The sequence below is a fragment of the Streptomyces sp. NPDC104381 genome (assembly GCF_055583745.1).
Genome location: NZ_JBVJNK010000008.1, coordinates 1 through 57,671, shown reverse-complemented (window position 1 = coordinate 57,671; position 57,671 = coordinate 1). Strand labels below are relative to the sequence as shown.

Genomic DNA, 57,671 nt, shown 5'->3' with positions numbered 1-57,671 from the left:
CACGTCGCCGTTCTCGGCGGCCAGCACCTCGCCGATCGCGGTGAGTTCGAGGGGTCGGTAGCTCGGGAAGTCGACCCGGGTCGTGAAGCGCGAGGAGAGCCCCGGGTTGGTGGAGAGCAGCCGGCCCATGCCCTCCGGATAGCCGGCGAGGATGACCACCAGATGGTCCCGGTTGTCCTCGGCCCGCTTGAGGAGGACCTGCAAGGCCTCGTCCCCGTACGCGTCGCCCTTGCTGTAACCGGAGTTGGAGAGGCTGTACGCCTCGTCCACGAACAGCACCCCGCCGAGCGCCGAATCGATCAGCTCGTTGGCCTTCACCGCGGTCTGTCCGAGGAACTCGCCCACCAGGTCGGAGCGTTGGGCCTCCACCAGATGGTCGCCGCCGAGGAGCCCGAGGGCGTAGAAGACCCGGCCCAGGATGCGGGCGACGGTCGTCTTGCCCGTGCCGGACGGGCCGGAGAAGACGAAGTGGCGCTTCGGGGGCTGCACCGGGAGCCCCTGCTCCGCCCGCAGGCGCGCCATGTTCAGCTGCGCGGACAGGGCCTTTACCTGGCGTTTCACCGGTTCGAGGCCGACCATGCGCTCCAGCTCCGCAAGGGCCTGGGCGAGCATCGCCGGGTCGCTCGGCCCCGCGGGGAAGGCGGCGGCCCGGGGCGCTCCCGGCTTCTCCCGCGCCGCGCCGCCGGACCCGGACGGCGGTGCCACAGACCCGGGGAGGGCCTGCGGATCGCCGCCGAGCCAGGGCTCACGCCCGTCCACCAGATCGGTGGTGAGCCCCATGTCGGCGTCCGCCTGCGCCTCCGCGCCGACGCCGTCCGCGCCGAAGCCGGCCAGCGAGACCGCGGCGAGATCGGCGGCCTCGTCGTAGCCGTCGCCCTCGGAGATCGCCGCGAGCCGGGCGGAGGTGTCCATGAAGGCCGGGTCCACACGGTGCACCGCCCGGTACAGCGGCAGGGCCGCCGCGCTCCGGCCGGTTCCCTCGTGGGCACGCGCCAGCCAGTAGCGCAGCTCCTTGCGTTGCGGCTGCTCGCTGCGACAGCGCATCAGCGCGGCGGACAGCAGGGGCTCCGCCTGCCCGTACATCTCCAGGCGCACCCGCGCCATCCCGCCGAAGAGCCCCGCCTCGATGCCGAGCAGCGGATCGTCGATGAGCTGCTCCGTGGTGCGTACCAGCTGGTCCCAGTCCTTGACCAGATAGGAGCGGCAGGCGTGCAGGAAGCGGACCTGGGGATCGGTGTCGACCGGCGGCAGGCCCGCCAGCGCCCGGTCCAGCTCCGGCACATGGCGGCCGTCCAGCCAGTGCGAGGCGTGCGCGAGGAGCAGATCGCGCGGGCTCTCCAGCACCGGCTGCACCCACCACCCCAGCCAGTACCAGGAGTTGAGCGTGCGGCGGTGGCGGGCGCGCTGCTCGCCGAAGCGTTCGCGGTGGCGGTACATGCGTAACAGCGCCGTGGTGGTGTCGATCCGCAGCGCGTGCAGTCCCAGCCAGCCGTCCGCCATGCCGGGATCGAACCGCACCGCGGTTCTGAACTCCTCCTCGGCCTGCGGGTACGCCCCCATAGTGTAGGCGTCCACCCCACGCAGCCAGGCAAGGTCGGCCGGGGCCTGTGTGCCCGGCGTGCCGATGTCCATCAGGTCCCCCACAAACCGTGCCCCCAGAATGTCCCGCCCGCACAGCATGCCCAGCTCGGCGCGGCTAATCACCGCGCCGGGGACGGGAATTGACCACACCCGCGACGCATCGTACCTGTACAGGGAGTGAGCGGTTAAGTACGTAACCGGCGCTTCGTCCGTGGTGACCGAGGGTGAGTGGAGGGGCCGGTCCGGCGGGGGTGTGAGGGCAGAACGAAGCCCCCGATCACGGGGGAACAACCGGGGGCTTCGCGTCTGCGGGGGCTCCGAAAAGCCGCACATTGAGAACGTAAGACCTGTACGGCCCCTCGGTCAAGCCGAGTTGGAGCGGCTTCGCGGCTTTTTCGTACTGACCGGTATGGTGGCCCTCAGGCTTCACTGTCCGTGACGATCCGACTCGTCACCGCTGTCGGATGAGGGCCTTCCAGCCACACGTATCCCGTGGGCACCCTCCGTACCACCGCGTCCGCGAAGGGGTACGAGGGATCCTCGGCGAAATGCCGGTGCTCGGCCCGGACCCAGCCGTCCCAGAACCCGGAGAGGGCGGGGCCGTCGCGGCGCCTGCCCTGCTCCCAGGACGCCTCGCGTTCCCCCTCCATCCACAGCAGCCCCGCGAGGAACGGCCGGACCGCGGACCGCCCGGCGCCCACCCCCTCGATCAGCATCACGGGGGCCGGAGCCAGCGTCCTCGGCGCGCCGAAGCGCCGGGCCGTCCAGTCGTACGGGTGGTAGCGCGCGGACGTGCCCCGCGCGAGCGGATCCAGGACCTGTGCCCGCAGCCGCTCCGTCCAGGCGAAGAGCTCCTCATGGGTGGCGAGGTCGTCCAGGCGCAGCACGGGAGCGCCGCCGAGCGCCGCGGCCAGCCGGTCGGCGAAGGTGCTCTTGCCGGACCCCGCGTGCCCGTCGACCCCGACCAGCCGGACCGGCCCGCAGGACGGGGGCAGGGAGCGCAGCCGGCGCGCGAGGTCCGTCAGGTCGTTCATGCCTCCACCCTATGAGCCCCCGGCGGCCCGGTCCGCCCGCCCAGGTCACGCCAGTGGCCCAGACCAATATTGGTGCCGCGGCGCGGGGCGAATCACTGGCCGGATCCGGCTTCGACCCGCGATAGTTGGCGCACCGATCGGCACCCGCAGCCCAATCCGCCAACGACCGGGGGTCCGCCCATGACCAGACCGACTTCACGCAGGACCGTGCTCACCGCCGCGCTCGCGGCCGCGGCCGGGGCGGGCGGCGTGGCCTCCGCCGGCCCGGCGGGCGCCGCACCCACCCGCACCTCATCGGCACCGGCGGTCGACTCGCTCGTGGACAACCGTTTCTGGAGTACGTACACCGAATGGCGCTGCGGCTCGTCCGCAGGCACCCGGGCCGTCGCCGGACGCCGGGCGGGCCTGGAGATCTCCGCCCCGGTGGGACGCACCGACTACACCGACCCGCACACGGGCACCCCCGCCACCTGGGAGTACGCGACCTGGACCTCCCCGGTCCACCGCCTCGCCGTCCCCGCGACCGAGGTGATCGCCTCCTGGAACGCCCACACCCCCAAGGGCACCTGGATCCAGATCGAGCTGCGCGGCGGCTACGCGGACGGGACGGACACGCCCTGGTACGTGATGGGCCGCTGGGCCTCCGGCGACGGCGACATCCGCCGTACCTCGGTCGACGACCAGACCGACGGCAGGAGCACGGTCTGGACCGACACGCTGTCCCTGGACGACGCGGCGAGCGGGCTCCGGCTGGTCTCCTTCCGCCTGCGGCTTACCCTCCACCGCACACCCGGAACCCGCCTCACGCCCACGGTCCACCGGGTCGGCGCCATGGGCTCGGACGTCCCCGACCGCTTCACCGTCCCCGCCACGACCCCCGGCGTCGCCCGGGAGCTGGCGGTGCCCCGCTACTCGCAGAACGTCCATGTGGGGGAGTACCCGGAGTACGACAACGGGGGCGAGGCCTGGTGCAGCCCCACCTCCTCGCAGATGATCATCGAGTACTGGGGCCGGAAGCCCACCGCCGAGGACCTGGCCTGGGTCAAGCCGGGCATCGCCGACCCCCAGGTCTGTCACGCGGCCCGCTCCACCTTCGACCACCAGTACGACGGATGTGGCAACTGGCCCTTCAACGCCGCCTACGCCGCGTCGTACAGGGACATGAACGCCGTGGTCACCCGGCTCGGGTCGCTGGCCGACGTGGAGAAGCTGGTCGCCGCCGGCATCCCCGTCATCACCTCCCAGTCGTTCCTCAAGGAGGAGATGACCGGGGCCGGATACGGCACCTCGGGCCACCTGATGACGGTCATCGGCTTCACCGCCGACGGCGACGTGATCGCCAACGACCCCGCTTCGCCGTCCAACGACGCGGTACGCCGCGTCTACCGCCGGCGGGAGTGGGAGAACATCTGGCTGCGCACCAAGCGCTACGACGCGAACGGCGCGGTCAGGAGCGGGACGGGAGGCGTCTGTTACGTCTACTGGCCTGCGGAACCGGCCGCGTCCCAGCGCCGCGTGCTGAGGTCGCTCGCGCTGATCTGACGGGGTGGGGCCGGCCTGCGTCCGGTCCGGCGGTCCGGCCGGAGTGGGGCCCGGCGAGTGGGGCTGCCCCGGCGCCAGGCAGACTCTCCGTACCCCAGTTCCTTCACCAGAGGATGTTCCACGCATGATTACGCTCACCAAAGAAGACGGGCCGGCGGACCTGGACGGAGTCACCCACCTGTCCATCGGTGTGTCCTGGGATCCCACGGCCGGTTCCAGCGGAGGCGTCATGGGCATGCTCCGCCGCAAGACCGGCACCGACCTGGACCTGATCGCCATCGCCGTCCAGGGCGCCGACCCCGTGCGTCTGGCGGGTCTTGACTCGCTGGACCCGCTGGGCAACGGCTCCCTGGTGCACAGCGGCGACAACCAGACAGGGCGCGGCGAAGGGGACGACGAAACCGTCACGGTCGAATTCGGACGGGTCCCCGCGAACATCACGTCGATCGTGTTCGTCGCCGCCGCCTTCAAGAAGGGCAGTTCCTTCCAGAAGGCCCGCAACATCAGCTTCAAGGTCTACGACGCGACGGGCGGCACCGTCCAGCAGGTGGCAGACATCTGGCCCAGCCTGCTGACCCAGGACAACGGCTGCGCCGTCGCGAAGGCCCTGCGGGTCGGCAACACCTGGAAGCTCGAAGTGATCAACACGACCGGGAAGATCAAGCAGGGCGACGAGCACGCCCTGATGCGCTTCGCCATCAGCAAGTAGTGCGCTCCGCCGGCCGGAGCTCCCGGTGAGGGAGCCCGGCCGGGCCGGCGCCCGCCCCGGAAGAGGGCTGGGCTGGAGGTGCCGCCTACCAGGTGACGGGCAGGGCGTGCAGTCCGTAGATGACGGCGTCGTACTTGAAGGGGATCGCGTCGAGGCCCTCGACGGTCCGGAGCGTGGGGATGCGCCGGAAGAGCGTGGGATAGATGACCTGGAGTTCCATGCGCGCCAGGGGCTGGCCGACGCAGTGATGGCTGCCCGCCCCGAAGGCCTGGTGGTGGCGGGCGTTACGGGTGAGGTCGAGGCGGTCGGGCTCGGGGAAGACCTCGGGGTCGCGGTTGGCGAGTTCGCCCAGGAGGATCACGCCGTCCCCCGCGCGGATGGTGCGACCCGCGATCTCGATGTCCTCCAGGGCGGTGCGGCGCCGGCCGAGGTGGACGATGGAGAGGTAGCGCAGGAGTTCCTCCACGGCGGTGCGGATGACCGCGGGGTCGTCCGTGTCCCGGATCAGGGCGAGTTGGGCGGGGTGCTGCAGGAGCAGGAGCGTACCCAGGCTGATCATGTTCGCGGTGGTCTCGTGTCCGCCCAGGAGCAGCAGCACGCCCATCGTGGCGGCCTCGCGGCGCGTGAGTTCGCCGCTGTCGATCTGTGCGCACAGGCTGGACAGGAGATCGTCGCCGGGCTCGGTGAGCTTGCGGCCGACGAGCTCGTCGAGGTACCCGGCCAGATCGGCGTGGGCGGCCGCGCGTTCCTTCGGGGAGGCCACGGCGGACACGATGACCTTGCTGTTGCTCTGGAAGAACTCATGGTCCTCGTAAGGGACACCGAGCATCTCGGAGATGACCAGGGAGGGGATGGGCAGGGCCAGATCCTGGACGAGGTCGGCCCGGCCGGGGCCCCGGAGCATGGCGTCGATGAAGTCGTCGGCCATCTCCTGCACGCGCGGACGCATGGCCTCGACGCGCTTGATGGTGAACGCGCCGCTGACCATGCGGCGCAGCCGGGCGTGTTCGGGGTCGTCCATGCCGACGAAGCTCAGGTCGGTGCTCCCGGCGTGGGCGTGCGACGGGTCCACGGGGCTGGGGAAACCCGGGCGTGTGAACTCCACGCTCAGGCGCGGGTCGGAGAGCAGCGCCTTCTGCTCGGCGTGCGCGGTGACGGCCCAGGGAGTGCTGTCGCCCCAGGAGCGGACCCGGGTGAGCGGCCCGTGGTCGGTCAGCGCCCGCATCCCGGGGGAGGGGGCGAAGGGGCATTCAGGGGAACGCGGCGCCGGGAAGTCGGGGATGTCGAGCGTGCCGGCTTCGGGGGTGGCGGGCGTGCTGGTCATGGGCTTCTCTCCGGTGGTGGTGGGGGGCTTCCGGTCACCGCGGGGCGGCGGCGGATTCGGGCCGGGGCGCGGGGGCGTACCGCTCGACGAGGTGCTGCCGGTGGAGGCGGGCCTGCTTGGGCATGTTCCAGCCGAGGACGGCGACGGGGCTGTCCTCGTCGTCGTACCGGGCGACGAACCGGCCCTGCGCCGGGTCGCCCTCGACGACGTGCATCGTGGCGGTGGCCGTGGGCAGCCCGTACACCTGGATCTTCACGCCGAGCTGGTCGGTCCAGAAGTAGGGGACGGGGCGGTAGGGGCGGTCCTCGCCCAGGATGTTCGCCGCGACCAGCATCGCCTGCTCGGTGGCGCTCGTGCGGTTCTCCAGCCGCAGGGACCGGCCGAGCGCCTCGTGGTGGAAGCGGGCGACGTCCCCGGCGGCATGGACACCGTCGGCGGCGCGGCACCGGGAGTCGCAGACCACGCCGTCCGCCAGGTCCAGCCCGCTGCCGGCCAGCCAGTCCGTGGCGGGGGTGCTGCCGACCGCCGCGACGACGAGGTCGGCGGGGATCGTCCCGCCACCGGCCACCCGGACACCGGTGACACGCCCGCCGGAGGATTCGACTCCGTCCACCAGGGTGTCCGGGCGGAGCTCCACCCCGTGGCCGGTGTGCAGCGCCGCGAGCAGTCCGGCGGCCTCGTGGCCCAACTGGGCCCGCATCGGCGCCGCCTGCGGACCGGTGAGCGTCACCTCAGGGCCCATCAGCCGGGCCGTGGCGGCGATCTCCGCGCCGAGCACCCCGTCACCGACGACCACGACCCTCCTGGCCCGGAGGAGTTCCCCGCGCAGCCGTGCGGCGTCGTCGAGGGTCCGCAGCACATGCACACCCGCCGGCCCCGACAGGCCCGGCAGCCGGCGTGCGCGCAGTCCGGTGGCCACCACGACGGCGTCCGCCGTCAGCTCCGCCCCGCCCGCCGTGCGCACGGTGCGGGTGGCGGCGTCGAACGCCGAGGCACGCTCGCCCAGGAGGAACTCGGCGTCCAGCGCGTCGAGTACGTCCCGCGTACGGAGCTGTGTGCGCGCGGCGTCCCATGTCCCGGCCAGTACCTGCTTCGACAGGGGCGGCCGGTCGTACGGCGGGCCGGCTTCCTCGCCGAGCAGGGTGATCCGCTCGCGGTAGCCCTTGCGGCGCAGGCCCTCCACGACGGCCAGGCCCGCGGCGCCCGCACCGACGACGAGCACGCCCGACGGCGTGCTCACGCGTCCTCGTGGAGGTGGATGGCCGCGGCGGGGCAGAGGTCGGCGGACTCACGGACCCCCTCGTGCCGGTCCGCCGGGGGAGCGGCGTCGAGGAGGACGACGATGCCGTCCTCGTCACGCTGGTCGAACACCTCCGGCGCGATCAGTACGCACTGGCCGGCCCCGCAGCACTTCTCCTCGTCCACAGTGATCTTCATGGTGTCCCCTTCCGGGATGGTTCGGTTCCGGGTGGTCGTTCAGCGGCGGGTGGTGGGCGCGGCGAGCAGTCCCACCAGCGCGTCCTCCAGCGCGTCGGCGGTCCGCTCCCAGGAGGGGCCGGCCTCGGCCGGGTCCTCGGCCAGGGCGTACTCGCGCTCCGCGCAGGTGTGGACGATCAGGTGGCGGGCCATGTCGGCACGCGCCTTGCGGGCCTCGGGAGGAACGAGGTCGTGCAGGCACCGGCCCAGCCCCTGGAGGGTGCGGCGCAGGCTGTCGCGGGTGAGGGACTCGTCCGCCACCAGCACCCGCATGAGGGGATCGGTCATGACCTGCACGGCGAAACGCGCGTGCCAGGACGGGACGCCCAGGGCCGCGTTGTGCTCGGTCACCGGGCGGATGAAGCAGCGCACCCAGTCCCGCAGGTCGGTGCTGTCGCCCGCGGTCTCCACGTACCGCGCGCGGATCACGTCGACCTCGGCGCCGTGCCTGCTCATGATGGCCCGTACGAGCGTCGCCCTGCTGCCGAAGTGGTAGCTGACGGCGGTGTTGTTGCCCTGGCCCGCCGCTTCGCCGATCTGCCGGTTGGAGACGTTCGACAGGCCGTGCTCGGCGTAGAGGCGCTCGGCCGCCGCCATGATGGCCTCGCGTGTGCCGGCGCCGCGGCCGGTGCGAGGCTCGGTTCTGTTCGCCACGTCGTCAACTGCCTTCCTGGGTACGCCTTCCCGGGCAACTAGACATGGCTCCTTCCGTTTAAGTCAATCGACTGACTTAAACGAGTACCCCGGGTGGCCGGTGATGGCCGGAAACACGCGCCGCGCCTGCCGGCACTTCCCCCTGCGGGGCAGCCCCGGAGCACGCGCTAGGCTGCAGACGCCTCGTGGGGGAAGTCCGGTCGAATTCCGGCGCTGACCCGCAACGGTAGGCGGACCCGCACACGGTTCCGTAAGCCCGATCACCCGCGGTGGCGAAGCTCCTGTTGATCGCCGTGGACTGCGAGAGGCGCTGCGAACGGCGCCTGGCGTCCCGAGCCGCTCCTTGGATGACGTAGGCACGGCCCGAGGCGAAAGTGATCCGCCTGTGGCCACGCCCCCCGACCGAATACCGCCCCGGCGCGTCCCCCTGCCCCTCCTCGTGACCGGGCTGTGCGTCGCGCTCCCGGTGTCCCTCGCCTGCGGAGCGGGGATCGGCGCGTCGGGGCTCACGTGGGGGGAGGCGCTGCACCACCTGTGGGCGGGACTGACCGGTGGCGTCATCGCCCCGGACGAGGTCTCCTCGTACACCATCGTCTGGGAGCTCCGCTTCCCGCGCTCCGTGCTCGCCGCCGTCGTCGGGGCGGGTCTGTCGGCCGTGGGAGTCGCCGTACAGGCGATGGTGCGCAACGCGCTCGCCGACCCCTTCGTCCTCGGCATCTCCTCGGGCGCGGCGGTCGGCGCCAACGCCGTGCTGATCTTCGGGGCCTTCGGGGCGCTCGGCGTCTGGGCGCTGTCCACGGCGGCCTTCCTCTCCGCGCTCCTCGCCATGGTGCTCGTGTACACGATCGCCCGGACCGCCCGGGGCCTGACACCGCTCCGGCTCGTGCTGACCGGCACCGCCATGTACTACGGATTCTCGGCCGTGACCACCTTCATGGTGTTCGCCGCCGAACGGGGCGAGGCGGCACGGTCCGCGATGATGTGGCTGCTCGGCAGCCTGGGCGGCGCCAACTGGTCCTCCGTACCGATCGCCGCCGGCGCCGTGCTCTGCGGCCTCGCCCACCTCGGCTGGTCGGCACGGCGCCTGAACACCCTCGCCATGGGCGACGAGACCGCCGCCGCGCTGGGAGTCGACGCCGGCCGCCTGCGCAAGGAGCTCTTCCTCGTCTCCGCCGCCGTCACCGGGGCGGTCGTCGCGGTCAGCGGGGCCATCGGCTTCGTGGGCCTGATGGTCCCGCACGCCGCACGGATGCTGGTCGGCGCGGACCACCGCCGCCTGCTGGCCGTCGCGCCCCTCGCGGGCGCCGTCCTGCTGATCTGGGTGGACATCCTGTCGCGGGTGGTCCTCGCGCCGGCCGAACTGCCCGTGGGCGTACTGACCGCCGCCGTCGGCGTGCCGTGCTTCGTCCTGCTCATGCGCCGCCGCACCTACACCTTCGGAGGCGTCTGATGCAGGTCGACATCGACACACTCACCGTCGAGATCGCCGGCGCGCGCCTCGTCGAGGACGTCACGCTGCGCGCGGGCACGGGGCAGGTCGTCGGCCTGGTCGGGCCCAACGGCAGCGGCAAGTCGACCCTGCTGCGCTGCGTCTACCGGGCCCTGCGCCCCTCGGCCGGCTCGGTCCGGATCGGCGGCGAGGACCTGCGGGCGATGACGGCACGGGAGAGCGCGCGCAGGCTGGCGGCCCTTCCCCAGGAAGTGGCCGCGGAGTTCGACTTCACCGTCGCCGAGATCGTGGCCATGGGCCGCCAGCCGCACCAGGGCGCGATGGCCCGCGCCACCGACGAGGACCGCCGGATCTGCGAGACCGCGCTGAAGGACGTCGGCGCCGCCCATCTGGCCGACCGCGGCTTCCTCACCCTCTCCGGCGGGGAGAAGCAACGGGTCCTGATCGCCCGCGCGTTCGCCCAGCGGCCTCGGGTGCTGGTGCTCGACGAGCCCACCAACCACCTGGACATCGCCCAGCAGCTGGAGGTTCTCGCGCTGGTGCGCGGCAGCGGTCTGACCGTGCTCACCGCCCTGCACGACCTCAACCTCGCCGCGCTCCACTGCGACCTCCTCCACGTCATCGACGCCGGACGGATCGTCGCCTCCGGCGCGCCCCACGACGTCCTCACCCCCGAACTGCTGGCCGGCGTCTTCGGCGTACGCGCGCATCGCGTGCCGCACCCCGAGACCGGCGCCGTACAGCTGCTCCTCGACCGCCTCCCCGCCGCGTGAGCGCCCCGCCCCGTCCCGTCCCGCCCGTCCTGCCCCAAGGAGTTCCCACCACCATGCGTGCCCTCGTACGCCCTGCCGCGCTCGCCCTCGCCCTCACCGTCTCCCTCGCCCTCACCGGCTGCGGGGCGGACGTCGCCCCGGGAGGAGGGGAGGGCGACGACGCCCGGGCGGCCGACGGCCGCTACCCGGTGACCGTCGAGAACTGCGGCGAGAAGAAGACGTACGACAAGGCGCCGCAGCGGGTGGTCACCAATGACGTCGGCATCACCGAGATCATGTTCTCGCTCGGGCTGGAGGACCACATGGCCGGATACGTGATGCCCGACGACAAGGGTGACCTGACCTCCGTCCCGTGGAAGGACGGGTACCGGAAGACGAAATGGCTGTCGAAGGAGCAGATCAACAAGGAACTGGTCCTGGACGCCGGTGCCGATCTCGTCTTCGCGGGCTGGAACTACGGCTTCAGCGAGGGCGAGGGCTTCACCCCCGCCGCGCTGGAGCGGGTGGGCGTGGACTCGTATCTGCTCAGCGAGTCCTGCCGTAACGGGCAGGGCAAGGCCCGCGGGGTCATGGCACCGCTCGACGCCCTCTACACCGACCTGCGGAACCTCGGCCGGATCTTCGACGTCGAGGACCGGGCCGCCGCGCTCATCGCCTCGTTCCGGAAGCAGGTGGCCGAGGCGCAGGCCAAGGCCCCGAAGGGCGCCGACCGCCCGCGGGTCTTCCTCTACGACGACGGCCAGGACAAGCCCCTGACCTCCGGCGCCTACGCGGGCCCCCACGACATCATCACCAAGGCCGGCGGCGACCACATCATGAAGGACCTGGAGGACAGCTGGACCACGGTGGGCTGGGAGACCGTCGTCGCCCGCGACCCGGAGGTCATCGTGATCAACAACTACGGGGACACCACCGCCGAGCGGAAGCGGGCGTTCCTGAAGTCGTACAAGCCTCTCGCGAACGTCTCCGCCGTCAAGAACGACCGGATCGTCGTCCTCGACTACGTGGACCTCGTCGAGAGCCCGCGCAACCCGGCGGCGATCAGCTCACTCGCCGCGGAGCTGCGGAAGCTGCGTTCCTGACGCGGGCGCGGCCTCCAGGGGGCTGCCTAGGCGGGCACGGTCTCAGGGTGCAGAACGACCTTCGTCCAGCCGGCCTGGCGCGTGTCGAACTTCTCGTACGCGCCGGGCGCCTCGTCGAGCGGGAGGTCGTGCGAGACCAGGAAGGACGGCTCGGCCTCGCCGCCGGCGATCAGGTCGCGCAGCGCACGGTTGTAGCGCTTGACCGGCGCCTGACCCGTGCCCATGCTCTGGCCCTTGAACCACATGAGCCCGTAGTCCAGCGGGATCTTCCCCTGGGCCTCCAGCTCGTTCTGCGCCTTCTCCCCGCCGGGGTCCTCGGGCAGGAACACCCCGACGACACCGAGCCGGCCGGTGAAGCGCACCGAGTCGATGAGCTGGTTGAGCGTGAGGGAGGCGTCCTCCTGCCCCTGCGGATCGTGGGCCTGATAGCCCACGCACTCACAGCCGTTGTCCGCGCCGAGCCCGAGGGTGGCCTCCTTGATCACCTCGGCGGGGTCCTCCTTGCTCGTGTCGATCGCGATCGCCCCCAGGTGCTCCGCCAGCGTCAGCCGGTCCGGCTGGTGGTCGGCGACCCACACCCGGCCCGCGCCCTTGAGCACCGCCGAGTACGCGGCCATCAGACCGACCGGGCCCGCCCCGAAGACCACGGTCTGGTCGCCGGGCTTCACCCCGGCCATCTCGGTGGCGTGGTAGCCCGTCGGGAAGATGTCCGCGAGCATCACGTAGTCGTTCTGCCGCTCGACGGCGTCCTCGCCCAGCCGCAGCGCGTTGAAGTCGCCGAACGGGACGCGCAGATACTCCGCCTGGCCCCCGGCGTACGGTCCCATCTCGGCGAACCCGTACGCCGCTCCGGCCATGGCCGGCTCGGGCTGCATCGTGAGGCAGTAGTTCGTCAGCCCCCGCTCGCACTGCTTGCAGAAGCCGCAGGCGATGTTGAAGGGCAGGACCACGTACTCGCCCACCTTCACCTTGCTGACCCCGGAGCCGACCTCCACCACCTCGCCCAGGTTCTCGTGCCCGAGGCTGCGCCCCTGCTCGAAGGACGTACGGCCCTCGTACATGTGCAGGTCGGAGCCGCAGATGTTCGTGGACGTGATCCGGACGATGATGTCGTTGGGGTGTTCGATCCTGGCGTCGGGGACTTCGCTGACGCTGACGTCGTGCGGGCCGTTGTAGACCACTGCCTTCATCTCGAGCCACGCTTTCCGACCACGCGCCGCGCCCCGGCCGCCGTCCGGCGGCGCAGGGCCGCGGAGTGGTCCGCTCGCTTGTCCGGGCGATGGTGTCCCGGTCCCCGGCGTCACTCGGCGTACGCCCCGCGCCGGGCTCACCTCTCCAGCGTGGCACCACCCGGACGGCGTCGCGAACGCTGGGCGAGGGCCGGGCCCGGAGCGGTGCCGGGGCGCGGCCTGTGGCGTCCCCCACACCTGGCGCCCCCGGGATCCGGCGCTTCCCGTGCGGCACCGGGGAGAAGCGGATCGCCGCCTTCCGGCCGGGCCGACCGCTGTGACCCGGGTCTCTACCGCCCCGGCCGTCTCCGCTGGCACTGTGGTCGGGTCACGGGGGACGACCACAGCCGACCGACCGAGCGAGATGCCATGACCGCGACCACAGCCGAGAACCGGACCCACACCCGCGCCCGCACCGGCGGCCCCAAGGACGGGCCGAAGGTCCTGGAGCACGTCCTTGGCTGGACGCTCGTCGTCGTCCTCGCCATGTTCGTCACCCAGGCCGGACTGATGTGACCCCCGGACGACGGGTGGGGTGGGGCGCCCGCCCGGCACCCCACCCCTGACCCGCCCTGCGGGTCGTGTACCCCGTCGGGGCTAGTTGATGGCCCGGATCAGCTCACCGTCCGACGTGTCGCCGCTGAGCTCCCAGAAGAAGGTGCCTCCCAGGCCCTGCTCGTTCTTGTAGTCCATCTTCGTGGCGATGGTGGCCGGGGTGTCGTAGCTCCACCAGTTGCTGCCGCAGAGGGCGTACGCCGTGCCCGCGACCGTGTTCGTCGCCGGGCAGCTGTTCTTCAGGACCTTGTAGTCCTCGATGCCCGCCTCGTACGTCCCCGGGGCCGCCCCCGTCGCCGTACCGCCCGGCTCCTCCTGGGTGACGCCGGTCCAGCCGCGGCCGTAGAAGCCGATCCCCAGCAGGAGCTTCTCCGCGGGGATGCCCAGGCCCTTGAGCTTGGAGATCGCCGCGTCGCTGTTGAAGCCCTCCGTCGGGATGCCCGGGTAGGAGGTCAGCGGTGAGTGCGGAGCCGTCGGCCCCTGCGCCGCGAACGCGCCGAAGAAGTCGTACGTCATCGGGTTGTACCAGTCCAGGTACTTGGCCGCACCCGCGTAGTCCACCGCGTCGATCTTGCCGCCGTCGGACCCGTCCGCGGTGATCGCCGAGGTGATCAGGTTGTCGTCGCCGAACTTGGACCGCAGCGCCGAGAGGAGTTCGCCGTACGCGTCACGGCCACTGGTGTCACAGGTCAGCCCGCAGGCGTTCGGGTACTCCCAGTCGATGTCGATGCCGTCGAAGACATCGGCCCAGCGCGGGTCCTCGACCAGGTCGTAGCAGGAGTCGGCGAAGGCGGCCGGGTTCTGCGCGGCCTCACCGAAGCCGCCGGACCAGCTCCAGCCGCCGAAGGACCAGATGACCTTCAGGTCGGGGTGGAGCTTCTTGAGCTTGCGCAACTGGTTGAAGTTGCCCCGGAGTTCCTGGTCCCAGGTGTCCGCGACGCCGTCGACCGACTGGTCGGCGGTGTAGGCCTTCTCGTAGTCGGCGTAGCTGTCGCCGATGGTGCACTTGCCGCCCTGGACGTTCCCGAAGGCGTAGTTGATGTGCGTGAGCTTGTCGGCCGAGCCCGACGTCTCGATGTTCTTGACGTGGTAATTGCGGTCGTAGACACCCCAGTTGGTGAAGTATCCGACCACCTTGCCGCCGGCCGCGGTGGGCGCGGCCTCGGCGGCCGCAGGTGCGGCGGCCTCGGAAGCGGCCGGGGCGGCACCCGCGGACGACGTACCGGCGACGCCGAGCAGAGCGGCCCCGAGCGCGGCGGTACAGACGGTGGCGGCGAACGCCCGGAGACGGGCGCGAGGACGGTGAAGTCCGGTCATTGTGGCTCCTCGTGGGGGAGGGCTTGGGAGGTGTGGGGGGTGCCTGCCCTGTCCACCGGAGTTGGCATGGACGCGATGAGGCATTGGGGGAGACCGTAGAAGGACTAGACCAGTTGGGTCAATGGTTCGGACCAATTTCCCTGATCACGGCTCCCGCTACCCGGTGACGCCCGCGCTCCGATCGGGCATACTCAACGCGCCACAGCCGCTGGCCAGCACCTCCCGTGATCCGGGAAGGCAGGATCGGCTGGGGAGCCGTAGATTTCCGGGCAACGCCCGGGACCACCCGGCGGTGCGGCGCACACCCCGCGCGCGACCGCCGTCACGCCCGACAGGGAGGAGAGCGCCGTCATGTCCGACCGTGCCCAGCAGCCGGTGGAACGCCGTCTGCCCACCGAGGAGTCCCGGCAGCTCATCGAGCTCGTACGCGACATCGTGTCGAAGGAGATCGCTCCCCGGGCGGCCGAGGAGGAGGAAGCGGGCTTCTTCCCGCGCCCGGTCTTCACCCTCCTCTCCGAAGCCGGCCTGCTCGGCCTTCCGTACGACTCCGCGCACGGCGGCGGGGACCAGCCGTACGAGGTCTATCTCCAGGTCCTCGAAGAGCTGGCGGCCGCCAGGCTCTCCGTCGGCCTCGGCGTCAGCGTCCACTCGCTCGCCTGCCACGCGCTCGCCGGATACGGCACCGAGGCACAACAGACCGCCCATCTCCCCGACATGCTGGCGGGCGGCCTGCTCGGCGCCTACTGCCTCTCCGAGCCCGCCTCGGGCTCCGACGCCGCCTCGCTCCGCACGAGGGCCGTGCGGGACGGCGAGGACTGGGTGCTCACCGGGACCAAGGCCTGGATCACCCACGGAGGCGTCGCCGACTTCTGCACGGTGCTGGCGCGCACCGGGGAGGACGGCCCCCGCGGGATCACCGCCTTCCTCGTGCCCGGCGACGCCGAGGGCCTGAACGCCGCCCTCCCGGAGAAGAAGATGGGCATGAAGGGCTCGCCCACCGCCCAGCTGCACTTCGACGGCGTACGGATCTCCGACGACCGCCGGATCGGCGACGAGGGGCAGGGCTTCGCCATCGCCCTGTCCGCGCTCGACTCGGGGCGGCTGGGAATCGCCGCCTGCGCCGTCGGCGTCGCCCAGGCGGCCCTGGACGAGGCGGTCCGGTACGCCACCGACCGGCGCCAGTTCGGCCGGCCCATCGCGGACTTCCAGGGGCTGCGCTTCATGCTCGCCGACATGGCCACCCGGATCGAGGCCGGCCGGGCGCTCTACCTGGAGGCGGCACGGCTCCGCGACGCGGGCCTGCCGTTCTCGCGGCAGGCGGCGATGGCGAAACTGTTCTGCACGGACGCCGCCATGCAGGTGACCACCGACGCGGTCCAGGTCCTCGGCGGCTACGGCTACACCCTCGACTTCCCGGTCGAGCGGCTGATGCGCGAGGCCAAGGTGCTCCAGATCGTCGAAGGCACCAATCAGATCCAGCGCATGGTCATCGCCCGTCACCTCGCGGGTCCCGAGACGCGCTGACCCGGACCGGCCGGTCCGACCAGACCGGTGTCGTCATGATCCGGTTCCACTCCTGGTCATGACGGCCCGGCAGGGTGCGCCCCGCACCCTCCCAATGACGCAGCATGGCCCGGTAGATGGGCGGGTCGGTGGTGTGCGACGCGGGCTGCGCCGACGGCTCCCGGGACTGCGGTCCCGGCTGCGGAACCGATTCTCCGGTCGTGGGTGCGGCGAGACGGCGGCGTACGGGGCCGGCCGTTGAATGCAGCGTGGTCATACAGAGCCAACGCCGTCACGGGGCCTCGGGTCACTGCCCGGCCGATTCGCGCGCCCGTTCCTCGGGTGCCGCGGCCACCGGCCGGTGCGTTCGCACCACGCCGGCCCGGCCGTCGTGGTGCGCGCGGAGATGCGGAGCCGTCAGGCGGCGTGACGCCGCGTCTGCGGCATGTACCGCAGAGGACGCGAGCCGGGGCCGCCGGCGTGCGAGAAGGGCTGCATCCGCCAGTCGAGCCCCTGAGGGAGCGTCAACAGCAGGGCGGTCTCCTGCTCCTGGACGCCCGGCGAGGCGTCGGCCGGACGCGCCCGGGAGGCGTCGCGGTTCGTACCGGGGCAGACGGTGAGGACGAACGGGTTCCACGGCGTGGGGCACAGCGCGTGCTCGGGAAGCACGTCCTCGTCCGCCAGCAGGGCGATCGGCTGGGCGCAGTCCGGGCAGATCACCCGGTACATCTCGAAAGTGTCGTACGCGTCGGCGACGGCGTCCTCGTCCGGAGCGGCGTACGAGACGTCCTCGTCGGGATCCGGTCCGGTACGTCCGGTGAGCTTCAGGCTCTGCATGGGTCTTTCCCCCCTCGGGTGGGCCGGCCAGGCGCCACGGCCTCGGCCACAGCAAGCACTTCCCGTGGGGAGTCGGCCGTAACCGCGAGGTCGTCGGCTACCGATGCGTAAACCTGTGGCATTCATCACATGCCCTGCGAACATGCCCTTCCTGCGCTCCCACGACTGTGCCTGGAGGGACCCGGGGCCATAGGTTGATCCGCATGGAGGAGCTGGACCGTCAGATTGTGGAGTTGCTCGTCAAGGACGGGCGGATGAGCTACACCGACCTGGGCAAGGCCACCGGCCTGTCCACCTCGGCCGTTCATCAGCGTGTCCGCCGGCTGGAGCAGCGCGGGGTGATCCGGGGCTACGCCGCGGTCGTCGACCCCGAGGCCGTCGGCCTGCCCCTCACCGCTTTCATCTCGGTGAAACCCTTCGACCCGAGCGCCCCCGACGACATCGCCGAGCGGCTCGCCGGGGTGCCGGAGCTGGAGGCGTGCCACAGCGTCGCGGGCGACGAGAACTACATCCTCAAGGTGCGCGTCTCCAGCCCCCTGGAGCTGGAGCACCTGCTCACCCGCATCCGTACGCTGGCCGGCGTCTCCACCCGTACGACCGTCGTCCTCTCCACGCCCTACGAGGCGCGCCCGCCGCGTATCTGAGGACCCTCCCCGGCGTTGCGCGGGGGGCGGGGGAGGAACCGGTCACGGCAGGCGCGAGACTGGTCCCATGACCGAGAGCACCGCCCCCCAGAGCGAACACCGCACCGTGCTGCTGCGCGGTGGAGACGTCCACAGCCCCGCCGATCCGTTCGCCACCGCGATGGTCGTCGAACGCGGGCATGTCGCCTGGGTGGGCTCCGAAGGGGCGGCCGACGCCTTCGCGAGCGGCGTCGACGAGGTGGTCGACCTGGAAGGGGCCCTGGTCACCCCGGCCTTCACCGACTCCCACGTCCACACCACGTCGACCGGACTCGCCCTCACCGGGCTGGACCTCTCCGGTGCGCGCACGCTCGCCGAAGCCCTCGGGCTGGTGCGTGCGTTCGCGAACGGAGAGGCGGGCGCCGGGGTGATCCTCGGCCATGGATGGGACGCCGCCCGCTGGCCCGAGCAGCGGCCCCCGTCGCGCGCCGAGCTCGACGAGGCGGCCGGCGGCCGGGCCCTCTATCTGCCCCGTGTCGACGTCCACTCCGCCGTCGTGACCACGGCGCTCCTGGACCTGGTCCCCGGTGTCACCGGGCTGGCCGGCTGTCACCCCGACGCCCCCCTGACCGGCGACGCCCACCACGCGGTGCGGGCGGCCGCCCACGGCGCCGTCACCCCGGCCCAGCGGGCCCGGGCCCAGCGCGCCGCCCTGGCGCACGCGGCCTCGCTCGGGATCGGCACCGTCCACGAGTGCGCGGGCCCCGAGATCTCCGACGAGGAGGACTTCACCGGGCTGCTGAGGCTCGCCTCGGAGGAGCCGGGCCCCCGGGTCTTCGGATACTGGGCCGAGGCCGTCGAGGGCGAGAAGAGCGCCCGCCGGATCCGGGAGCTCGGCGCCATCGGCGCGGCCGGAGACCTCTTCGTCGACGGCTCCCTCGGCTCCCACACCGCACACCTGCACGAGCCCTACGCCGACGCCCCGCACACCGGCACGGCCCGGCTCGACGCCGCCGCCATCGCCGCGCACGTGACGGCGTGCACCGAGGCGGGGCTCCAGGCGGGCTTCCACGCCATCGGCGACGCCGCGGTCTCCGCCGTGGTCGCCGGCGTCAGGGCCGCAGCGGAGACCCTCGGCCTCGCCCGCGTCCGGGCGGCCAGGCACCGGGTGGAACACGCCGAGATGCTCACCCCCGAGACCGTCGCCGCCTTCGCGGAGCTGGGCCTCACCGCCTCCGTCCAGCCCGCCTTCGACGCGGCCTGGGGAGGCCCGGACGGCATGTACGCCCGGCGCCTGGGCGCGGAGCGCGCCGCCACCCTCAACCCGTACGCGGCCCTGCTGCGCGCGGGCGTGCCCCTCGCCTTCGGCTCGGACAGCCCGGTGACCCCGCTGGATCCCTGGGGCACCGTGCGGGCCGCCGCCCATCACCGCACGCCCGGCCACCGTGTCTCCGCACGGGCCGGTTTCACCGCGCACACCCGGGGCGGCTGGCGTGCCGTGGGACGGGACGACGGCGGTGTGCTCGTCCCGGGGGCCCCGGCGGACTACGCCGTCTGGCGCACCGGAGACCTGCTGGTCCAGGCCCCGGACGACCGGGTCGCGCGCTGGTCCACCGACCCCCGCTCCGGCACCCCGGGGCTGCCCGATCTCAGGCCGGGCGCCGAGCTTCCGGTCTGCCTGCGGACCGTGGTCTTCGGACAAACTGTCTACGTAAGGCCGAACGAGTGACGTCGGGACATTTCGTACCGCCGATCGAAGGCGCGGAGGCTCGGCCACGACCTGCGAGTCCTGGGCCCTGACCTGGCATTTCCGGAAGAAACAGCAGGTCGAACGACTGTTGACAGAAAGTGCCCACGGGCCGGTAGGTTCGGCCGGGTCCACCACTGGACGTCCGACCGGTCAAACCTCCACGCAGTCGTCGAACGCCGCTGGGTCATGGGGTGGTGTGCCGCACCGGCGCACCACCACTGACAGCCAGGTTCAGCGCCCGCGCCTCGGGGGCGAGGGAAGGTTTCGTCCGGACGGCAGGTGTGACCCGGGTGGGGCCCGGAGGTTCAGTAGACAACGGCTCTCGGTCGACCCGCAGCCAGCGGGTCCCAGGTCGGCCCGAAGGACACCGGGCCCCGATCCGCAGGAGTGGGGCGCCCTTCTGTCCGAAGTTCCACGCTTCTGTCCGTGCGCCACACGCCGCCCCGTGACCGCGTCGGAGTCCGGGCGCGTCGTGCTGGATATGGTGTGCACCTGCGTACGGACTTTAAGGGGCAGTAGTGAACGACGGCGGTCAGAGGCAGTTCGGCCCGCTCGGCGGAGTCTTGGTGATCATTCCGACCTACAACGAGGCCGAGAACGTCAAGCTGATCGTCGCCCGGGTGCGCGCCGCCGTCCCCGAAGCGGACATCCTCGTCGCCGACGACAACAGCCCCGACGGCACCGGCAAGGTCGCCGACGAGCTCGCGGCGGCGGACAGCCAGGTGCACGTCCTGCACCGCAAGGGCAAGGAAGGGCTCGGCGCCGCCTATCTGGCCGGCTTCCGCTGGGGCTCCGAGCACGGTTACGGCGTCCTGGTCGAGATGGACGCGGACGGCTCGCACCAGCCGGAGGAACTGCCCCGGCTCCTCACCGCCCTGAAGGGCGCCGACCTGGTCCTCGGCTCGCGCTGGGTCCCGGGCGGCCGCGTGGTCAACTGGCCCAGGCACCGCGAGATGATCTCGCGCGGCGGCAGCCTCTACTCCCGGATGCTGCTCGGCCTCTCGGTCCGGGACGTCACCGGGGGCTACCGGGCCTTCCGCACCGAGACCCTGGACGGCCTCGGCCTCGACCAGGTCGCCTCCCAGGGCTACTGCTTCCAGGTCGACCTCGCCCGGCGGGCCGTCGAGGCCGGCTACCACGTGGTCGAGGTGCCGATCACCTTCATGGAGCGGGAGATCGGCGACTCCAAGATGAGCCGCGACATCCTCGTCGAGGCCCTCTGGCGGGTCACCGGGTGGGGCATCACCGGCCGGGCCAACAAGGTGCTGGGCCGCAAGGCCTCCTGACCGCCCCCGCGGTCCCATGATCACCCCCTTACGCCGCTCGCACCCCGGTGCAGGCACACTGGGAGCATGACGACCGGCACACCGCCTCCGAACCGTCCACGGCGCTCACGCGCCCGTACCCTCCTGCCGCTGGGCGTCGCCGCCTGGCTGGTGCTGGAGATCTGGCTGCTCACCGTGGTGGCCGGTGCGACGAACGGCTTCACCGTGCTGCTGATCCTGGTCGCCGGCGCCGTGCTCGGTGCCGCGGTGATCAAGCGGGCGGGCCGGCGGGCCTTCCGCAACCTCACCGAGACCCTCCAGCAGATGCCGGGGCAGCCCGGCGCGCCCGCCACGCCCGCCGAGGCCCCGGCCCCGGCGGGCAGCAAGGGCAACGGCTTCCTGATGCTGGGCGGTCTGCTCCTGATGATCCCCGGCGTGGTCTCCGACGCCGCGGGGCTCCTGCTCCTGCTGCCCCCGGTCCGCTCCGTGCTCGGGCGCTACACGGAACGCTCCCTGGAGCGCCGGATGAGGGCGGCGACCCCGGGAGGCCTCTCCGACGCCTTCCAGCAGGCCCGTATCCACCGGCCCGACGGCAAGGTGGTGCAGGGCGAGGTCATCCGTGAGGACGGCACGTCCGCACGGCCCCGCCCCGACGACGGCCAGGACCGCCCGCCCCTGATCCCCTGAACGCGCGTACGGACACTCCGGTCCCCTCGACGTGAGGAGCGACCGCGCGCACGGACAAAGAGCCGCGGGCCGCGACACATGTTCTGTGTCGCGGCCCGCGGCTCTTGATCGGTGCGGTGGTGCGCATCCGTGCGGTGTGGTGCGGTCAGGCAGACTTCCTGCTGTCCCGCGGGTGCACGGCGATGTTCATGGCACCGGAGCGCAGGACCGCCAGCCTCTCGGCCAGCACTTCCTCCAGCTCCTCGCGCGTACGCCGCTCCATGAGCATGTCCCAGTGCGTTCGCGCGGGCTTGCCCTTCTTCTCCTCGGGGCCATCCCCGTCCACCAGGAGTGCCGTGGCGCCGCACGCCTTGCACTCCCACTCCGCCGGAATTTCCGCCTCTACCGAGAACGGCATCTCAAATCGATGGCCGTTCGGGCATGCGTACTCCACCGCCTGGCGCGGGGCCAGATCGATGCCGCGGTCCGTCTCGTAGCTGGTAACCACGAGTCGCGTACCGCGGAGAGCTCGCTCACTCATGAATCGTGCCTCCCGGGCTTGTCGCCCACAGGACAGGTGTCGCTGTCGTCGTCATCCGGTCAACGTCCGGTCGGCGGCAAAGATTCCCGTTGCCGGTCATGCGTCGCCCGTCGTGCCGCTGCTTGGTCCGGGTTTACTACCCACCGGTGCCCGGTTTGTCACCTCTGGTCGAAGTTGTCACCCAACGGTTTGGCTTCTTCCACTGGCAGTAACGGTCCTCCGGGCAGACCAAAGGCGTACACTACCGGCCTTTCACTTCAACGTCTAAATCCGGTCCGGCACGGCGTTGCCCGCGGCGGCCACGGCGGCCCGTACGGGAACCCTCGCCAGCAGCACCGAGCCGAGCGCGAAGAAGAGCACCAGGGACAGGATCGCATCCCGGTAACTGCCGGTGAGCTGGTATCCGAGACCGAAGACCAGGGGCCCCAGCCAGCTCAGGCCCCGGTCGCTCATCTCGTAGGCGGAGAAGTACTCCGCCTCCTTGCCCCGCGGTACGAGGTGCGAGAACAGCGACCGCGAGAGGGCCTGGCTGCCGCCCATCACCAGGCCGATCGCCGCCGCCAGGGCGTAGAAGAACACCGGCGCGTCGGCGGGCAGCACGTACGCCGCGGCGAGGATCAGCGTCCAGACGGCCAGCGAGACGAGAATCGTGCGCTTCGCCCCGTACGCCCGGGCGAGCCGGCCCATCCCCAGCGCCCCCGCCACCGCGAGGACCTGCACGAGCAGCACCGCGGTGATCAGGGTCGTCTGGTCGAGGCCGAGCTCCTCGGAGCCGTACAGCGAGGCCTGGGAGATCACCGTCTGGATGCCGTCGTTGTAGATCAGATAGGCCAGCAGGAAGGAGAGCGTCAGCGGGTGGCGGCGCATGTCGCGCAGCGTCGCCCGCAGCTGCCGCCAGCCCGACCCCACCGCGCCGTCACCGCCCGGCTCCACCCGGCGGTCCCTCAGCCGCCGCAGCGGCACCAGGGCGAAGGCGCCCCACCACACGCCCGCCGAGGCGATGCAGATCCGGACCGCGTCGGACTCGGACAGGCCGAAGGAGTCGTGGCCCGTGTAGAGCACCAGGTTCAGGACGAGGACGAAGGCGCCCGAGGTGTACCCGAAGGCCCAGCCGCGCGAGGAGACCGCGTCGCGTTCCTCCGGGGTGGAGATCTGGGGCAGATACGCGTTGTACAGGGCCATCGACACGGAGATCGACGCGTTCGCCACGATCAGCAGGAACGCCCCCAGCAGATAGCGGTGGCCCTCCAGGAAGAACATGCAGGCCGTCGCCGTGGCTCCCGTGTACGCGGCCGCCGCGAGCAGCGGCTTCTTGCGCCCGCTGCGGTCCGCCGCCGCGCCCACGACGGGCATGACGACCACGGCCACCACGATGGACACCGACACGGCGTACGCGAAGAGCGATCCGGCCCGCACGGGTATGCCCAGCGGATGCACGAACCCGTCCGCGTCGGCCGCCGCCTTGGCGATCGACGTCAGGTAGGGACCGAGGAAGACCGTCAGGACGCTGGTGGAGTAGACGGAGCAGGCGAAGTCGTAGAAGTACCAGCCGCGCTGTTCCCGTTTGCGGCCGGCGGCCTCGGCCGACTGCCCGGCCGGGTCCTCCGTGCCTGCGATACCGGTGCTCACGCCGCGCCCCCTCGATCGTCCGTGCGGGACGCGGCCGGTCCCGGCGTCAGGCCCAGGCCCCCCGCTCGCTCAGCACCGTGCGCAGCGTCTCGATGTGATCGGTCATGATGCCATCCACCCCGAGGTCGAGGAGCGCCGCCATCCGTTCCGGTTCGTTGACCGTCCAGACATGGACCTGCAGCCCCCGCGCGTGCGCCGTGCGGACGAAGCGCCGGTCGACGACGCGGATGCCGTTCTGGCTCTCCGGGACCTGTGCGCAGACCGCGCCCGCCCGGAGCGCCGCCGGGATCCCGTACGAGCGCAGCCGCAGGCCGAGCACGCCGCGCACCCCGTAGGAGGTGGCCAGACGCGGGCCCGCGAGGCGGTGGGCCCTGGCCACGCGCGCCTCGGAGAACGACCCCACGCAGACCCGGTCCCACGCACCGGTCCTGCGGATCAGCTCGACGAGCGGGACGAGGGCGGGCTCCGCCTTGATGTCCACGTTCCAGCGGGAGTCCGGGAACTCCTCCAGCAGCTCCTCGAAGAGCGGCAGCGGCTCACTGCCCGCCACCCTGGCCCGGCGCACCTCGCTCCAGGGCAGCTCGGCTATCCGCCCCCGGGAGTCCGTCACCCGGTCCAGGGTCGGGTCGTGGAAGGCGACCAGGCGGCCGTCCGCCGTGGTGTGCACATCGGTCTCGAAGTAGCGGTAGCCGAGGCCGGCCGCGCGACGGAAGGCCGCCGCGGTGTTCTCCTTGTCGTCCGCCGCCCCGCCGCGGTGGGCGAAGGGGATCGTCGAAGGGTGGTCCAGATAGGGGTGGCGCCCCGGAGTCGCTGCGGTCACCGCGGAAGTATCGCTCCTTCCGGTGTCCGGGTGGCAACGGCCACGGTGCGGGAGCCCGGCGCCGGGAGGTCGAAGACCCGCAGGAAGAACTGGGCGAGCGGCCCGATGGCCAGGGCGTAGAGGACCGTGCCGGCGCCGAGGGAGCCGCCGAGCAGGAAGCCGGTCACCACCACGGCCACCTCGATCGCCGTACGCACCAGCCTGATCGAGCGGCCGGTGAGCCGGTTCAGGCCCGTCATCAGGCCGTCGCGCGGACCGGGCCCGAAGCGGGCCGATATGTACAGGCCGGTGGCGACGCCGTTGAGGACGATGCCCGCGGCCATGAGCGGGATCTGCGCCCGGAGGCCGTGGACGTCCGGCAGGAGGGCGAGCGTGCCGTCCATCGCGATGCCGACGACGAAGACGTTGGAGACGGTGCCGAGCCCCGGGCGCTGTCTGATCGGGATCCACAGGAGCAGGACGACCGCCCCGACGATGATCGAGACGACCCCGATGGAGATGCCGGTCCGCTCGGCCAGCCCCTGGTGCAGCACCCCCCACGGCTCCAGCCCCAGCCCGGCCCTGACCAGCAGAGCCGAACTCGCCCCGTACAGGGCCAGGCCCACGTACAGATGGGTCAGCCGCCGGCCGAGCCGGGTGCCGCTCGGAGAAGTGGTGTCGGACAAGTGGTGCCCCCTGTGTGGTGGTAGTGGACTGCTGCATGTCACTCTGTGGCGGGGGATCGGCCGCCAACTATGGCCAATCCGAGGAAGGTGGACTGATTTCCATGGCGCAGTGGACTTCGACGGTCGGCGCGGCGCAGCTCGCCCGCCAGCTCCAGGGCCAGCAGGCGCGTCCCCTGCCGCCGGGCACCCGTAAGCCGCCCGCCTACCGTGCCCTCGCGGACGGGGTGCGTCTGCTCGTCCTGGAGGGCCGCGTCCCGGTCGCCGCGCGGCTCCCCGCCGAGCGCGAACTCGCGCTGGCCCTCTCCCTCAGCCGGACCACCGTCGCCGCGGCCTACGAGGCGCTGCGGGCGGAGGGGTTCCTGGAGTCGCGCCGGGGAGCCGGCAGCTGGACCGCCGTCCCGGCGGGCAATCCGCTGCCCGCGCGGGGCCTCGAACCGCTGCCCCCGGAGTCGCTGGGCTCCATGATCGACCTGGGCTGCGCCTCGCTGCCCGCCCCGGAACCGTGGCTGACCCGGGCCGTCCAGGGCGCCCTGGAGGAGCTGCCGCCGTACGCCCACACCCACGGCGACTACCCGGCCGGGCTGCCCGCCCTGCGCCAGATGATCGCGGACCGCTACACCGGGCACGGCATCCCCACGATGCCCGAGCAGATCATGGTCACCACCGGGGCGATGGGCGCCATCGACGCCATCTGCCATCTTTTCGCCGGGCGCGGCGAGCGCATCGCCGTGGAGTCCCCGAGCTACGCCAACATCCTGCAGCTCATGCGGGAGGCGGGCGCCAGGCTGGTGCCCGTGGCGATGGAGGAGGGTCTGGGCGGCTGGGACATGAACCGCTGGCGGCAGGTCCTGCGCGACGCCGCGCCGAGGCTCGCCTATGTCGTCGCCGACTTCCACAACCCCACCGGGGCCCTGGCCGACGAGCAGCAGCGCCGCGCCCTGGTCGAGGCCGCCCGGTCGGCGGGCACGGTCCTGGTGGTCGACGAGACCATGCACGAGCTGCACCTGGACGCGGACGTCGAGATGCCCCGCAGGGTCTGCGCGTTCGACCCGGCGGGCAGCACCGTCCTGACCGTCGGCTCGGCGAGCAAGGCCTTCTGGGCCGGCATGCGCATCGGCTGGGTGCGGGCCGCCCCGGACGTCATCCGCAGCCTGGTCGCCGCACGCGCGTACGCCGACATGGGGACGCCCGTGCTGGAACAGCTCGCCATCAACTGGCTGATGCGGACCGGCGGCTGGGAGGAGGCCGTCGCCATCCGGCGTGAACAGGCGCGGGAGAACAGGGACGATCTGGTGCGCGCCCTGCGCCGGGAGCTCCCGGCCTGGGAGTTCGAGGTGCCGCGCGGCGGCCTCACCCTGTGGGTGCGCACCGGCGGGCTCTCCGGCTCCCGGCTGGCCGTGGCCGGCGAGCGGGTCGGGGTCCGCGTCCCGTCGGGGCCCAGGTTCGGGGTCGACGGGGCCTTCGAGGGCTATGTGCGGCTGCCCTTCACCGTGGGCGGCCCGGTGGCGGAGGAGGCGGCGGTGCGCCTGGCGGCCGCCGCCGAGCTGGTCGGCTCCGGCGCGAGCGCGGGAGCCGAGGCGCCCCGGACCTTCGTGGCCTGAGGCGCCCGCGGACTCACCCCTCGGCGGCGGCCGGCGCACCGATCAGCTGCTCGGTGTGCACGGACACGGGCTCGGCCTGCTCCACCGGCCCGGCCTGCTCCACCGCGGGCGCCCCGCCGGGCAGCAGCTCCAGCACCGCCTGCCGGTGCGCCTCGCTGGTGGCCTCGTCGTACGGGTCCGGGGTGGCCGGCACCTGGAGCCGCAGGACGGGCCCGGCGCCCAGCCGGGCGTAGCCACGGCCCGCCGGGACGTCGGAGGTGGGCGTGGTGTGCGGCTGGACGCCCAGGACCGCCTCGACCTCCTCGCGGTCGGCGGGGCCGAGGACGGCGCGTGCCCTGGTGTGGTTGCGTACGGTGCCGGTGAGGGCGTCCAGGCTGTCGAACTGGTCCGCGACCACGACCGTCACCCCGGCGGCGCGGCCGTGCCGCAGCGGGACCTGGAGGAGTTCCTGCGGGTCCTGCCTGCCGTCGGCCGCGGCCAGGTGTCCCAGTGCGCTCGGGCGGTCCAGCAGGATCCAGAGGGGCCGCTTGATGTCCTCGGGCTCGGGATGGCCGGCCTGGCGGGCCCGGTTGGCGGCGATGAGCCGCCGCTCGGTCTCGTGCGCCGCCCATTCGAGTGTCGCGAGCGCCCCGGCCAGTCCGCGCTCCACCGCGAGCACGCCGTCCCGGCCGGTCAGGACGCCGTACTCGCCGGTGCCGCCGCCCTCCACGACGAGGATGTCGCCGTGCTGGAGGGCCTGCAGCGCGAGGGAGCGCATCAGGGTCGTGGTGCCGCTGCCCGGGTGCCCCGCGATCAGCAGGTGGGGCTCCGTCGAACGCGCGCCGGTCCGCCAGATCACGGGGGAGGCGTCGCGGGTCACGTCGCCGTCCTGGACCGGCACGGTGCGCCGGACCGCGTCGGCGTCGGTGAAGCCGAGGACCGTCTCGCCGGGCGCGGTGACGAAGCGCTGGGCGGCGATGGTCGTGGGGAGCGGGGAGAGCACGGTCATGAGGAGGTGGTTGGCCTCCTCGTCCCAGGCGAAGTGGTACTCACGGCCACGGCCGGACTTGGCGTGGAGCACCTGCTCGACCCGGGCCCGGGACGCGGGGTCGCCGTCGGTGAAGTACGCCGGGTAGTTCACCTGGAGCCGGGTGAGGCGCCCGTCGCCGTCGAACGCGTACGACGTGCCGAAGGCCTTCTCCCAGTCGCCGCCGTGGGAGAACAGCGGGCCGGGGTCGTCGGCCACGGAGAAGTGCGGCACCAGCGCTTCGTACAGCGCCTGGAGCCGCGCGGTCCCGGCCTCGTCGGGGCCGGTCCTCGCGGGGGTGCGGTCGCGCCCCCGCCATGCGGCAGCGCCCATCACCGAGATCAGGGCCAGCAGAGGCCCGTAGGGGATGAGCGCCACCACCAGTACGCAGGCCGCGACGAGGAACAGCACGTGTCCGCGCCGGTCCCTGGGCGTCGCGGCCCACTTCTGCCGCCCGGCTCCCGCCAGCAGCCGCAGACCACGGGTGACCGTGATGAGCGGATGGAGGACGTCGGTGGCGTTGTCGGCGGCCGTGCGCGCGATCTCGCGACTGCGGGTGATCGAAGCGCTGCCGCGCTGAAGAATGCGGGGGAGTGGTCGCCGGGCCACGTCGGTCTCCTGGAGAGGTGGGAGCGGTTTCGGAGCGTCAGAACTTGATTCCGCCCAGCATGCTGGCGAGGCTCGCCCCGCCGGCCGTGATGCTCGGGGCGATGGCCGTGCCGGCCAGGTAGAAGCCGAACAGCGCGCAGATGAGGCCGTGGGACGCCTTGAGCCCGTCCTTCTTGAAGAACAGGAAGACGATGATGCCGAGCAGTACCACGCCGGAGATGGAGAGGATCATGAGCGGTTCTCCTGGTTGAAGGGGACAGTCACCATGAGTACTTCCAGGATCACAAGATGTACCTATACGATAAAAGGTGCAAGTGAGTGAATATCCTTCCATTTCACTCAACTGGTGGGCGGAAGGCGGCGACCCGGGCGCCCCGGGTGTCCCGTCGGCCCCGTCCCCACCGGAAAGCGGCGCGTGGACGGTGATCTTCCGGCGCTCCGGGGCAGGCTCACGACTGCCCGGAGCAGTACTCTGTCGATTCACTCGTACGGCCCCCAGCCGTACTCCCCACCAGGTCAGCAACCGCGACCACGGCACTGGAAGGCGGTCCGTCCGATGAGCGAAACCCCCGATCCCGAGGTGGTCGAGCTGGCGACCAAGGTCTTCGACCTGGCCCGCCAGGGGGAGAGCGACGCACTCGCCGCCTACGTCGACGCGGGCGTCCCCGCGAACCTCACCAACGACCGGGGCGACACCCTGCTCATGCTCGCCGCCTACCACGGGCACGCCCCCGCCGTCGTCGCCCTCGCGGGCCGCGGCGCCGACCCGGACCGTGCCAACGACCGGGGGCAGACCCCGCTCGCCGGCGCCGTCTTCAAGGGCGAGCGCGAAGTGATCGACGCGCTGCTCTCGGCGGGCGCCGACCCGGCCGCCGGAACACCCTCCGCCGTGGACACCGCGCGCATGTTCGGCAAGGACGACCTGCTGGAACTCTTCGGTGCGCGCTGAGACGCCGTCCGGGCCGCGCGCCGGCCGGTGCGTCGTAAATGTGGTCGCGTCGGCGAAATGGCTGGGTCATCATGACGTCGCGGGTCCCTTCCGGACCACCGACGAGAGGCAGAGGAAGATGAGCACCAGGCAGAAGACGGCGGTCGGCCGATCATGTTGCTGCGCGGCCTAGGGGATGTCACCCCGGCACATGGAACAGCACAGTCCCGGTTGCGTCGACAGCTTGATGTGAGGCTTTCCCCATGTTCGATCCGTTCATAGCGCCGAGCGGCACCCTGCTCGGCCTGCTGCAGAGGGGCCGCGGCGACGGCACGCTCCACGCACTCGCCGCCCCGCGCCCCGAGGCCCTGACGGCTCTCAACCACTGCGTCCTGAGCGATCCGCGTCATGACTGGCAGGTCGAGAACCGCTCCCTCTACTACGCACGCCTCTACCTCGACCTCGACGGTGGCACCGAGGAGATCGAGCGGCACCTCTTCGACCCCGAGGACCACCTCGACACCGAGGACTCCCGCACGGGGCTCGCCCTGGCAGTGCTCGGCCACCTCGCCTCCTACGGCCGCGACGACGCCCTCGCGCTCCTGCGCCGGTACGCCGCCGCAGGCGCCAACTGGGCGTGGGCCCTCGACGAGCTGGCCCTGCGCGACGACGACGCCGGGCTGCGCTCCCTCGCCGAGCCGGTGCTCGCCCGATTCCCCGCCACCGCGGAGGGCGCGGCCGACCTCGCCGCCTCCGTACGGGACGCCTTCGAGCCCCGGCCCTGGCGGCTCTGGGCCGACGACCCGCGCGAAGCGGTCGGCGCCCGGGTCAGGGCCGCGACGGAGCAGGGCTCCTTCGACCGGTGGCAGCGGCAGATGAGGCCCGGCGGACCGCGTCCCGGCTGGAGCGTCCAGGCCGTCTTCGACTGGGCCCAGGAAGGGCTGGAGCGCGGCAGCGCGCTGCACGTCCCCGCGGCCCGCTGCCTCTCCGCCGTCGCCGGGGCCGAGGACCGGCCCACGATCGTCGAGGCCGCCCGCAGCGGCCCCGAGGGCGCGCGCTGCGCCGCCCTGCACTATCTGGCCGAGGCCCGGGACCCCGCCGTGCTCGACCTCGTCGAGCAGGCCGTCGGCGGCCCGTCACCCACCGTCGCCGAGGCGGCCGTCGCCGCCTTCGAGCGCATGTGCGGAGAAGCGGCGGTCGACCGGGCACGGCGCTGGGCCCACCGCCCCGACGCCCTCGGGGCCTCGGCGGCCGGGGTCCTGGCCTGCCGCGGCGCCGTGCAGGACGCCCCGCTCGTCCTCGCCGCACTGCGCGAGACGGTCCGCGGCGAGGGCCCGGACACCCCTCGTCTGTGGACCCTCGTCGACGGCGCGGGGCGCCTGGGCATCGCGTGCGCCGCACCCGTCCTGCGTCATGTGTACCGGGAGACGTCCTCCTCGCACCTGCGTGGCCGCGCCGCCCGCGCGCTCTCCGCCACCGACCCCTCCTTCGCCAGCGGATTCGCCGTCGAATGCCTCTGGGACTGCGAGGAGACCACCCGTGAACTGGCCGCGCACCACGCGGAGACCGGGGACATCCGGGTCGCCGAACGGCTGAGGCGGCTCGCCGCCGACCCGGCCGAGGAGGCCGAGGTCCAGACGGCCGTACGCAGCAGGATCGGACCGGACGCACCCGCCGTCTGAGCCGGCGCTCCGCAGATTCACGGAGCTCCGGATGCCGCGCGTCGGGGGCGCGCGGCGCACACACCCCCAGGACGTTCCCCGGGGCCGGCGTATCCACCCGGCAAGGGCACGCCCGGCGCGGTGACACCTCCCGTACGCGTGTCGTCAGCGGCACCGCATCCTTCCCGCCCGGCGTCGACGGTTGAGCGACCCGCTCCCCACGCCGTATCTGCGGTCGTTCGTCCCCCGCGCCAGAATGGAGGGATGACCGGACGCTGGGAGTTCTGGATCGACCGGGGCGGCACCTTCACGGACGTGGTGGGACGTGACCCCGACGGCCGGCTCATCTCCCGCAAACTGCTCTCGCACGACCCCGGCCGCTACCGCGACGCGGCCGTCGCCGGCATCCGGCTGCTGCTCGGCCTCGGCCCCCACGACCCGGTCCCCGCCGACCGCGTCGCCGGCGTCAAGATGGGCACGACGGTCGCCACCAACGCCCTCCTGGAGCGCCGGGGCGAGCCCACCGTCCTGGTCATCACCGAGGGTTTCCGGGACGCCCTGCGGATCGCGTACCAGAACCGGCCCCGCCTCTTCGACCGGCGCATCCTGCTCCCCGAGGCCGTCTACGACCGGGTCGTCGAGGTCCCGGAGCGCACCGACGCCCGGGGAGCGACCGTGCGGGCCCTCGACCGCGCCGCGGTGGGCGAGCGGCTCCGGGCGGCCGCGGCGGACGGCATGCGCAGCGCGGCCGTCGTCCTCATGCACGGCTACCGCCACCCGGAGCACGAACGGGCCGTCGCGGAGGAGGCCAGGGCGGCGGGCTTCACCCAGGTCAGCTGCTCGCACGAGGTCAGCCCGCTGATCAAGCTCGTACCGCGCGGCGACACCACCGTCGTCGACGCCTACCTCTCACCGATCCTGCGCCGCTACGTCGAGGAGGTCGCCCGCGAACTCCCGGGCATCCGGCTGATGTTCATGCAGTCCAACGGCGGACTGCGCGAGGCCGCGCACTTCCGGGGCAAGGACGCGGTGCTCTCCGGACCGGCCGGAGGTGTCGTCGGCATGGTGCGTACGTCCGGACAGGCCGGCCACGACCGGGTCATCGGCTTCGACATGGGCGGCACCTCCACCGACGTCTCCCACTACGCGGGCGAGTTCGAGCGCGAGCTCGGGACCCGGGTGGCAGGGGTGCGGATGAGCGCGCCCATGATGAGCATCCACACCGTCGCCGCCGGCGGCGGATCCGTCCTGCACTTCGACGGACGGCGCTACCGGGTCGGCCCCGACTCGGCCGGAGCCGACCCCGGTCCTGCCTGCTACCGGCGGGGCGGGCCGCTCACCGTCACCGACGCCAACGTGATGCTCGGCCGCATCCGCCCCGAGCACTTCCCCGCCGTCTTCGGCCCCGAGGGCGACCGGCCGCTCGACACCCGTGTCGTGGAGGAACGCTTCGAGGCGCTGGCCGAGGAGGTGTCGGCCGCCGTGGGAGACACGCGTACGGCCGCCGAGGTGGCCGCCGGCTTCCTGGAGATCGCCGTGCTCAACATGGCGAACGCCGTCAAGAAGATCTCCGTCCAGCGCGGCCGCGACATCACCCGCTACGCGCTCACCGGCTTCGGGGGCGCCGGGGGACAGCACGTCTGCGCCGTCGCCGACGCCCTGGGCATCGACACCGTCCTCGTACCGCCGCTCGCCGGTGTCCTCTCCGCGTACGGGATCGGTCTCGCCGACGCCACCGCGATGCGCGAGCAGTCCGTCGAGGCCGCCCTGGACGAGGTGGCGGGAAGCCGGCTGCGGGCCGTCTGCGACGGACTCGCGGAGCGCACCCGCGCCGAACTCCGAGCCGACGGCCTCCCCGACAGCGCCATCGGCACCCGCGCACGGATCCTCGTGCGCTACGCCGGCACGGACGCCTCCCTGCCCGTCGCCCAGGCTCCCCTCGCCGCCATGACCGAGGAGTTCACCGAGGCCCACCGGACCCGCTACGGATTCACCATGGACAAGCCCCTGGTGGCCGAGACCGTCTCCGTGGAGGCCACCGGGAGCGCGGGACCGCACACCCCGCCCCGGGCCGGCGCGGGCGCCGCGGAAGGCCCGGTCCTGCCCCTGGGGACCGTCACCGTGTTCACCGGGGACGGCCCGAGCGACGCCGGCCTGTACCGGCGGGCGACCCTGCGCGCCGAGGACACCGTGACCGGCCCGGCGATCGTCACGGAGGACGACGCCACCACCGTCGTGGACCCCGGCTGGCAGGCCACGGCCGGACCGGCCGGACACCTCGTGCTGCGCCGGACCGAACCCCGCCCCGAGCGGAAGGCCGTCGGCACCCGCGTGGACCCGGTCATGCTCGAAGTGTTCAACAACCTCTTCATGTCGATCGCCGAACAGATGGGCGTACGACTGGAGAACACGGCGCACTCCGTCAACATCAAGGAACGGCTGGACTTCTCCTGCGCTCTGTTCGACGCGGACGGCCGTCTGGTGGCCAACGCCCCGCACATCCCCGTGCACCTGGGATCGATGGGGGAGTCCATCAAGGAGGTGCTGCGGCGGAACCGGGGCTCCCTGCGGCCCGGTGACGTCTACGCCGTCAACGATCCGTACCACGGCGGCACCCACCTCCCCGACGTGACCGTCGTGACACCCGTGTTCGACGAGCCGGCCGACGGACGGGAGAGCCGGCTCCGCTTCCTGGTCGCCTCACGCGGCCACCACGCCGAGATCGGCGGCATCACCCCGGGCTCCATGCCCGCCTTCAGCCGCACGGTCGACGAGGAGGGCGTCCTCTTCGACAACTGGCTGCTGGTGCGCGACGGAACCCTCCGCGAGGCGGAGACCCGGCACCTGCTCACCACCGCCCCCCACCCCTCACGCGACCCGGACACCAACCTCGCCGACCTGCGCGCCCAGATCGCCGCCAACGAGAAGGGCATCACGGAACTGCGGCGCATGACCCACCAGTTCGGGCAGGACGTCGTCGAGGCGTACATGGGCCACGTCCAGGACAACGCCGAGGAGTCCGTACGCCGGATCGTCGCCGGGCTGCGCGACGGCTCCTGCCGCTACAGGACGGACAACGGCGCCGTCATCGCCGTGAAGGTCACCGCGGACCACGACGCCCGGACCGCCGTCATCGACTTCGAGGGCACCTCCCCGCAGCAGCCCGGCAACTTCAACGCCCCCACCTCCGTGGTCATGGCCGCCGTCCTCTACGTGTTCCGGACGCTCGTCGCGGAGGACATCCCGCTCAACAGCGGCTGCCTGAAACCCCTGGAGATCCGCGTCCCGGAGGGGTCCATGCTGGCCCCCGTCCACCCGGCGGCGACCGTCGCCGGCAACGTCGAGACCTCCCAGGCCGTCACCGGCGCGCTCTACGCGGCCCTGGGTGTGCAGGCCGAGGGCTCCGGCACCATGAACAACCTCACCTTCGGCAACGACCGGGTCCAGTACTACGAGACCGTCGCCAGCGGCTCCGGCGCCGGGGACGGCTTCGACGGCGCCGACGCCGTGCAGACCCACATGACCAACTCCCGCCTCACCGACCCGGAGATCCTGGAGTGGCGCTACCCGGTGCTGCTGGAGAGCTTCGGCGTACGCGAGGACAGCGGCGGCCGGGGCCGGTGGCACGGCGGCCGGGGCGTGGAACGGCGGCTCCGCTTCCTCGAACCCGTCACCGTGGCCCTGCTGTCGGGGCACCGCCGGGTGCCCCCGTACGGCATGGCGGGAGGCGGCCCCGGAGCACTCGGCGAGCAGTACGTCGAACGGGCCGGCGGGAAGACCGTGACCCCGCTCGAAGGCTGCGACACCGCCGAGCTGGACACCGGCGACGTCCTGGTGCTGCGCACTCCCGGAGGCGGCGGCTACGGGCCTCCGTGACCGGTCGCTTCTGCGCCGTTTCGACCGTTGTCGGTGCGAGGACCTAATCTGTGCAGCGTGACATCGCCTGCCGACACCCAGACCGCTGCGCCCCAGCTCAGCGCGGGACCGAGGCCCGCCCCGGGACCCGCCGCCGACGAGGGGCTCTCGCGTCGGCTGCGCGCGCTCGCCTGCACCGCCCCGCTGCACGACCTGGACGTGCGCAAGGCCAATCTGGCCGGCGAGTACACGGTCTACGCGATGGCCGAGGTCGCCCTCGCCGCCATCGACCTGGTCACCCTCAACATGGACTTCGACACCGGAGCCGACCACGACCAGATAGTGGCCAGGCTCCTGCCGCGCGTCGCGGCCCAGGCGCCGGGCCGCCCCGTCACCGAGCACGAACGGGTCGCGCGCTGGGTCCTGGAGAACCTCATCAACGTCGGGAGCGTGGACCGCGGCTTCCGCGCGGCGTACGGCACCTTCGGCCCCGACGGCGTCTACGTCCGCAGGGACTACGACTTCAAGCTCGTCGAGGAGGTCCCCGGCCACGGCGGCAGCGTCTATCTCCGGGCCACCGACGAGGCGGTCAACGTCCTGGTCGGCGCCCTGGACACGGACGTCACCAGCGCCCAGATCGCCGCCGAGGTGAAGCTGGAGGTCCTCATCAGCAGGGGCCGCCTCGCCGACGCCCAGCTCGCCGCCGAACAGGCCCGCTACCGCACCGTGCAGTACGCCGAGACGCTCCGCAGGACGCTGGAGGCGACCCGGCGCAACGTCCGCGCGGTGGACTGGCTCAACGCCGTACCGGACATGATCGACGAGGCGCTGGACCACGTCGCCGACCGCTACCGCCACGAGAACGCGATCCTCACCAACATCCGCAAGGCCAGGGACGAGGCGGAGGAACCCGAGAACAAGCGCCGCGCCGCCGAGCTCGTCGACATCGTCAAGGACTGCATCCGCCGCCACACCCAGCTCCAGTCCAGACTGCTGGAGGCCGGACCCCTCTTCCGCGCCGAGCAGGACCGGCAGGCATTCGCCACCCCCACGGCACAGGCCGGGCTCGACCTGTACGGACAGCTCGTCGTCCCCCTGCTGCCGCTCCCCGTCGAACAGGCCACCCGGGCCACCGACGCGTTCTTCGCCCACGGCACCGGGCTGCGCACCCCCGTCTCGGTCCGGGTCGGCGATCTCGTCGAGATGCTGCTCATGCCCCCGGTGGAGCGCGAGCACCTGGGCGCCGAGATGCCCGAGCCCGACCTCATCGCCACCCCGGACGACAGCCGGTTCAGCGAGGAGCAGCTCGCCGCCGCGATGGACCTGCTCGACCTGGAGCACGACGCCCCGCGACGGCTCTCCGGACTCCTCGCCGAGGCCCGGCTGCACGACCCGGAGCTGCCCTACCTGGTCGCCCTTCTCGCCGTCCACGCGGCGAGCCCGCCCGTCGGCACGGCCTACCGCCAGGGCGAGCGCCGCCTGCTGTTCGCCGTCGACGACGGCACCCCGCTCGACGACCACGAGTTCGGCGGAGCCGACCTGATAGTGGGCATGGCCCTGCTGGACGCGGCGGGCATGGCCGCGGACCGCAAGGACGCCTCGTGAGCGTCCTCACGGTCCCTCGCCCGACCACCCGCCCCCTGCCGCCCGAGAGCGGCACCCGCACCGAGGAGACACCGAGTTGAGCGAGCAGTACGCCGAGCCCACCGACGCGTGGGGCGGCCAGCCCCTCACGCACGCGGCCGACGCCGCACGGCCGGCCGCTCCCGCCGCTGTCACCCCCGCCGACGCGGCCGACGCCGCCCGGCTGGTCTCCTTCGGGCTGCAGCCCAAGCTGATGCCGGCCCGCGACGCCGAATACACCGAGCTGCTCCGCCGCTACCGGGAGGAGTCCGCCTTCGCCCGGCTCGCCGACGCCGTCGCGACCGGCCTCGGGCTGATCGTCCTGGAGGTCTCCACCCGCGCGGGGATGGCCGTCACCGCGGGCGAGGACTCCGTCTTCGCCGTACGCATGGGCGACTACGCCCGGCGCGCCTCCTCCGACTCCGCCGACCGCTTCCTGCACGGGCTGGCCCACCTCGCCGTCGCCGCCATGGCCTTCCCCCGCCCCGAGGACCTGGCCGACGACTCCTACATCGGCCGCATCACCGTCAACGGCGTCGACGCCTTCGTCCGCCAGGCCTGTCAGCGCCTGGAGGAGCGGGCCGAGGAGCAGGGCGACAACACCGACCCCGCCACCGACGCCCCCGGCCTGGAATCCGGCTGGCGGATCTACTCCCGGCGGAGCGCCACCGGGGCCACCAAGGACGCCCGCAGGCTCGCCGGTTCCACCACCGGCATCATCGGCAAGGCCGTCGCCTTCCTCACCGACTCGGGCTTCCTCCAGCGCACCGGGGACGACGCGGGCGGCGCCTACCGCACCACCGCCCGCTACCAGCTCCAGGTGCGCGACATGGCCGGCAGCGCCGCCATGGCCGAACTGCTGGAGCTCGGCGTCGTCCCCGTCACCGACGGCTCGGCCACCCTGCTGCCGCCGCCCGACACCGAAGGCCTGGAGCTGGCCGCCGACGCGGGGCTCCCCTTCCACTCCTGACCGCCCACCGCCGAGCCGCCCCCTGGCGCTCCGGCCGCCCGCCCGCCGCCTGAACGACGAGAGTCCGCCGCCATGTACGAGTTGTCCCGGGTCCGCCTCTACTCCATCGGGCCCGCCGGTGCGCGCTACGCCGACACCGTGCTCGACCTGCGCGGAGTCGGCGAGCCCGTGCCGAGGCCCGCCCCGGCCCAGGCGGAGTTCTTCGAGGACGAACCCGTCGGCCCGCCGCGCCGGCCCGCGCCCGCGGGCGTGCTGTTCCTGGAGAACGGCGGTGGCAAGTCCGTCCTGCTCAAGCTGATCTTCTCGGTGATGCTGCCCGGCCACCGCAACACCCTGGGCGGCGCCAGCTCAGGTGTCCTGCGCAAGTTCCTGCTCGCCGACGACTGCGGCCATGTCGCCCTGGAGTGGCAGCACACCCAGACCGGTGAGTGCGTCGTCGTCGGCAAGGTCAGCGAGTGGCGGGGCCGCCAGGTCTCCAACGACCCGCGTAAGTTCGCCGAGGCCTGGTACTCCTTCCGGCCCGGCCCCGGTCTCAGCCTCGACAGCCTCCCCGTCGCGGAGGCCAGCGCGGTGGGCCGCCCCGCCGAAGGCGTCTCGGGCGCCCGTGGACGGCGCCGCACCATGAAGGGCTTCCGCGACGCCCTCACGGACGCCGGCAAGTTCTACCCGCACCTCGACGTGCACTGGGAAGAGATCCACGACCGGTGGAACGAACACCTCGGCGACCTCGGCCTCGACCCCGAACTCTTCCGCTACCAGCGCGAGATGAACGCCGACGAGGGCGAGGCCGCCGGCCTCTTCGCCGTCAAGAAGGACTCCGACTTCACCGACCTGCTGCTCCGGGCCGTCACCGACACCCGTGACACGGACGGCCTCGCCGACCTCGTCAGCGGCTTCGGGAACAAGCTCGGACGCCGCGCCGAACTCACCGCGGAATGCGACTTCACCGCCGGTTCGGTCGACCTGCTGGGCCGGATCGTCGACGCCACCGCGACCAGGGCCCGCAGCCGCGACGTCCACGCCGGTGCCGAGCGGCGCACCAGGACCCTGGCCCGCAGGCTCTCCGGCCGGGCAGCCGAGGAGCGGGGCCGCACCGCCGAGCTCGCCGGGCAGGTCACGGCCGCCGCCCACACCGTCACCGAGGCCGAGACGACCCGCGGCCGACGGGACCTGATCGCGGCCGAACTGGCCTACCGGCACGCCTCCCTGGCCCTGACCGCCGCCGAGAGGAGCGCGGCGGCACAGCGCCGTGAGCTGGGCGAGGCCCGTACCCTGCACGCCGCCTGGCAGGCCGCTGAAGCCGTCCTGCGCCACCGGGCCGCCGCCGACCGCTCGGCCCGTGTCGCCGTCGCCATCCGGGAGGCCGAGCGCGACGCGGCCCCCGCCCTCGCCGCCCGCGCCACGGCCGCCGCCGACCTCGTACGCGCCCTGCACACCGCCGCGGAGGCGGGGGAACGGGTGGCCGACGAGGAGGAGGAGCGCTCCGCGACCCTCCAGACCACGGGCGAGACCGCGCACCGGGACGCCACGACCGCCGCCACCGAGGCCCAGCGCGCCCGCAGCGAGGCCGGCCACCTGCGCCAGCGCCTCGCCGAGGTCGAGCAGGAGACCGCCGAAGCCGTGCGCGCGGGCTGGCTCGACGACACCGCGCCGGACGCCGACCCGGCCCGCGCGGCCCTCGCCGCCAACGACGCCGAACAGAGCGCGGTCGCCGCCTGGGACACCGCGCGGGAAGCCGCCCGGGCCACCGCCGACCAGGCACGCGAGGCCGCGGCAGCGGAGAGCCGCACCGAGCTCGCCGCGGCCCGCGCCGCAGACGGCGCCGAGGCCGCCGAACAGTCCTACGAGGCCGAGCGCAGGGCCGCCGAGTCGATCGCCGCCGACCACCGCCTCGCCGACCTGCTGGGCCTGCCGACGGCGGCCGGAGTGCCCCGCCCCCGACGCGCCGCCGCCGGTACGGACGAGACCGGCGACGGCGCGCCCGAGGAGACGCCCGGCGACGAGCGGTCCCTCACGGCCGAGGAGTTCGACACCAACGCCGACGAGCTGCGGGAGCTCCTCGACCAGGGCGTCGCCGCCGCCGAACGACGGCTCTTCGACCTGCGCACCGCGGCCGCCGACGACTCCCGCATCCTCGGCGCCCTCGGTGACGGAGGACTGCTGCCCCCGGGGCCCGACGTCCTCGCCACCGTCGAGTACCTCGGTGAGCACGGCATCCCGGCCCTGCCCGGCTGGCGCTACCTCGCCCAGGCGGTGGACCCCGCCGACCACGCGGCGGTCCTGGCCGCACGGCCCGAGCTCGTCGACGGCGTCGTCATCACCGACCCGGACGCGCACACCCGCGCCCGTGAGGTCCTGGCCGCCGCCGCCCTGCTGCCCCGGTCGGCCGTGGCCGTCGGCACCACCGCCGCCCTCCTCGCCCCCGTACCGTCGCCCGCCGGGCCCGGCGACGACGGTGTGTTCCTCGTCCCGCCGAACCCCGCGATGCACGACGAACACGCCGCCGACGAGGAGCGCCAGGCACTCAGGGCCCGGGCCGCGGCACGCGACGAGGACATCAGGTCACTCGCGGCCCGGCTCACCGCCGACCGCTCCCTCGCCGCCCGGATCGGCTCCTGGCGCGCCGACTGCCCGCCCGGGATGCTCGCCGAGCTCCGCGACGCCGCCGGTACGGCCCGCGCCGCCGCGGAGACCGCGGAAGCCGCGCTGGCCGAGGCCCGCACCGTGCGCGCCGAGGCCGACGAGGCCGCCGCCGACGCCGCACGCGTCCGCGACGAGCGGCAGGAGGCGGCCCAGCGCGCCCGCCGCGCGGCCGACGCCCTCGCCGGTCTCGCCCACCGGCTCCGCGACCGGGCCGGCTGGCAGGCGCGGCTGCGTGAACTGACCGACGAGGCAGCCGAGTCCGAGGCACGGGCCACGGCGTGCCTGGAGCGGGCGCGCGCCGCCGACGAGGACCGCAGGGCCGCCCAGCGCGCTGCGGACGACGCCCACCGCACCGCCCGTGCCCTGCGCGCCGAGCGCGCCGAGATCGCGGGTGCCCCGGAGTCCCTCCCGGAGCCCGGCCCCTCCGCCGCACGCACCTCCCTGCCCGCCCTGCGCGAGGCGTACCGAGCCGCCTCCCGGCTGTACGAGAAGGTGGGCGTCGGAGCCGACCTCCGCGCCGAGCAGGCACGCGCCGAGAGCGACGAGAGCGCCGCCCTCGCCGAACTCGACCGCCTCACCAACAAGGTCCGCACCCGCGCGGCCCAGCTCCTCGAAGGCACCGACGGCGCCGACGGGCCCTCCCGGCAGGCCGCCGCCGCCCGCGCCGAGTCCCTCGTGCAGCTCCTGGAGACCCGCGCGTCCACGGCCAGCGAGCAGCTCGGCCGGCTGCGCGGCGAGGCCGAGCGGCTCGCCCCCGCCGACGAGGCGCCGCACCACACCGAGCTTCCCGACGACCTGGCCCCGGCCGACGCCGACGAGGCCCAGGCCCTGCTCCGTACGGCGACGGCCGAACTGGCCACGGCCACCGCCGCGCTGGACACCGCGCGCGCCGCCCACGCCGAACTGCTGCGCGCCCACCGCACCGCCGAGGACTCGGCGAGCGGCTTCGACGAGACGGCCGCACTCCTGCGCGACCTGCTCAGGGACCACGGCGCGGAGGACGAGACCGAGTCCCCCGATCCGTACCCGGGCACCCTGGAGGAGGCCCGGCAGTCGGCCGCGGAGGCCCGCCGCTCACTGCGCGGCTGCGCCACCGACCTGTCGGCGGCGGAGAGCGCGGTGCGGGAGGCGAGCGACGTCCTCGTACGGCACGCCAACTCCACCCGCTACGAACAGGTCCGCACCCCGGCCCGCCAGCAGATCCGTGAACTCCCGGCCGCAGCCCTGCCCGACCACGCCGCCAAATGGGCCGCGGCCTTCGCGCCCAGGCTGCGGGTGCTCACCGACGAGCTGGCCCAGCTGGAGCGCAACCGCGACTCCATCGTCGACCGGCTCCGCGGCCTCGTGGAGTCCGCCCTCACCACGCTCCGCTCCGCCCAGCGGCTCTCCCAGCTGCCCGAGGGGCTGGGGGAGTGGTCCGGGCAGGAGTTCCTCCGGATCCGCTTCGAGGAGCCCGACCAGGCCACGCTCACCGAGCGGCTCGGCGAGGTCATCGACGAGGCCACGCACGCCGCCCTCAAGAAGAACTCCGACCTCCGCAGGGACGGCATGTCCCTCCTGCTGCGCGGAGTCCAGGCGGCGCTGGAGCCCAAGGGCATCGCCGTGGAGATCCTCAAGCCGGACGCGGTGCTCCGAGCCGAGCGCGTCCCCGTCGGACAGATGGGCGACGTCTTCTCCGGCGGCCAGCTGCTCACCGCCGCGATCGCGCTCTACTGCACGATGGCCGCCCTGCGCAGCAACGACCGGGGCCGCGACCGGCACCGCCACGCGGGCACCCTCTTCCTCGACAACCCCATCGGGCGTGCGAACGCGACGTACCTACTGGAGCTCCAGCGCGCGGTCTCCGACGCGCTGGGAGTCCAGCTGCTCTACACGACCGGGCTGTTCGACACCACGGCGCTCGCAGAGTTCCCGCTGGTCATCCGGCTGCGCAACGACGCGGACCTGCGCGCCGGGCTGAAGTACATCAGCGTCGAGGAGCACCTCAGGCCGGGGCTGCCCCAGCAGGACCCGGCGGGCGAGACCGTCCACGGCGAGATCACCGCCACCCGCATGTTCAAGCGGAGCGGAGAGCCGGCCGGCGCCCCGGGCGCCACGGCGGTCCCGGAGATGCGTACGGAGATGACGGCCACGCGGACGGAGCCCGCCCGGCAGGCCGGTGAACAGCAGTAGGTGAGGCCGGGGCGCCGGCGGTCAGGCCCGGGAGAGGCCGCCTTCGCCCCGGCGGCGTATCCGGGATTCCCCGCGCTCCCGGGACCGCGCGGCGCGCCTGGCCGTCCGGCGCTCCCGGCGCATGTGGCGCGCCGTGCTGCTGGGGACGGACACCACGCCGTTGCGCTGGTTCCACACCTGCCGGGTCACCCAGACGTCCAGCACCGACCAGGTCGCCACCACCGTGCCCGCCACACTGCTCAGCACCATCGGGAAGGCGAGCCAGGACCCGGCCAGCGTGCACAGGAAGGCCACCACGGCCTGAATGATGGTCAGCGACATGATGAGGACGGCCCGCACGGCGGCCGTCCGTACGGGATCCGGCATCCGGCGCCGTATCGCGGGTTCCTCGACCCACAGCTGCCGGGGGATCCGGGCGCCGGCAGCCGTGGCCGGTGCCGCGCCCGACCCCGGGGCGCCTGCCCCCGCGTGGCCGGCCGGTGACGTGGCTGCCGGTGACCCGCCGGCCGGTGATGCCGCCGCACCCCGGCGCTCCTCCGTGTCCAAGACCTTCAACTCCCCACCACAGTCCGACTCAAGGGTGGCTGCCCGGCTCCCGCCCCGTCTACGCGGGCGGAACCGCTTGCCTGTCGCACGTACCCCCGTGGAGTTCTTCTGCCCCGTACGTGTGGACGAACGCCGGATCGTGAAGATTCCCGCCGGAGGCCGCACCCGGCCCCGAAAGGTCACGGAACGAAGAATTCCAGCCAACTGCCGTGTGTGGATACACCGGGTTCGGCCAGGGTTTCTCTGTCGCTTTCGCGAATTTCCTCTCAGGGAATACCAGGACAACTGGTGAGCAACGCGAGGAAGAGTGGCCTGTAATCGTCCGGACACGTCTTCGAGTTACCGGTAGGTCAGTAGTAGGCTCACGCCGTTTGTTGACGGAACACCGGCCGACGCTCGACGAGCTGCGGCAGCGACACCCGAACGACCGGTAGGACCCGGGCGACCGGAACAACCGGGACCGACACGACACCACCCCCGCGGTGCGGGGCCGAGCTGGGGGAGGCCATGCGCTTTCGCGGGAAGTCCATCCGCAGGAAGATCGTGGCGTTGCTCCTGGTGCCGCTCGCCTCCCTCACCGGACTCTGGGTCTTCGCCACCTACGTCACCGGCCGCGAGGCCGGTGAACTGATGGGCGCGAGCGCCATCGTGGAGCAGGTCGGCCACCCGCTCGAGGACACCATCCGCGCCGTCCAGGGCGAACGCCGCCAGACACTCGTCTTCCTCGCCGACCCCCGGGCCTCGGACGCCCTGCCCCTGCTGCGCCGCCAACGCGCCCGGACCGACCAGGTCGTGGCCGAGGTCAGGCAGAGCGCGCGGAGCAAGGACATCCGCGACAAGCTGAGCCCCGAGTCCGAGGCCCAGCTCGACTCGATCCTCAGCGAGGTCGACGGCCTGGACGCGCTGCGCGGATCCGTCGAGAAGCGCACCATCGACCGGACCAGGGCCCTCGACTTCTACAACGGCCTCGTCGACCCCTGCTACCGCTTCCTGAACGGTCTCCACACGATGGAGAACGTGTCCATGGACAAGCAGGTCCGCGCCCTGGTCGGCATCTCCCGGGCCCGCGAGATGCTCTCGCGCGAGGACGCCCTGATCGTGTCGGGCCTCATCGCCGGCCGCCTCGGCGCCCCCGAGCTGCGCGCCGTCTCCGACCTCGCCGCCAGCCGCTCGCTCCTGTACGACGTCAACCTCGAACTCCTGCCCGCGAGCGAACGCGGGCGCATGGAGCAGTACTGGCGCAGCCCCGACACCGAGCCGCTGCGCACCGCCGAGCAGAAGCTCATCGCCACCGGCCCGATCACCGAGGCCGGCGCCATCGACTCCGAGCGCTGGGAGGAGGTGGCACCGCCCGTCCTGGAGCACCTGGCCAACGACGGCACCGAGATGTCCAACCGCTTCCAGGACCGCGCGGAACCCGCCGGATTCCGGGTCCTGATCCAGGCCGGTGTCGCCGGGGTCCTGGGCTTCGTCGCCCTGCTCGTCTCCGTCTTCGTCTCCGTACGGGTGGGACGCGAACTCGTCCGCGATCTCTCCCGGCTCCGCAAGGACGCGCACGAGGTGTCCGGCGTCCGGCTGCCCAGCGTGATGCGGCGGCTGGCCGCCGGCGAGCAGGTCGACGTGGAGACCGAAGCCCCGCACCTCAGTTACGAGCGGGACGAGATCGGCCAGGTCGGACAGGCACTCAACACCCTCCAGCGGGCCGCCGTCGAGGCCGCCGTCAAGCAGGCGGACATGCGCCGGGGCGTGTCCGAGGTCTTCGTCAACCTCGCACGCCGCAACCAGGTGCTCCTGCACCGGCAGCTGACCCTCCTGGACGCGATGGAGCGGCGTACCGAGAACAGCGACGAGCTCGCCGACCTCTTCCGCCTCGACCACCTGACGACCCGTATGCGCCGTCACGCCGAAGGCCTCGTGATCCTCTCCGGGGCGGCCCCGTCCCGGCAGTGGCGCAAGCCGATCCAGCTCATGGACGTGGTACGGGCGGCCGTCGCCGAGGTGGAGGACTACGAGCGGATCGAGGTCCGCCGGCTGCCCCGCATCGGCGTGGGCGGCCCGGCCGTCGCCGACCTCACCCACCTGATCGCGGAACTGCTGGAGAACGCCACGGTGTTCTCGCCCCCGCACACCGCGGTGCAGGTCCACGGCGAACGTGTGGCCAACGGCTTCACCCTGGAGATCCACGACCGCGGCCTCGGCATGGCGCCGGAGATCCTCCTGGACGCCAACCTGAGGCTCGCCGAGACACCCGACTTCGAGCTCTCCGACACCGACCGGCTCGGCCTGTTCGTCGTCAGCCGGCTCGCCCAGCGCCAGAACGTCAGGGTGTCGCTCCAGACCTCTCCGTACGGGGGGACGACCGCGGTCGTCTTCATCCCGGCGCAGCTCCTCACCGACGCCCCCGACACGCACGGCACCGGCTTCCGCCTCGACCGCCGGGCCGAGAAGGCCATCGGCAGCGGGCGGCCCGGCAGCGGCGTACCCGGCAGCGACAAGGCCCGCAGGGACGGGGTGGCCGACGCGGACATCCCGGGCAGGCCGTCCGGGCTCTCCCCGGTGCCCACGGGCCTCACCGACCCGTCCGTCCTCGACGGCCCCGTCGAGCTCGAAGGCCCGGTCGGCACACTCGGGTTCACCGACCCGGCCCGCGACCGGGAGCTCGACCCGGCGCTCGGCCCCGTCCTCGACGGCGTGTCCGACCTCGAGGACACCGAGAGCGAGCGGGGCGGCATCTTCCGGGCCCGCGACCTGCGCAGGGAAGCCGACCGGGAACAGCACCAGCAGGCGTTCGACGCGACGGACGGCCGCTCGGCCGACGTCCGGCCGATGCGGCCCGTGGGCCCCGTCCCGCTGCCGCGCCGCAAGTCACCGACCCTCGTCACCGGCCAGGGCCGCCGCATCGGCGACGGCGGCCGCTCCCACCCCGGTACGGCCGACGGTCCCCAAGCCCCGGGGTCCGGGACCGGGTCCGTCGACGCCGGGCCCGGCGCCTCCCCGGCCGACGAGACCCCGCCGCGGCTCAGGCCGGCGCCCCGGCCGTCCGCGCCGGACACCATCGGCGGCCTCCCGCGCAGGGTCCGCCAGGCGAACCTCGCCCCACAGCTCCGGGAGGACTCCGCAGCGCGGACTTCCGGCCACGCCCCCGCGGACACCGACGACGACCTCGAACGTGACGCGGACGAAGTACGCAACCGCATGGCTTCGCTTCAACGCGGCTGGCAGCGCGGCCGTCGGCAGAACGCCGAGGACGTGACCGGCCCCGGCGATACAGCACCAGGAACGACTCCGGGAGGGGACGGTCGATGACCGCACCGAACGCCGCAGCACACAACGCCTCACGCCAGGGCTCCGGCGAGCTCAACTGGCTCCTCGACGAACTGGTCGAGCGTGTCGCGAGCATCCGCAAGGCGCTGGTGCTCTCCAGCGACGGCCTCGCCACCGGCACGTCCCAGGACCTGACCCGGGAGGACAGCGAGCACCTGGCGGCCGTCGCCTCCGGGTTCCACAGCCTCGCCAAGGGCGTCGGCCGTCACTTCGACGCCGGCCGCGTCCGGCAGACCGTGGTCGAGCTCGACGAGGCCTTCCTCTTCGTCACGGCGGCCGGGGACGGCAGCTGTCTCGCCGTCCTGGCCGACTCGGACTCGGACGTGGGGCAGGTGGCGTACGAGATGACGCTCATGGTCAAGCGCGTGGGGGCGCACCTGGCCAACGCCCCCCGGACCACCGGTCTGCCCGCCGGAGGGTGAGGCGGGGGGATGAGCGCTGACTCCTTCCGGGACACCGCGCCCGGATCACCGCCCGCTTCCGGCGAAGCGGGTTCCTCGCGCTGGTACGACGCCGAAGCGGGCCCGGTGGTCCGGCCCTACGCGATGACCCGGGGGCGTACCAGCAGCGCGTCCCGTCATCGTCTCGACCTGATCGCGATCGTCATCCCCGAACCGGCGGCCGACGATCCCGGCCGGGACCAGACGCTCTCCCCGGAACACGTGGAGATCGTCGAACTGTGCAGCGACATGCCCCAGTCGATCGCCGAGCTCGCCTCCGGACTCGACCTCCCCGTCGGGGTGGTCCGGGTCCTGGTCGGTGACCTCGTCGAGGACGAGCTGGTGCACGTCACCCGTCCTGTTCCGCCGGCCGAGCTGCCGGACGAGAGCATTCTTCGCGAGGTGATCAATGGCCTTCGGGCGCTCTAGCCGCAGGAAGCGGCCCGTCGAGCCCGTCACCCTGAAAATCCTGGTCGCGGGCGGCTTCGGCGTGGGCAAGACGACCCTGGTGGGCGCGGTCAGCGAGATCAGACCGCTGCGCACGGAGGAGAGGCTGAGCGAGGCCGGCCGGCCCGTCGACGACGTGGCGGGGGTGGAGGGCAAGAGCACCACCACGGTGGCCATGGACTTCGGCCGGATCACCCTGCGCGAGGACCTGGTCCTCTATCTGTTCGGGACGCCCGGGCAGGACCGTTTCTGGTTCCTCTGGGACGAGCTGGCCCAGGGCGCCCTGGGCGCGGTGGTCCTGGCCGACACCCGGAGGCTGGAGGACTGTTTCGCGGCGGTCGACTACTTCGAGCGCCGGGCGATCCCGTTCACGGTCGCCGTCAACCTCTTCGAGGGCGCGGAGCAGTTCCCCACCGAGACGGTCCGGGCGGCACTCGACCTCGACCCCGAGGTGCCCGTGCTGCTCTGCGACGCGCGCGACCGGGCGTCCGTACGGGATGTGCTCGTCGCGGTCGTGGAGCACGCCATGGTGCGTGCCGACCGGCTCAGGGAACCCGCCACGACGTGACGGCGGGCCGCCGCACGTGACGCGGCCCGTACCCCCGCCGACCGGGGTACGGACCGCGCGTACGGTGTGTGGGGGGACGTCAGTCTTCACCCGGGGTGACGGCTCGTCAACCCTGTGCGCGCGCTCAGGCCCGCGGGTTCTCGGCGAGCCACTCCGCCGCCGTCCGCGCCAGCTCGGCGTCGCGGCCGGCGAGCATCATCCGGATCATCTGCGCGTCACCGCGCAGCGACCACGCGGGGTGCCCGAACGTCGCCGGGTTGTTCCCCTCGATGAGGAAGTGCGCGGGCCACGCGGTCCCGTAACCGATGAGGGGCAGCGCCAGCGCGTAGCGCCTGCGGCCGCGCGCCAGACCGTACGCCGAGACCGCGAGGCCGGTCAGTGTCCCGGTCAGATGGACCCATCGCGTGGCCGCCCTGGAGTGCATGGCGACGTAGTAGGGCCAGAACTCTTCGTACGAATCGAACGTCTGCTGTGGCATGAAGGCACCGTAATCGCTCGGCCGGCAACCGGACACGGCAGTTCCGCGTCCGATAAGGAGAACGGGCGGCCGGAGCCCACGGGGGTGGTCCTGGTCGCCCGTTCGTCCTCGCTCTCCGCCCGTTCTCCGCCCGGGTCGTCCTCGACCCGGTGCCCGGTGCCTCAGTGCCCCGCCACGGAGCGCCTGGCCACCGGGAAGTCGAAGTACGTGTCCGGGAAGAGCTCGGGCTTGTACGTGAAGTGCCACCACTCCTCGGCCAGATTCACGAAGCCCAGGCCCGTCAGCGTCTCCTTGAGGAACTGCCGGTTGGCGCGCTGCGCCCCCCGCACCCGCGGGTCGTCCGTGTGCGACAGGGTGTCGAAGCAGTCGAACCCCGTCCCCATGTCCACCGAGTTGTCGGGGAAGCGCTCGGCCTTGGGCCCGTAGCACGGAGCGAGCTTCTCGCCGGGCACGTACGGCCTGGTCGGCAGCGCCGGCAGCTTCACCAGGGTGAGATCCACCGTGCTGCCCCGGCTGTGACCGGATTTCTCCGCGATGTAACCGTCCTCGAACAGACGCGTCTTGTCCACCGACGGATAGAACTCCGCCTTCATGGCCTGGTCGTCGAGATCCTCCGCCCAGCGGACGAAGTGGTCCACGGCACGCTGCGGCCGGTAGCAGTCGTACACCTTGAGCGAGTACCCCTGCCGCAGGAGACTCCGCTGGGCGGTGCGCAGCGCGCGGGCGGCGGGACGGGTCAGGATGCAGACGGGCTGCCGGTAGCCGTCCACCGGCTCTCCCATGAAGTTGTGCGCGGTGGGGTAGCGCATCTCCGTGATGATCGTCGGATCGACGGAGCGGAGGTCGACGAACTCCGGGGGAGCCTTCGGGTCGGGGCGGGCCGCCGCCACGGGGGCGGCAGCGGTCACGGCGAGCAGAGCGGCGCCCGCGGCGGCCAGGGCACGGAGAAGACGAACAGTTCCTGTCATGGGCACACCGTCTATCAGCTCCGGGGCCGCAGGAGAAGAGCCATCGGATACAGTCCCGCCCGTGAAGGACTCCCACTGCGGCAACTGCGGGGCCCCGTACGCCACCGACGCCTGGCCCCGCACCTGCACGGCCTGCGGTCACACCGCCTACCGCAACCCGCTGCCCGTAGCCGTCGCCCTGCTGCCCGTTACCGGACCGCACACCACCGGCCTCGTGGTCATCACCCGCACCATCGACCCGCAACGGGGCGGTATCGCGCTGCCCGGCGGCTACATCGACCAGGACGAGGACTGGCGCCACGCCGTCGTACGCGAACTGCGCGAGGAGACCGGCATCCCTGCCGACGGGACGGACGTACGCCTCGCCGACGCCCTGAGCTCCCCGGACGGCCACCTCCTGCTCTTCGGCCTGCTCCCGCCACGTCCCGCCGGGGAACTCCCGCCCTCCGCACCCACGGACGAGACCTCCGGGTACGCCGTCCTGCGCACCCCGGAGACGCTCGCCTTCCCCCTGCACACCCAGGCCGTCCGCTCCTGGTTCGACGGCGCCTACGGCTGAGCCGGCAGCCCCCGCACCCGGACCGGATACGGCACCAGCTCCTCCTCCCCGTCCCGCTCGACCACCACCCGGCCCCCGGCGACACGCGACGTGTAGCGCTCCACCTCCGCACGCTCCCACCCGTCACCCACGTCCCGTACGACCAGGCCGCCGCCGGAACGCCCCGGAGACGGAGCCCACACCTCCAGTTCGAGACCCCCCTCAGCACCCCGCACCGGAATCACCGCACCCGCCCGCGCCAGCACCGGAATCCGTGACAGCGGCGCGTCCACCACCACCTGCCCCGGCCCCTCGTACGCCCGCCCGGTCGCCGTGTCGTACCACCGCCCGCGCGGCAGCCGCACCGCCCGGCGCCCCGCCCCCTCCTCCAGCACCGGCGCGACCAGCAGCGCGTCACCCAGCAGGAACGCGTCCTCGCAGTCCCGCAGCGCACGGTCCCCCGGCGCACCCCACCACACCGGCCGCACATACGGCGCACCGGTCAGCCGCGCCAGCTGCGCCAGCGTCACGAAGTACGGAAGCAGCCGCTCCCGTTCCTCCAGCGCCCGCCCCGCGTGCGCGAGAACCTCGGGACCGAACTCCCACGGCTCCCGCCGCCCCGCGTCGACGGCCGCATGGGTACGGAACAACGGCAGGTACGAGCCCAGCTGGAACCAGCGCAGATACAGCTCGGGCGACGGCGACCCGTCGAAACCCCCGACATCCGGCCCCGAGTACGGCACCCCGCAGAGCCCGAGCCCCAGCACCAGCGCCAGCGAGGCCCGCAGCCCCGGCCACCCCGTGGCCACGTCACCGGACCAGGTGCCGCCGTACCGCTGCATCCCCGCCCAGCCCGAACGCGAGAACAGGAACGGCCGCTCCTCGGGACGCAGCCGGCACAGCGCCTCGTACCCCGCCCGCGCCATCGTGAGCGCGTACACGTTGTGGGCCTCCCGGTGGTCCCCGCCCCGGCCCTCCAGCGAATGCCGGGACGAACGCGGCAACGACGGATCCCCGAACGCCGAGAACGACACCGGCTCGTTCATGTCGTGCCACACCCCGGAGAACCCCTGGCCGAGCCGCTCCTCGTACAGCCCACCCCACCACGCGCGCACCAGCGGATCGGTGAAGTCCGGATAGACGCACGCACCCGGCCACACCTCACCCAGCACCGGAACGCCCTGCGGATCCCGGACGAACGCGCCGTCCGTACCGACCTCCATGCCGCTGTCGAACACCGCGTTGCCCACCGACGCCTTGACCGCCGGATCGACGATCGACACCAGCCGGACGCCGTCCTCGCGCAGCTCCTTCGCCAGCCCGGGGAGATCGGGGAACCGCTCCCGGTCGACCGTGAACACCTGGTGCGCGTCGTAGTGGTCGATGTCCAGATGCAGCACCGACAGCGGCAGCCCCCGCTCCCGGTAGCCCGCCGCGATCCGCCGCACCTCCTGCTCGCCGCCGAAACCCCAGCGCGCGTGCTGCGGACCCAGCGCCCACGACGGCGGCAGCGCGGGCGCCCCCGTCAGCTCCGTCCAGCCCCGCAGCACCCTGGCCGGCGTCCCCACCATCACCCAGCAGCGCAGCGGGCCCCCCTCCATCCGCACCTCGCACGCGCCCGGCCGGTCGTGCCCCGACCCCTCGCCCTCCTCGCCCTCCCGCAGAGTCACCCGCCCCGCCCAGGAGTTGTCGTGGAACGCCAGATGGGTCCCCGCGTCCGAGACCACCATCTGCACCGGCATCGTCAGATACAGCGGATCGTCCCCCGGACCGAAACGGCCGCCGGGATCGGTGTTCCACAGCCGGTACGTGCCCTCCCGCAGCCTGGGCCCGGAGGCACGCCCGCCCAGCCCGAAGAAACGGGCGTCGGCCGGCACCTCGGACCGCTGCACCCACCGCGCCGGACCGCCCGCCACCGGCTCCCACCAGCGCGGCGGCAACTCCCGGCGCAGCACCACACCCCCCGGCGTACGCAACTCCAGCGCCCCGTGCCGCGACACGGCGACCGTCAGCCGCTCCGACACCACCTGCCAGCCGCCGTCCTTGTCCGGCTCCAGCCGCGCCCGCGTATCGGCCTCCGGCCCGTCTCCCGGCAGCGCGTACGACGGCAACGGCCCGGCGTCGTCCCACGACCAGAACACCGCACCGCCCACCGCCACCCGGACCCGCAGCCGCGAACGCGCGAACCGCACCACCCCACCGCCGGGCCCCGGCTCCGCACCGATCAGAAGCCCGGGCACCCGTGCCCGCTCCGCACCGCGCGGTGCCAGTGCCCGCGCATCCGCCCGCCGGCGCCGCCAGGCCGAGCGCACCGAGCGCATCCCCTGCACGGAGCCGACCATTCTCATCGAACGCACCAGGTCACGACCATCCATGCGGGCCACCCTGCCATCCGTCCGGACGGATGCGTGCTCCGTTCAGCTTCCGTTCACCTGTGGCTTCACCACACAGCCGGACACGCGGCCATGGCAGGGCAACCCTGGTGCACACGACGATCACATGGCATCGTCCGTAACAGCCGTTCACGCGCACACCCCAGCCCGTGCGCGTGCGAGCACGCAGACCCCGCGTACACCCCGAAAGGCCAGGGAGCCTCCATGACCTCACCAGCCGGCGAAGCCCCCCTCTGGCAGCCCCAGCCCGAGCGCGTCGAGACAGCGGCCGTCACGCGTTTCCAGCGATGGGCGGCCGGGCGCCACGGAGCACCCGCCGACGGCGGTTACGCGGCACTGCACCGCTGGTCCGTCGACGAACTGGACACCTTCTGGCAGGCCGTCGCCGAATGGTTCGACGTCCGCTTCTCCACGCCGTACGAGGCCGTCATCGGCGACCGCACCATGCCCGGCGCCCAGTGGTTCCCCGGCGCCACCCTCAACTACGCCGAGCACGCCCTGCGCACGGCCGACGACCCGCTCCGCGCGGACGCCCCCGCCCTGCTGTACGTCGACGAGACCCACACCCAGGTCGCCGTCAGCTGGTCCGAACTCCGGCGCCAGACCGGCGCACTGGCCGCCGAGCTGCGCGCGCTCGGCGTCACCCCCGGCGACCGGGTCAGCGGATACCTCCCCAACATCCCCCAGGCGGTCGTCGCGTTCCTCGCCACCGCCGCCGTCGGCGCGGTGTGGACCTCCTGCGCCCCCGACTTCGGCGCCCGCAGCGTCCTGGACCGCTTCCAGCAGGTCGAACCCGTCGTCCTGTTCACCGTCGACGGCTACCGCTACGGCGGCAAGGAACACGACCGCACCGGCACCGTGGCCGAACTCCGCCGTGAACTCCCCACCCTGCGCGCGGTCGTCCACATCCCGCTCCTCGGCACGGACGCGCCCGAAGGCGCCCTCGAATGGTCCGCGCTCACCGCGTCCGACGCCGAACCGGTCTTCGAGCAGGTCCCCTTCGAGCACCCGCTGTGGGTGCTGTACTCCTCCGGCACGACCGGCCTTCCCAAGGCGATCGTCCAGTCCCAGGGCGGAATCCTCCTCGAACACTTCAAGCAGCTCGGGCTGCACTGCGACCTCGGCCCCGACGACCGGTTCTTCTGGTACACCTCCACCGGCTGGATGATGTGGAACTTCCTCGTCTCCGGCCTGCTCACCGGCACCACCGTCGTGCTCTACGACGGCAGCCCCGGCCACCCGGACGTCCAGGCCCAGTGGCGCGTCGCCGAACAGACCGGCGCGACCCTCTTCGGGACCTCGGCCGCCTACGTCATGGCCTGCCGGAAGGCGGACGTCCACCCGGGCCGCGACCACGACCTCAGCCGCGTCCAGTGCGTCGCCACCACCGGCTCCCCGCTCCCGCCCGACGGCTTCCGCTGGCTGCACGACGAGGTGGCCGAGGACCTGTGGATCGCCTCCGTCAGCGGCGGCACCGACGTCTGCAGCTGCTTCGCGGGCGCGGTCCCCACCCTGCCGGTCCACATCGGCGAACTCCAGGCCCCCTGTCTCGGCACCGACCTCCAGTCCTGGGACCCCTCGGGCAAGCCGCTCATCGGTGAGGTCGGCGAGCTCGTGGTGACCGCCCCCATGCCCTCCATGCCGGTCCGCTTCTGGAACGACCCCGACGGCCGCCGCTACCACGACAGCTACTTCGACATGTACCCGGGCGTCTGGCGCCACGGGGACTGGATCACCCTCACCGACCGCGGCTCGGTCATCATCCACGGCCGTTCCGACTCCACCCTCAACAGGCAGGGCGTCCGGATGGGGTCGGCCGACATCTACGAGGCGGTCGAGAGGCTCCCCGAGATCCGCGAATCCCTCGTCATCGGCCTCGAAGAGCCGGACGGCGGCTACTGGATGCCCCTGTTCGTCCACCTCGCCGAGGGCGCCACGCTCGACGACGACCTGCGCGACAGCATCAAGCGGACCATCCGCGAGAACCTCTCCCCTCGCCATGTACCGGACGAGGTCATCGAGGTCCCCGGCATTCCGCACACCCTGACCGGCAAGCGCATCGAGGTTCCGGTCAAGCGGCTCCTCCAGGGCACAGCCCTTTCCAAGGCGGTCAACGCGGGCTCCATCGACAACCTGGAACTCCTCCGCTTCTACGAGGAACTCGCCCGCACACGCCGCTGAACCGACCACCGGACAGGCCGTTGTCAGTCCCCCTGATTACGCTGAGTGAGCATCGAACGACAGGGCACAGGGGGACACAATGGCGCACATCAAGCAGACCGGACACAGCCGGCGGCGCGCCGGAACATCCATGCGACGCGCACTGCGCCGCGAAGCACCCAGCACCGTCGGCCTCCTGGTCGACGCCGAGGACTTCGCGGCCATGCGCCACTACCGCACCTTCACCTTCGAGGACCACACGGTCTACCTCCAGCAGGTCGAAGGCCTGCTGCGGACACTCGCCGCCCAGGGCATGCACACCACCGTCGCCCTCTTCGACCCCGAGGACTACGCGGAGTTCTGTGCCGAGTCCGGCCTGGAACCCGACGAACGCACGAGCCGCAGCCGGTTCACCGCCGAGATCGCCGCAGCCGGCGCCACCGTCGCGTACACCGGGCAACCCATCGACACACTGATCCCGCTGCTCGTCTCACGAGCGGTCAGGCGGGCCACGTGGGAGTACGCCACGATGCTGCTGGCGGGCCTCGGCGACTGCGCGGACTGCGGCCAGGACATCGGGAGGGCCGCCTTCGACCGGGCCTCCCACCTGCTGATGCGTCTGCTGGACACGGCGGGCCCGGGCACCCACCACCTCGTCTGCAGCACACCCACGGAGAACGAACAGCTCCTCGCCGTCCTCCACACCGCCCGGGACATGGACGGCCCGGCCCGCCTCGCGTCGTCGGAAGGCGCGGAGTTCGCCACCGTGCTCGCCGTGGGGGTCGCGCTCGAGACCCAGGGAGGCGTCGTCCTGCGCACCACCGCCCCGGACACCCCAGACCGGGTGCACGGCTGGCGTCTGCACCGGGGCGCTCTCCTCCCGCTCACGGCCGGAGAGGTCTTCAGCGCCTACTGCACCGACGCCGACACGGGTGAACCCGTCTCGCCGGAATCAGGCGTGGAGTACTGCGCGGGATTCGACATCGGCGCCGACGAACCGGAGGCCCACCGCTGACCCACACGGCAGAGGGGGTCCCCACCGAACCGGCGGGAACCCCCTCTCTCATCTCTCACCACCGACCGCTCGTGGCGTACGACGTCACTCGCCCGACAGCACCGCCTGCGCGGCGAGCCGCGCCTCGTCGGCGGAGTCCGCGGCACGCGCGGCGGAGGCGGCGCGCTCGCACTGCGCCAGCGTGTGCTTCGCGAGCGTCGCCCGCACGTAGGGAATGGACGCCGCACCCATCGACAGGGAGGTGACACCCAGACCGGTCAGCACACAGGCCAGCAGCGGATCCGAAGCGGCCTCACCACAGACACCGCAGCTCTTGCCCTCGGCCCTGGCGGCCTCGGCCGAGAGGGCGACGAGGTCGAGCAGCGCGGGCTGCCACGGGTCCTGGAGCCGCGACACGGCCCCCACCTGACGGTCGGCCGCGAAGGTGTACTGCGCCAGGTCGTTGGTACCCAGCGACAGGAACTCCACCTCCTGCAGGATCGAGCGGGCCCTGAGCGCGGCGGACGGAATCTCCACCATCGCCCCGAACTTCGCCTGCAGCCCCGCCTCACGGCAGGCGTCGGCGAACGCCTTCGCGTCGGCGCGGTCGGCCACCATCGGAGCCATGACCTCGAGGTAGACCGGCAGCCCCTCGGCCGCCCTGGAGAGGGCGGTCAGCTGGGTCCGCAGCACATCGGGGTGGTCCAGCAGGCTGCGCAGACCCCGCACACCCAGCGCCGGGTTCGGCTCGTCGGCCGGGGTCAGGAAGTCCAGCGGCTTGTCGGCACCGGCATCCAGCACCCGCACCACGACACGCCCCTCCGGGAACGCCTCCAGCACCGCGCGGTACGCCGCGATCTGCTTCTCCTCGGACGGCGCCTGCTTGCTGTCGTCCAGGAAGAGGAACTCCGTACGGAACAGCCCCACACCCTCGGCGCCGGCTTCCAGAGCCGCCGGAACGTCGCCGGGGCCGCCGACGTTGGCGAGCAGCGGAACCTTGTGGCCGTCGGAGGTGGCTCCGGGACCGGTCACGGCCGACAGCGCCGCCTTACGAGCGGCGGAGGCGCTCTCCATCTCGGCGCGCTTCTCCTGGCTCGGCTCGACGAAGATCTCACCGGTGCTGCCGTCCACCGCCACGACGGTGCCCTCGGCGATCTCACCCGCCCCGGGGAGAGCCACGACGGCTGGCACGCCGAGCGCCCGCGCGAGGATGGCGCTGTGGCTGGTCGGCCCGCCCTCCTCCGTCACGAAACCGAGCACCAGCGCGGGGTCGAGCAGGGCCGTGTCGGCGGGAGCGAGGTCACGCGCGATCAGCACGTACGGCTCATCGCTGTCGGGAACTCCCGGCATCGGAACACCGAGCAGCCGCGCCACGATCCGGTTCCGTACGTCGTCGAGGTCGGCGACGCGCCCCGCGAGGTACTCCCCGGCATTGGCCAGCAGCGCCCGGTACGCGGCGAACGCGTCGTACACACCACGCTCGGCGGTGCTCCCGACAGCGATACGGCGCTCGACGTCGGCGATCAGCTCGGGGTCCTGCGCCATCATGGCCTGGGCCTCCAGCACGTGCTGTGCTTCGCCCCCCGCCAGATTGCCGCGCGCGATCAGATCGGCCGCCACCGCCTCCACGGCCTGGCGGGCACGCCCCTGCTCGCGCTCGGCCTCGTCCGCGGGAATCTGTTTGGCCGGCGGCTCGAGAACCGCCGTACCCATGTGCCGAACCTCGCCGATCGCCACACCGTGGCTCACACCGACGCCTCGCAGCGTTGTCTCCATTTCACCCGTCTCCGATTGTGCGGTGGCTGTGCCACTGCGGTGGATTTCCCGACTGGCCAGTTACTGCGCCGAGGGTGTCACTGCCAGCCGAAGAGAGTGTCGCCGACCTTCACGTCGCCGTTCTCACGGACCTCGGAGAGGGACTCCGCCGTGGCCTCCAGGGCCACGACCGGGCAGATCGCCGACTTGCCGGCGGCCTCGACGCCCGCCGGGTCCCAGCGGACGATGCCCTGACCGCGGGTCACGGTGTCCCCCTTGTTCACGAGGAGCTCGAAGCCCTCGCCGTTGAGCTGCACGGTGTCGATCCCGAGGTGGGTCAGCACGCCGTGGCCCTGGTCGTCGACGACGACGAAGGCGTGGGGGTGGAGGGAGACGACGATGCCGTCGACCGGGGACACGGCCTCGGACGGCTCACGCACGGGGTCGATCGCGGTACCGGGACCCACCATCGCTCCGGAGAAGACGGGGTCGGGAACTGCGGTGAGCCCGATGACGTGGCCGGCAAGAGGGGACGTCACTGTGGTCATGGAGAGCCTCTCAGAGGTGGGGATCCGTAGGGGCACCGCCACGGCTGATGGAGGGCGGCGTACTGATCAGCAGCGTAAGTCATACGAAGTCCCGGTTCCGCCCGAGAGCTACCGGTTGACAGACCTAGGGGCACACCGCAAACGATTTGCCTCGCCTCACGGCGGCCTGTACTGTCGTACCCCTGCCTGGCCCCCATACGACTTCGAGTCGGGGACCGGCGGCGACTCCCAAGCCCAGACTCTAACTCTTCTGATTGTGCTTCCGCATGCTCGCGGGACCCCGGTCAGAGAGCGGGAAAAGGCCTGATAGAGTCGGACTCGCCGGAAAGGGAAACGCGAAAGCGAAGAACTGGAAAGCGGGGCGGTAATTCAACCGCTTGGCAGGAACCCGCTTCGGCCGGGAATCGGACACGAAAGAG

At 72.6% G+C, this 57,671-nt stretch carries 46 protein-coding genes (1 of these 46 running past the window's edge); 25 read left to right on the top strand and 21 right to left on the bottom strand.

Features of this window, described 5'->3' with window-relative positions; translation table 11 throughout:
- Positions 1-1,632, bottom strand: the 5' portion of a protein-coding gene (locus tag ACZ607_RS26925; protein WP_469738642.1) for an AAA family ATPase. 273 nt of this gene lie to the left of the window's left edge; the window shows 1,632 of its 1,905 coding nt (coding positions 1-1,632); it begins with the start codon at positions 1,630-1,632; its stop codon lies beyond the left edge, outside the window.
- A 368-nt stretch (positions 1,633-2,000) separates the two neighbouring features.
- The gene (locus tag ACZ607_RS26920; RefSeq protein WP_469738640.1) at positions 2,001-2,615 is read right to left on the bottom strand and encodes a uridine kinase family protein; all 615 of its coding nucleotides are present in this window, start codon (positions 2,613-2,615) and stop codon (positions 2,001-2,003) included.
- 180 nt (positions 2,616-2,795) lie between these two features.
- Between ACZ607_RS26920 and ACZ607_RS26915 the strand changes: the two genes are divergently transcribed.
- On the top strand, positions 2,796-4,157 hold the full coding sequence (locus ACZ607_RS26915; RefSeq protein WP_469738638.1) for a peptidase C39 family protein: 1,362 nt from the start codon (positions 2,796-2,798) through the stop codon (positions 4,155-4,157).
- Positions 4,158-4,281: 124 nt separating this feature from the next.
- The gene (locus tag ACZ607_RS26910) at positions 4,282-4,866 is read left to right on the top strand and encodes a TerD family protein (RefSeq protein ID WP_469738636.1); all 585 of its coding nucleotides are present in this window, start codon (positions 4,282-4,284) and stop codon (positions 4,864-4,866) included.
- 85 nt (positions 4,867-4,951) lie between these two features.
- On the opposite strand, the gene ACZ607_RS26905 is transcribed toward ACZ607_RS26910, so the two are convergent.
- The 4 genes from ACZ607_RS26905 to ACZ607_RS26890 are packed head-to-tail and all read right to left on the bottom strand — an operon-like array spanning position 4,952 to position 8,263.
- A complete protein-coding gene (locus tag ACZ607_RS26905; protein ID WP_469738634.1) occupies positions 4,952-6,190 on the bottom strand; it encodes a cytochrome P450 in 1,239 nt (412 codons plus the stop codon).
- A gap of 34 nt (positions 6,191-6,224) precedes the next feature.
- Entirely contained in the window at positions 6,225-7,430 is a 1,206-nt protein-coding gene (locus tag ACZ607_RS26900) for an NAD(P)/FAD-dependent oxidoreductase (RefSeq protein ID WP_469738632.1), read from the bottom strand.
- A complete protein-coding gene (locus tag ACZ607_RS26895) occupies positions 7,427-7,627 on the bottom strand; it encodes a ferredoxin (RefSeq protein ID WP_124279790.1) in 201 nt (66 codons plus the stop codon). Before ACZ607_RS26895 ends, ACZ607_RS26900 begins: the two co-directional genes overlap by 4 nt.
- A 39-nt stretch (positions 7,628-7,666) precedes the next feature.
- Positions 7,667-8,263, bottom strand: a complete 597-nt coding sequence (locus ACZ607_RS26890) for a TetR/AcrR family transcriptional regulator (RefSeq protein ID WP_469739342.1) — start codon at positions 8,261-8,263, stop codon at positions 7,667-7,669.
- A 442-nt stretch (positions 8,264-8,705) separates the two neighbouring features.
- Here ACZ607_RS26890 and ACZ607_RS26885 point away from each other — a divergent pair, with 442 nt between their 5' ends.
- Genes ACZ607_RS26885 through ACZ607_RS26875 form a run of 3 tightly spaced genes read left to right on the top strand, consistent with a single transcriptional unit; the run spans position 8,706 to position 11,625 of the window.
- Positions 8,706-9,770 carry a FecCD family ABC transporter permease gene (locus tag ACZ607_RS26885; protein WP_469738630.1) on the top strand — a complete coding sequence of 355 codons (1,065 nt, stop codon included), beginning with the start codon at positions 8,706-8,708 and terminating at the stop codon, positions 9,768-9,770.
- Positions 9,770-10,543 carry an ABC transporter ATP-binding protein gene (locus tag ACZ607_RS26880; protein ID WP_469738628.1) on the top strand — a complete coding sequence of 258 codons (774 nt, stop codon included), beginning with the start codon at positions 9,770-9,772 and terminating at the stop codon, positions 10,541-10,543. The genes ACZ607_RS26885 and ACZ607_RS26880 overlap by 1 nt, the downstream gene beginning before the upstream one ends.
- A gap of 53 nt (positions 10,544-10,596) precedes the next feature.
- The gene (locus tag ACZ607_RS26875; RefSeq protein WP_469738626.1) at positions 10,597-11,625 is read left to right on the top strand and encodes an ABC transporter substrate-binding protein; all 1,029 of its coding nucleotides are present in this window, start codon (positions 10,597-10,599) and stop codon (positions 11,623-11,625) included.
- A 26-nt stretch (positions 11,626-11,651) separates the two neighbouring features.
- Here the strand turns inward: ACZ607_RS26875 and ACZ607_RS26870 are convergent, their stop codons facing one another.
- Positions 11,652-12,815: a glutathione-independent formaldehyde dehydrogenase gene (locus tag ACZ607_RS26870; RefSeq protein ID WP_469738624.1), complete on the bottom strand. Its 1,164-nt coding sequence runs from the start codon at positions 12,813-12,815 to the stop codon at positions 11,652-11,654.
- A gap of 408 nt (positions 12,816-13,223) precedes the next feature.
- Between ACZ607_RS26870 and ACZ607_RS26865 the strand changes: the two genes are divergently transcribed.
- Positions 13,224-13,370 carry an SCO1431 family membrane protein gene (locus tag ACZ607_RS26865; protein WP_469738622.1) on the top strand — a complete coding sequence of 49 codons (147 nt, stop codon included), beginning with the start codon at positions 13,224-13,226 and terminating at the stop codon, positions 13,368-13,370.
- A gap of 81 nt (positions 13,371-13,451) precedes the next feature.
- On the opposite strand, the gene ACZ607_RS26860 is transcribed toward ACZ607_RS26865, so the two are convergent.
- Positions 13,452-14,726, bottom strand: coding sequence for a glycoside hydrolase family 18 protein (locus ACZ607_RS26860; protein ID WP_469738620.1), 1,275 nt, complete (start codon positions 14,724-14,726; stop codon positions 13,452-13,454).
- Positions 14,727-15,077: 351 nt separating this feature from the next.
- Here ACZ607_RS26860 and ACZ607_RS26855 point away from each other — a divergent pair, with 351 nt between their 5' ends.
- Positions 15,078-16,250 (top strand): acyl-CoA dehydrogenase family protein, encoded by a 1,173-nt coding sequence (locus tag ACZ607_RS26855; RefSeq protein WP_469738618.1) that lies wholly within the window; start codon positions 15,078-15,080, stop codon positions 16,248-16,250.
- Between the two features lie 396 nt (positions 16,251-16,646).
- Here ACZ607_RS26855 and ACZ607_RS26850 read toward each other — a convergent pair whose 3' ends face one another.
- Positions 16,647-17,066, bottom strand: a complete 420-nt coding sequence (locus tag ACZ607_RS26850) for a hypothetical protein (protein ID WP_469738616.1) — start codon at positions 17,064-17,066, stop codon at positions 16,647-16,649.
- Between the two features lie 203 nt (positions 17,067-17,269).
- Here ACZ607_RS26850 and ACZ607_RS26845 point away from each other — a divergent pair, with 203 nt between their 5' ends.
- The 4 genes from ACZ607_RS26845 (at position 17,270) to fxsA (ending at position 21,391) form a co-directional block, all read left to right on the top strand.
- Complete coding sequence (locus ACZ607_RS26845; protein ID WP_033304241.1) at positions 17,270-17,710, top strand: Lrp/AsnC family transcriptional regulator; 441 nt, start codon at positions 17,270-17,272, stop codon at positions 17,708-17,710.
- Between the two features lie 67 nt (positions 17,711-17,777).
- On the top strand, positions 17,778-19,418 hold the full coding sequence (locus ACZ607_RS26840; protein WP_469738614.1) for an amidohydrolase: 1,641 nt from the start codon (positions 17,778-17,780) through the stop codon (positions 19,416-19,418).
- A 539-nt stretch (positions 19,419-19,957) separates the two neighbouring features.
- Positions 19,958-20,725, top strand: coding sequence for a polyprenol monophosphomannose synthase (locus ACZ607_RS26835; RefSeq protein ID WP_469738612.1), 768 nt, complete (start codon positions 19,958-19,960; stop codon positions 20,723-20,725).
- 66 nt (positions 20,726-20,791) lie between these two features.
- Entirely contained in the window at positions 20,792-21,391 is a 600-nt protein-coding gene (gene fxsA, locus ACZ607_RS26830; RefSeq protein ID WP_469738610.1) for an FxsA family membrane protein, read from the top strand.
- A 145-nt stretch (positions 21,392-21,536) separates the two neighbouring features.
- On the opposite strand, the gene ACZ607_RS26825 is transcribed toward fxsA, so the two are convergent.
- The 4 genes from ACZ607_RS26825 to yczE form a co-directional block, all read right to left on the bottom strand.
- Complete coding sequence (locus ACZ607_RS26825) at positions 21,537-21,911, bottom strand: RNA polymerase-binding protein RbpA (RefSeq protein WP_078598328.1); 375 nt, start codon at positions 21,909-21,911, stop codon at positions 21,537-21,539.
- A 264-nt stretch (positions 21,912-22,175) separates the two neighbouring features.
- Positions 22,176-23,540, bottom strand: a complete 1,365-nt coding sequence (locus ACZ607_RS26820; RefSeq protein WP_469738608.1) for an MFS transporter — start codon at positions 23,538-23,540, stop codon at positions 22,176-22,178.
- A gap of 46 nt (positions 23,541-23,586) precedes the next feature.
- Entirely contained in the window at positions 23,587-24,360 is a 774-nt protein-coding gene (locus tag ACZ607_RS26815) for a glycerophosphodiester phosphodiesterase (protein WP_469738606.1), read from the bottom strand.
- Positions 24,357-25,025, bottom strand: coding sequence for a membrane protein YczE (yczE, locus tag ACZ607_RS26810; protein ID WP_469738604.1), 669 nt, complete (start codon positions 25,023-25,025; stop codon positions 24,357-24,359). Before yczE ends, ACZ607_RS26815 begins: the two co-directional genes overlap by 4 nt.
- 101 nt (positions 25,026-25,126) lie before the next feature.
- Here yczE and ACZ607_RS26805 point away from each other — a divergent pair, with 101 nt between their 5' ends.
- Positions 25,127-26,626: an SCO1417 family PLP biosynthesis transcription factor gene (locus tag ACZ607_RS26805; protein ID WP_469738602.1), complete on the top strand. Its 1,500-nt coding sequence runs from the start codon at positions 25,127-25,129 to the stop codon at positions 26,624-26,626.
- A 13-nt stretch (positions 26,627-26,639) separates the two neighbouring features.
- Here ACZ607_RS26805 and ACZ607_RS26800 read toward each other — a convergent pair whose 3' ends face one another.
- A complete protein-coding gene (locus tag ACZ607_RS26800; protein ID WP_469738600.1) occupies positions 26,640-28,241 on the bottom strand; it encodes a hypothetical protein in 1,602 nt (533 codons plus the stop codon).
- 37 nt (positions 28,242-28,278) lie between these two features.
- A complete protein-coding gene (locus tag ACZ607_RS26795; RefSeq protein ID WP_277335051.1) occupies positions 28,279-28,473 on the bottom strand; it encodes a hypothetical protein in 195 nt (64 codons plus the stop codon).
- 324 nt (positions 28,474-28,797) lie between these two features.
- On the opposite strand from ACZ607_RS26795, the gene ACZ607_RS26790 reads away from it, so the two are divergent.
- The 6 genes from ACZ607_RS26790 to ACZ607_RS26765 all read left to right on the top strand — a co-directional run bounded on the left by ACZ607_RS26790 (position 28,798) and on the right by ACZ607_RS26765 (position 42,093).
- Positions 28,798-29,190: an ankyrin repeat domain-containing protein gene (locus tag ACZ607_RS26790; protein ID WP_469738598.1), complete on the top strand. Its 393-nt coding sequence runs from the start codon at positions 28,798-28,800 to the stop codon at positions 29,188-29,190.
- Between the two features lie 242 nt (positions 29,191-29,432).
- On the top strand, positions 29,433-30,851 hold the full coding sequence (locus ACZ607_RS26785) for a HEAT repeat domain-containing protein (RefSeq protein ID WP_469738596.1): 1,419 nt from the start codon (positions 29,433-29,435) through the stop codon (positions 30,849-30,851).
- 243 nt (positions 30,852-31,094) lie between these two features.
- On the top strand, positions 31,095-34,706 hold the full coding sequence (locus ACZ607_RS26780; protein ID WP_469738594.1) for a hydantoinase B/oxoprolinase family protein: 3,612 nt from the start codon (positions 31,095-31,097) through the stop codon (positions 34,704-34,706).
- A 57-nt stretch (positions 34,707-34,763) separates the two neighbouring features.
- On the top strand, positions 34,764-36,290 hold the full coding sequence (locus ACZ607_RS26775) for a hypothetical protein (RefSeq protein ID WP_469738592.1): 1,527 nt from the start codon (positions 34,764-34,766) through the stop codon (positions 36,288-36,290).
- A gap of 76 nt (positions 36,291-36,366) precedes the next feature.
- On the top strand, positions 36,367-37,278 hold the full coding sequence (locus ACZ607_RS26770; RefSeq protein WP_469738590.1) for a hypothetical protein: 912 nt from the start codon (positions 36,367-36,369) through the stop codon (positions 37,276-37,278).
- A gap of 72 nt (positions 37,279-37,350) precedes the next feature.
- Complete coding sequence (locus ACZ607_RS26765; protein WP_469738588.1) at positions 37,351-42,093, top strand: hypothetical protein; 4,743 nt, start codon at positions 37,351-37,353, stop codon at positions 42,091-42,093.
- A 21-nt stretch (positions 42,094-42,114) separates the two neighbouring features.
- Here the strand turns inward: ACZ607_RS26765 and ACZ607_RS26760 are convergent, their stop codons facing one another.
- Positions 42,115-42,639, bottom strand: coding sequence for a hypothetical protein (locus ACZ607_RS26760; protein WP_469738586.1), 525 nt, complete (start codon positions 42,637-42,639; stop codon positions 42,115-42,117).
- A gap of 507 nt (positions 42,640-43,146) precedes the next feature.
- On the opposite strand from ACZ607_RS26760, the gene ACZ607_RS26755 reads away from it, so the two are divergent.
- From ACZ607_RS26755 to ACZ607_RS26740, 4 genes are read left to right on the top strand one after another with little or no spacing between them, the layout of a single operon-like run.
- A complete protein-coding gene (locus ACZ607_RS26755) occupies positions 43,147-45,945 on the top strand; it encodes a nitrate- and nitrite sensing domain-containing protein (protein WP_469738584.1) in 2,799 nt (932 codons plus the stop codon).
- A complete protein-coding gene (locus tag ACZ607_RS26750; RefSeq protein ID WP_124279812.1) occupies positions 45,942-46,385 on the top strand; it encodes a roadblock/LC7 domain-containing protein in 444 nt (147 codons plus the stop codon). The genes ACZ607_RS26755 and ACZ607_RS26750 overlap by 4 nt, the downstream gene beginning before the upstream one ends.
- A gap of 9 nt (positions 46,386-46,394) precedes the next feature.
- Complete coding sequence (locus ACZ607_RS26745; protein WP_099176973.1) at positions 46,395-46,832, top strand: DUF742 domain-containing protein; 438 nt, start codon at positions 46,395-46,397, stop codon at positions 46,830-46,832.
- Positions 46,813-47,418, top strand: a complete 606-nt coding sequence (locus ACZ607_RS26740; protein WP_099176974.1) for a GTP-binding protein — start codon at positions 46,813-46,815, stop codon at positions 47,416-47,418. Before ACZ607_RS26745 ends, ACZ607_RS26740 begins: the two co-directional genes overlap by 20 nt.
- Before the next feature lie 124 nt (positions 47,419-47,542).
- Here the strand turns inward: ACZ607_RS26740 and ACZ607_RS26735 are convergent, their stop codons facing one another.
- Positions 47,543-47,896: an Mpo1-like protein gene (locus ACZ607_RS26735; protein WP_469738581.1), complete on the bottom strand. Its 354-nt coding sequence runs from the start codon at positions 47,894-47,896 to the stop codon at positions 47,543-47,545.
- Positions 47,897-48,057: 161 nt separating this feature from the next.
- Positions 48,058-48,864 (bottom strand): M15 family metallopeptidase, encoded by an 807-nt coding sequence (locus ACZ607_RS26730; protein ID WP_469738579.1) that lies wholly within the window; start codon positions 48,862-48,864, stop codon positions 48,058-48,060.
- A gap of 61 nt (positions 48,865-48,925) precedes the next feature.
- Between ACZ607_RS26730 and ACZ607_RS26725 the strand changes: the two genes are divergently transcribed.
- Positions 48,926-49,423, top strand: coding sequence for an NUDIX domain-containing protein (locus tag ACZ607_RS26725; protein ID WP_469738577.1), 498 nt, complete (start codon positions 48,926-48,928; stop codon positions 49,421-49,423).
- Here the strand turns inward: ACZ607_RS26725 and ACZ607_RS26720 are convergent.
- Positions 49,414-51,777 (bottom strand): glycoside hydrolase family 31 protein, encoded by a 2,364-nt coding sequence (locus ACZ607_RS26720; protein WP_469738575.1) that lies wholly within the window; start codon positions 51,775-51,777, stop codon positions 49,414-49,416. The genes ACZ607_RS26725 and ACZ607_RS26720 overlap by 10 nt on opposite strands.
- Before the next feature lie 222 nt (positions 51,778-51,999).
- Between ACZ607_RS26720 and ACZ607_RS26715 the strand changes: the two genes are divergently transcribed.
- Both ACZ607_RS26715 and ACZ607_RS26710 read left to right on the top strand, forming a co-directional pair.
- Positions 52,000-53,976 carry an acetoacetate--CoA ligase gene (locus ACZ607_RS26715; protein WP_469738573.1) on the top strand — a complete coding sequence of 659 codons (1,977 nt, stop codon included), beginning with the start codon at positions 52,000-52,002 and terminating at the stop codon, positions 53,974-53,976.
- A 79-nt stretch (positions 53,977-54,055) separates the two neighbouring features.
- Positions 54,056-54,970 carry a hypothetical protein gene (locus tag ACZ607_RS26710; protein ID WP_469738571.1) on the top strand — a complete coding sequence of 305 codons (915 nt, stop codon included), beginning with the start codon at positions 54,056-54,058 and terminating at the stop codon, positions 54,968-54,970.
- A gap of 84 nt (positions 54,971-55,054) precedes the next feature.
- Here ACZ607_RS26710 and ptsP read toward each other — a convergent pair whose 3' ends face one another.
- Together ptsP and ACZ607_RS26700 are read right to left on the bottom strand one after the other, a co-directional pair.
- The gene (ptsP, locus tag ACZ607_RS26705; RefSeq protein WP_443291279.1) at positions 55,055-56,725 is read right to left on the bottom strand and encodes a phosphoenolpyruvate--protein phosphotransferase; all 1,671 of its coding nucleotides are present in this window, start codon (positions 56,723-56,725) and stop codon (positions 55,055-55,057) included.
- Positions 56,726-56,802: 77 nt separating this feature from the next.
- Positions 56,803-57,252, bottom strand: a complete 450-nt coding sequence (locus ACZ607_RS26700) for a PTS sugar transporter subunit IIA (protein WP_469738569.1) — start codon at positions 57,250-57,252, stop codon at positions 56,803-56,805.
- Positions 57,253-57,671: the final 419 nt, after the last annotated feature.

Coding starts and splice junctions, on each gene's coding strand:
- ACZ607_RS26730 (WP_469738579.1), bottom strand. CDS start 48,864: ATGACAGGAACTGTTCGTCTTCTCCGTGCCCTGGCCGCCGCGGGCGCC.
- ACZ607_RS26840 (WP_469738614.1), top strand. CDS start 17,778: ATGACCGAGAGCACCGCCCCCCAGAGCGAACACCGCACCGTGCTGCTG.
- ACZ607_RS26750 (WP_124279812.1), top strand. CDS start 45,942: ATGACCGCACCGAACGCCGCAGCACACAACGCCTCACGCCAGGGCTCC.
- ACZ607_RS26865 (WP_469738622.1), top strand. CDS start 13,224: ATGACCGCGACCACAGCCGAGAACCGGACCCACACCCGCGCCCGCACC.
- ACZ607_RS26780 (WP_469738594.1), top strand. CDS start 31,095: ATGACCGGACGCTGGGAGTTCTGGATCGACCGGGGCGGCACCTTCACG.
- ACZ607_RS26890 (WP_469739342.1), bottom strand. CDS start 8,263: ATGGCGGCGGCCGAGCGCCTCTACGCCGAGCACGGCCTGTCGAACGTC.
- ACZ607_RS26795 (WP_277335051.1), bottom strand. CDS start 28,473: ATGATCCTCTCCATCTCCGGCGTGGTACTGCTCGGCATCATCGTCTTC.
- ACZ607_RS26875 (WP_469738626.1), top strand. CDS start 10,597: ATGCGTGCCCTCGTACGCCCTGCCGCGCTCGCCCTCGCCCTCACCGTC.
- ACZ607_RS26905 (WP_469738634.1), bottom strand. CDS start 6,190: ATGACCAGCACGCCCGCCACCCCCGAAGCCGGCACGCTCGACATCCCC.
- ACZ607_RS26855 (WP_469738618.1), top strand. CDS start 15,078: ATGTCCGACCGTGCCCAGCAGCCGGTGGAACGCCGTCTGCCCACCGAG.
- ACZ607_RS26755 (WP_469738584.1), top strand. CDS start 43,147: ATGCGCTTTCGCGGGAAGTCCATCCGCAGGAAGATCGTGGCGTTGCTC.
- ACZ607_RS26870 (WP_469738624.1), bottom strand. CDS start 12,815: ATGAAGGCAGTGGTCTACAACGGCCCGCACGACGTCAGCGTCAGCGAA.
- ACZ607_RS26765 (WP_469738588.1), top strand. CDS start 37,351: ATGTACGAGTTGTCCCGGGTCCGCCTCTACTCCATCGGGCCCGCCGGT.
- ACZ607_RS26805 (WP_469738602.1), top strand. CDS start 25,127: ATGGCGCAGTGGACTTCGACGGTCGGCGCGGCGCAGCTCGCCCGCCAG.
- ACZ607_RS26720 (WP_469738575.1), bottom strand. CDS start 51,777: ATGGATGGTCGTGACCTGGTGCGTTCGATGAGAATGGTCGGCTCCGTG.
- ACZ607_RS26790 (WP_469738598.1), top strand. CDS start 28,798: ATGAGCGAAACCCCCGATCCCGAGGTGGTCGAGCTGGCGACCAAGGTC.
- ACZ607_RS26910 (WP_469738636.1), top strand. CDS start 4,282: ATGATTACGCTCACCAAAGAAGACGGGCCGGCGGACCTGGACGGAGTC.
- ACZ607_RS26735 (WP_469738581.1), bottom strand. CDS start 47,896: ATGCCACAGCAGACGTTCGATTCGTACGAAGAGTTCTGGCCCTACTAC.
- fxsA (WP_469738610.1), top strand. CDS start 20,792: ATGACGACCGGCACACCGCCTCCGAACCGTCCACGGCGCTCACGCGCC.
- ACZ607_RS26915 (WP_469738638.1), top strand. CDS start 2,796: ATGACCAGACCGACTTCACGCAGGACCGTGCTCACCGCCGCGCTCGCG.
- ACZ607_RS26895 (WP_124279790.1), bottom strand. CDS start 7,627: ATGAAGATCACTGTGGACGAGGAGAAGTGCTGCGGGGCCGGCCAGTGC.
- ACZ607_RS26715 (WP_469738573.1), top strand. CDS start 52,000: ATGACCTCACCAGCCGGCGAAGCCCCCCTCTGGCAGCCCCAGCCCGAG.
- ACZ607_RS26825 (WP_078598328.1), bottom strand. CDS start 21,911: ATGAGTGAGCGAGCTCTCCGCGGTACGCGACTCGTGGTTACCAGCTAC.
- ACZ607_RS26745 (WP_099176973.1), top strand. CDS start 46,395: ATGAGCGCTGACTCCTTCCGGGACACCGCGCCCGGATCACCGCCCGCT.
- ACZ607_RS26920 (WP_469738640.1), bottom strand. CDS start 2,615: ATGAACGACCTGACGGACCTCGCGCGCCGGCTGCGCTCCCTGCCCCCG.
- ACZ607_RS26845 (WP_033304241.1), top strand. CDS start 17,270: ATGGAGGAGCTGGACCGTCAGATTGTGGAGTTGCTCGTCAAGGACGGG.
- ACZ607_RS26880 (WP_469738628.1), top strand. CDS start 9,770: ATGCAGGTCGACATCGACACACTCACCGTCGAGATCGCCGGCGCGCGC.
- ACZ607_RS26710 (WP_469738571.1), top strand. CDS start 54,056: ATGGCGCACATCAAGCAGACCGGACACAGCCGGCGGCGCGCCGGAACA.
- ACZ607_RS26700 (WP_469738569.1), bottom strand. CDS start 57,252: ATGACCACAGTGACGTCCCCTCTTGCCGGCCACGTCATCGGGCTCACC.
- ACZ607_RS26860 (WP_469738620.1), bottom strand. CDS start 14,726: ATGACCGGACTTCACCGTCCTCGCGCCCGTCTCCGGGCGTTCGCCGCC.
- ACZ607_RS26740 (WP_099176974.1), top strand. CDS start 46,813: ATGGCCTTCGGGCGCTCTAGCCGCAGGAAGCGGCCCGTCGAGCCCGTC.
- ptsP (WP_443291279.1), bottom strand. CDS start 56,725: ATGGAGACAACGCTGCGAGGCGTCGGTGTGAGCCACGGTGTGGCGATC.
- ACZ607_RS26785 (WP_469738596.1), top strand. CDS start 29,433: ATGTTCGATCCGTTCATAGCGCCGAGCGGCACCCTGCTCGGCCTGCTG.
- ACZ607_RS26850 (WP_469738616.1), bottom strand. CDS start 17,066: ATGCAGAGCCTGAAGCTCACCGGACGTACCGGACCGGATCCCGACGAG.